The 56,267-nt window shown below is 42.1% G+C and carries 66 protein-coding genes and 1 other annotated feature (2 of these 67 cut by a window edge); of the genes, 15 read left to right on the forward strand and 51 right to left on the reverse strand.

The features are described 5' to 3' along the window. From C6Y06_RS09940 to C6Y06_RS10045, 22 genes are all read right to left on the reverse strand, one after another. Positions 1-841, reverse strand: the 5' portion of a protein-coding gene (locus C6Y06_RS09940; RefSeq protein WP_034661136.1) for a spore germination protein. 632 nt of this gene lie to the left of the window's left edge; only the first 841 of its 1,473 coding nucleotides appear in the window; the start codon lies at positions 839-841; the stop codon falls past the left edge of the window. Beyond that, positions 795-1,403, reverse strand: coding sequence for a stage V sporulation protein SpoVABEA (gene spoVAEA / locus C6Y06_RS09945; RefSeq protein WP_106036835.1), 609 nt, complete (start codon positions 1,401-1,403; stop codon positions 795-797). The genes C6Y06_RS09940 and spoVAEA overlap by 47 nt, the downstream gene beginning before the upstream one ends. A gap of 6 nt (positions 1,404-1,409) precedes the next feature. Beyond that, positions 1,410-1,760 (reverse strand): stage V sporulation protein AE, encoded by a 351-nt coding sequence (gene spoVAE / locus C6Y06_RS09950; RefSeq protein ID WP_007501045.1) that lies wholly within the window; start codon positions 1,758-1,760, stop codon positions 1,410-1,412. Continuing rightward, entirely contained in the window at positions 1,760-2,776 is a 1,017-nt protein-coding gene (gene spoVAD, locus C6Y06_RS09955) for a stage V sporulation protein AD (protein ID WP_060596766.1), read from the reverse strand. The genes spoVAE and spoVAD overlap by 1 nt, the downstream gene beginning before the upstream one ends. A gap of 12 nt (positions 2,777-2,788) precedes the next feature. Then, positions 2,789-3,241, reverse strand: coding sequence for a stage V sporulation protein AC (gene spoVAC / locus C6Y06_RS09960; protein WP_034661140.1), 453 nt, complete (start codon positions 3,239-3,241; stop codon positions 2,789-2,791). Positions 3,242-3,261: 20 nt separating this feature from the next. After that, positions 3,262-3,678, reverse strand: a complete 417-nt coding sequence (locus tag C6Y06_RS09965) for a stage V sporulation protein AB (RefSeq protein WP_034661142.1) — start codon at positions 3,676-3,678, stop codon at positions 3,262-3,264. Beyond that, on the reverse strand, positions 3,668-4,288 hold the full coding sequence (locus tag C6Y06_RS09970; protein ID WP_106036836.1) for a stage V sporulation protein AA: 621 nt from the start codon (positions 4,286-4,288) through the stop codon (positions 3,668-3,670). Before C6Y06_RS09970 ends, C6Y06_RS09965 begins: the two co-directional genes overlap by 11 nt. A 114-nt stretch (positions 4,289-4,402) precedes the next feature. Then, positions 4,403-5,170, reverse strand: a complete 768-nt coding sequence (gene sigF / locus C6Y06_RS09975; protein WP_060596768.1) for an RNA polymerase sporulation sigma factor SigF — start codon at positions 5,168-5,170, stop codon at positions 4,403-4,405. A 13-nt stretch (positions 5,171-5,183) separates the two neighbouring features. Next, on the reverse strand, positions 5,184-5,624 hold the full coding sequence (gene spoIIAB / locus C6Y06_RS09980) for an anti-sigma F factor (RefSeq protein ID WP_034661145.1): 441 nt from the start codon (positions 5,622-5,624) through the stop codon (positions 5,184-5,186). Beyond that, complete coding sequence (spoIIAA, locus tag C6Y06_RS09985; RefSeq protein ID WP_034661146.1) at positions 5,621-5,974, reverse strand: anti-sigma F factor antagonist; 354 nt, start codon at positions 5,972-5,974, stop codon at positions 5,621-5,623. Before spoIIAA ends, spoIIAB begins: the two co-directional genes overlap by 4 nt. 162 nt (positions 5,975-6,136) lie before the next feature. Beyond that, positions 6,137-7,291, reverse strand: coding sequence for a D-alanyl-D-alanine carboxypeptidase family protein (locus tag C6Y06_RS09990; RefSeq protein ID WP_374955737.1), 1,155 nt, complete (start codon positions 7,289-7,291; stop codon positions 6,137-6,139). A 157-nt stretch (positions 7,292-7,448) separates the two neighbouring features. Further along, a complete protein-coding gene (locus C6Y06_RS09995; RefSeq protein ID WP_034661149.1) occupies positions 7,449-8,261 on the reverse strand; it encodes a purine-nucleoside phosphorylase in 813 nt (270 codons plus the stop codon). 11 nt (positions 8,262-8,272) lie between these two features. Continuing rightward, positions 8,273-9,457, reverse strand: a complete 1,185-nt coding sequence (deoB, locus tag C6Y06_RS10000) for a phosphopentomutase (protein WP_106036837.1) — start codon at positions 9,455-9,457, stop codon at positions 8,273-8,275. Between the two features lie 151 nt (positions 9,458-9,608). Next, positions 9,609-10,499 (reverse strand): site-specific tyrosine recombinase XerD, encoded by an 891-nt coding sequence (gene xerD, locus C6Y06_RS10005; protein WP_060596771.1) that lies wholly within the window; start codon positions 10,497-10,499, stop codon positions 9,609-9,611. Between the two features lie 6 nt (positions 10,500-10,505). Then, positions 10,506-10,733, reverse strand: coding sequence for a YqzK family protein (locus C6Y06_RS10010; protein WP_003215798.1), 228 nt, complete (start codon positions 10,731-10,733; stop codon positions 10,506-10,508). A gap of 118 nt (positions 10,734-10,851) precedes the next feature. Continuing rightward, entirely contained in the window at positions 10,852-11,304 is a 453-nt protein-coding gene (gene fur / locus C6Y06_RS10015) for a ferric iron uptake transcriptional regulator (protein ID WP_003215577.1), read from the reverse strand. Between the two features lie 118 nt (positions 11,305-11,422). After that, the gene (gene spoIIM / locus C6Y06_RS10020; RefSeq protein ID WP_060596772.1) at positions 11,423-12,070 is read right to left on the reverse strand and encodes a stage II sporulation protein M; all 648 of its coding nucleotides are present in this window, start codon (positions 12,068-12,070) and stop codon (positions 11,423-11,425) included. A 116-nt stretch (positions 12,071-12,186) separates the two neighbouring features. Continuing rightward, complete coding sequence (locus C6Y06_RS10025; protein ID WP_081311399.1) at positions 12,187-13,317, reverse strand: S8 family peptidase; 1,131 nt, start codon at positions 13,315-13,317, stop codon at positions 12,187-12,189. A gap of 109 nt (positions 13,318-13,426) precedes the next feature. Then, positions 13,427-13,648, reverse strand: a complete 222-nt coding sequence (locus tag C6Y06_RS10030; protein ID WP_106031040.1) for a hypothetical protein — start codon at positions 13,646-13,648, stop codon at positions 13,427-13,429. Positions 13,649-13,716: 68 nt separating this feature from the next. Further along, entirely contained in the window at positions 13,717-14,169 is a 453-nt protein-coding gene (locus C6Y06_RS10035) for a GNAT family N-acetyltransferase (RefSeq protein WP_034661163.1), read from the reverse strand. Beyond that, positions 14,156-15,337 (reverse strand): TIGR00375 family protein, encoded by a 1,182-nt coding sequence (locus C6Y06_RS10040; protein ID WP_060596774.1) that lies wholly within the window; start codon positions 15,335-15,337, stop codon positions 14,156-14,158. The genes C6Y06_RS10035 and C6Y06_RS10040 overlap by 14 nt, the downstream gene beginning before the upstream one ends. Further along, a complete protein-coding gene (locus tag C6Y06_RS10045) occupies positions 15,334-15,891 on the reverse strand; it encodes an NUDIX hydrolase (protein ID WP_060596775.1) in 558 nt (185 codons plus the stop codon). The genes C6Y06_RS10040 and C6Y06_RS10045 overlap by 4 nt, the downstream gene beginning before the upstream one ends. Before the next feature lie 167 nt (positions 15,892-16,058). Between C6Y06_RS10045 and C6Y06_RS10050 the strand changes: the two genes are divergently transcribed. Beyond that, a complete protein-coding gene (locus tag C6Y06_RS10050; protein WP_060596776.1) occupies positions 16,059-16,982 on the forward strand; it encodes an aldo/keto reductase in 924 nt (307 codons plus the stop codon). Positions 16,983-17,068: 86 nt separating this feature from the next. Here C6Y06_RS10050 and C6Y06_RS10055 read toward each other — a convergent pair whose 3' ends face one another. Both C6Y06_RS10055 and C6Y06_RS10060 read right to left on the reverse strand, forming a co-directional pair. Further along, positions 17,069-17,353, reverse strand: a complete 285-nt coding sequence (locus C6Y06_RS10055; protein ID WP_066030702.1) for an LCI fold-containing protein — start codon at positions 17,351-17,353, stop codon at positions 17,069-17,071. A 322-nt stretch (positions 17,354-17,675) separates the two neighbouring features. Then, positions 17,676-17,900 (reverse strand): YqkE family protein, encoded by a 225-nt coding sequence (locus C6Y06_RS10060; RefSeq protein ID WP_034661172.1) that lies wholly within the window; start codon positions 17,898-17,900, stop codon positions 17,676-17,678. 124 nt (positions 17,901-18,024) lie between these two features. On the opposite strand from C6Y06_RS10060, the gene C6Y06_RS10065 reads away from it, so the two are divergent. Beyond that, complete coding sequence (locus tag C6Y06_RS10065; RefSeq protein ID WP_106036838.1) at positions 18,025-18,951, forward strand: alpha/beta hydrolase; 927 nt, start codon at positions 18,025-18,027, stop codon at positions 18,949-18,951. A 26-nt stretch (positions 18,952-18,977) separates the two neighbouring features. On the opposite strand, the gene C6Y06_RS10070 is transcribed toward C6Y06_RS10065, so the two are convergent. From C6Y06_RS10070 to C6Y06_RS10080, 3 genes are all read right to left on the reverse strand, one after another. Continuing rightward, positions 18,978-20,240, reverse strand: a complete 1,263-nt coding sequence (locus tag C6Y06_RS10070; RefSeq protein WP_034661176.1) for a response regulator aspartate phosphatase — start codon at positions 20,238-20,240, stop codon at positions 18,978-18,980. Positions 20,241-20,545: 305 nt separating this feature from the next. Beyond that, positions 20,546-20,785, reverse strand: a complete 240-nt coding sequence (locus C6Y06_RS10075; RefSeq protein WP_003215790.1) for a YqkC family protein — start codon at positions 20,783-20,785, stop codon at positions 20,546-20,548. Positions 20,786-20,797: 12 nt separating this feature from the next. Further along, positions 20,798-21,124 carry an iron-sulfur cluster biosynthesis family protein gene (locus C6Y06_RS10080; protein WP_060596780.1) on the reverse strand — a complete coding sequence of 109 codons (327 nt, stop codon included), beginning with the start codon at positions 21,122-21,124 and terminating at the stop codon, positions 20,798-20,800. A gap of 257 nt (positions 21,125-21,381) precedes the next feature. Here C6Y06_RS10080 and exlX point away from each other — a divergent pair, with 257 nt between their 5' ends. Continuing rightward, positions 21,382-22,044 carry an expansin ExlX gene (exlX, locus tag C6Y06_RS10085; protein WP_223251448.1) on the forward strand — a complete coding sequence of 221 codons (663 nt, stop codon included), beginning with the start codon at positions 21,382-21,384 and terminating at the stop codon, positions 22,042-22,044. A 17-nt stretch (positions 22,045-22,061) separates the two neighbouring features. Here the strand turns inward: exlX and C6Y06_RS10090 are convergent, their stop codons facing one another. Together C6Y06_RS10090 and C6Y06_RS10095 are read right to left on the reverse strand one after the other, a co-directional pair. Next, a complete protein-coding gene (locus C6Y06_RS10090; RefSeq protein WP_106036839.1) occupies positions 22,062-23,036 on the reverse strand; it encodes a bifunctional GNAT family N-acetyltransferase/GrpB family protein in 975 nt (324 codons plus the stop codon). Then, positions 23,033-23,512 (reverse strand): GNAT family N-acetyltransferase, encoded by a 480-nt coding sequence (locus C6Y06_RS10095; protein WP_034661184.1) that lies wholly within the window; start codon positions 23,510-23,512, stop codon positions 23,033-23,035. The genes C6Y06_RS10090 and C6Y06_RS10095 overlap by 4 nt, the downstream gene beginning before the upstream one ends. Positions 23,513-23,790: 278 nt before the next feature. On the opposite strand from C6Y06_RS10095, the gene C6Y06_RS10100 reads away from it, so the two are divergent. The 4 genes from C6Y06_RS10100 (at position 23,791) to C6Y06_RS10115 (ending at position 27,407) form a co-directional block, all read left to right on the forward strand. After that, positions 23,791-24,240 (forward strand): YfmQ family protein, encoded by a 450-nt coding sequence (locus C6Y06_RS10100; protein ID WP_034661187.1) that lies wholly within the window; start codon positions 23,791-23,793, stop codon positions 24,238-24,240. Positions 24,241-24,390: 150 nt separating this feature from the next. Further along, positions 24,391-25,623, forward strand: coding sequence for a DNA polymerase IV (locus tag C6Y06_RS10105; protein WP_060596784.1), 1,233 nt, complete (start codon positions 24,391-24,393; stop codon positions 25,621-25,623). A 15-nt stretch (positions 25,624-25,638) separates the two neighbouring features. Further along, complete coding sequence (locus C6Y06_RS10110) at positions 25,639-25,983, forward strand: YolD-like family protein (protein ID WP_034661189.1); 345 nt, start codon at positions 25,639-25,641, stop codon at positions 25,981-25,983. A 188-nt stretch (positions 25,984-26,171) separates the two neighbouring features. Then, positions 26,172-27,407: an MDR family MFS transporter gene (locus C6Y06_RS10115; protein WP_060596786.1), complete on the forward strand. Its 1,236-nt coding sequence runs from the start codon at positions 26,172-26,174 to the stop codon at positions 27,405-27,407. A gap of 30 nt (positions 27,408-27,437) precedes the next feature. Here C6Y06_RS10115 and coaA read toward each other — a convergent pair whose 3' ends face one another. Then, positions 27,438-28,397, reverse strand: coding sequence for a type I pantothenate kinase (gene coaA / locus C6Y06_RS10120; RefSeq protein ID WP_034661193.1), 960 nt, complete (start codon positions 28,395-28,397; stop codon positions 27,438-27,440). A gap of 187 nt (positions 28,398-28,584) precedes the next feature. On the opposite strand from coaA, the gene C6Y06_RS10125 reads away from it, so the two are divergent. After that, positions 28,585-29,913 (forward strand): CoA-disulfide reductase, encoded by a 1,329-nt coding sequence (locus tag C6Y06_RS10125; RefSeq protein WP_106036840.1) that lies wholly within the window; start codon positions 28,585-28,587, stop codon positions 29,911-29,913. A 64-nt stretch (positions 29,914-29,977) separates the two neighbouring features. Here the strand turns inward: C6Y06_RS10125 and C6Y06_RS10130 are convergent, their stop codons facing one another. Continuing rightward, on the reverse strand, positions 29,978-30,754 hold the full coding sequence (locus tag C6Y06_RS10130) for an SDR family NAD(P)-dependent oxidoreductase (protein WP_106036841.1): 777 nt from the start codon (positions 30,752-30,754) through the stop codon (positions 29,978-29,980). A gap of 12 nt (positions 30,755-30,766) precedes the next feature. After that, entirely contained in the window at positions 30,767-31,717 is a 951-nt protein-coding gene (locus C6Y06_RS10135) for an MBL fold metallo-hydrolase (RefSeq protein ID WP_106031027.1), read from the reverse strand. A 169-nt stretch (positions 31,718-31,886) separates the two neighbouring features. Continuing rightward, positions 31,887-32,098 (forward strand) — a binding site (T-box leader). Positions 32,099-32,139: 41 nt separating this feature from the next. Between C6Y06_RS10135 and proC the strand changes: the two genes are divergently transcribed. Continuing rightward, positions 32,140-32,967, forward strand: coding sequence for a pyrroline-5-carboxylate reductase (proC, locus tag C6Y06_RS10140; protein ID WP_106036842.1), 828 nt, complete (start codon positions 32,140-32,142; stop codon positions 32,965-32,967). A 46-nt stretch (positions 32,968-33,013) separates the two neighbouring features. Here the strand turns inward: proC and C6Y06_RS10145 are convergent, their stop codons facing one another. Both C6Y06_RS10145 and C6Y06_RS10150 read right to left on the reverse strand, forming a co-directional pair. Continuing rightward, positions 33,014-33,496, reverse strand: a complete 483-nt coding sequence (locus C6Y06_RS10145; protein ID WP_106036843.1) for a DinB family protein — start codon at positions 33,494-33,496, stop codon at positions 33,014-33,016. Between the two features lie 126 nt (positions 33,497-33,622). Continuing rightward, a complete protein-coding gene (locus tag C6Y06_RS10150) occupies positions 33,623-35,236 on the reverse strand; it encodes a M20/M25/M40 family metallo-hydrolase (RefSeq protein ID WP_106036844.1) in 1,614 nt (537 codons plus the stop codon). 140 nt (positions 35,237-35,376) lie between these two features. Here C6Y06_RS10150 and namA point away from each other — a divergent pair, with 140 nt between their 5' ends. Beyond that, on the forward strand, positions 35,377-36,393 hold the full coding sequence (namA, locus tag C6Y06_RS10155; protein WP_095285364.1) for an NADPH dehydrogenase NamA: 1,017 nt from the start codon (positions 35,377-35,379) through the stop codon (positions 36,391-36,393). A gap of 119 nt (positions 36,394-36,512) precedes the next feature. Further along, the gene (locus tag C6Y06_RS10160) at positions 36,513-37,277 is read left to right on the forward strand and encodes an alpha/beta fold hydrolase (RefSeq protein WP_106036845.1); all 765 of its coding nucleotides are present in this window, start codon (positions 36,513-36,515) and stop codon (positions 37,275-37,277) included. Between the two features lie 47 nt (positions 37,278-37,324). Here the strand turns inward: C6Y06_RS10160 and C6Y06_RS10165 are convergent, their stop codons facing one another. Together C6Y06_RS10165 and rnz are read right to left on the reverse strand one after the other, a co-directional pair. After that, the gene (locus tag C6Y06_RS10165; protein WP_066030694.1) at positions 37,325-38,632 is read right to left on the reverse strand and encodes an aspartate aminotransferase type Ic; all 1,308 of its coding nucleotides are present in this window, start codon (positions 38,630-38,632) and stop codon (positions 37,325-37,327) included. Between the two features lie 139 nt (positions 38,633-38,771). Beyond that, the gene (gene rnz / locus C6Y06_RS10170) at positions 38,772-39,701 is read right to left on the reverse strand and encodes a ribonuclease Z (RefSeq protein ID WP_106036846.1); all 930 of its coding nucleotides are present in this window, start codon (positions 39,699-39,701) and stop codon (positions 38,772-38,774) included. 221 nt (positions 39,702-39,922) lie between these two features. Between rnz and zwf the strand changes: the two genes are divergently transcribed. Beyond that, entirely contained in the window at positions 39,923-41,398 is a 1,476-nt protein-coding gene (zwf, locus tag C6Y06_RS10175; RefSeq protein WP_106036847.1) for a glucose-6-phosphate dehydrogenase, read from the forward strand. Positions 41,399-41,445: 47 nt separating this feature from the next. On the opposite strand, the gene C6Y06_RS10180 is transcribed toward zwf, so the two are convergent. From C6Y06_RS10180 to C6Y06_RS10220, 9 genes are all read right to left on the reverse strand, one after another. Then, positions 41,446-42,168, reverse strand: a complete 723-nt coding sequence (locus C6Y06_RS10180; protein ID WP_034661205.1) for a GntR family transcriptional regulator — start codon at positions 42,166-42,168, stop codon at positions 41,446-41,448. Between the two features lie 152 nt (positions 42,169-42,320). Beyond that, positions 42,321-43,727, reverse strand: a complete 1,407-nt coding sequence (locus C6Y06_RS10185) for a glycoside hydrolase family 1 protein (RefSeq protein ID WP_060596796.1) — start codon at positions 43,725-43,727, stop codon at positions 42,321-42,323. Then, complete coding sequence (celB, locus tag C6Y06_RS10190; protein WP_034661207.1) at positions 43,711-45,057, reverse strand: PTS cellobiose transporter subunit IIC; 1,347 nt, start codon at positions 45,055-45,057, stop codon at positions 43,711-43,713. Before celB ends, C6Y06_RS10185 begins: the two co-directional genes overlap by 17 nt. 25 nt (positions 45,058-45,082) lie before the next feature. Then, the gene (locus C6Y06_RS10195) at positions 45,083-45,415 is read right to left on the reverse strand and encodes a PTS sugar transporter subunit IIA (protein ID WP_060596797.1); all 333 of its coding nucleotides are present in this window, start codon (positions 45,413-45,415) and stop codon (positions 45,083-45,085) included. 3 nt (positions 45,416-45,418) lie between these two features. Continuing rightward, positions 45,419-45,730 carry a PTS sugar transporter subunit IIB gene (locus C6Y06_RS10200; RefSeq protein ID WP_003215713.1) on the reverse strand — a complete coding sequence of 104 codons (312 nt, stop codon included), beginning with the start codon at positions 45,728-45,730 and terminating at the stop codon, positions 45,419-45,421. A 143-nt stretch (positions 45,731-45,873) separates the two neighbouring features. Continuing rightward, positions 45,874-46,659, reverse strand: coding sequence for a glucose 1-dehydrogenase (locus C6Y06_RS10205; protein ID WP_060596798.1), 786 nt, complete (start codon positions 46,657-46,659; stop codon positions 45,874-45,876). A 12-nt stretch (positions 46,660-46,671) separates the two neighbouring features. Next, positions 46,672-47,520 carry a GRP family sugar transporter gene (locus tag C6Y06_RS10210; protein WP_189288359.1) on the reverse strand — a complete coding sequence of 283 codons (849 nt, stop codon included), beginning with the start codon at positions 47,518-47,520 and terminating at the stop codon, positions 46,672-46,674. A gap of 122 nt (positions 47,521-47,642) precedes the next feature. Next, positions 47,643-49,052, reverse strand: coding sequence for an NADP-dependent phosphogluconate dehydrogenase (gndA, locus tag C6Y06_RS10215; protein ID WP_060596800.1), 1,410 nt, complete (start codon positions 49,050-49,052; stop codon positions 47,643-47,645). A 98-nt stretch (positions 49,053-49,150) separates the two neighbouring features. Continuing rightward, positions 49,151-50,407 carry a DNA polymerase IV gene (locus tag C6Y06_RS10220; protein ID WP_106036849.1) on the reverse strand — a complete coding sequence of 419 codons (1,257 nt, stop codon included), beginning with the start codon at positions 50,405-50,407 and terminating at the stop codon, positions 49,151-49,153. A gap of 106 nt (positions 50,408-50,513) precedes the next feature. Here C6Y06_RS10220 and C6Y06_RS10225 point away from each other — a divergent pair, with 106 nt between their 5' ends. Next, positions 50,514-50,795 carry a hypothetical protein gene (locus C6Y06_RS10225; RefSeq protein ID WP_003215677.1) on the forward strand — a complete coding sequence of 94 codons (282 nt, stop codon included), beginning with the start codon at positions 50,514-50,516 and terminating at the stop codon, positions 50,793-50,795. A 27-nt stretch (positions 50,796-50,822) separates the two neighbouring features. Beyond that, positions 50,823-51,641 carry a membrane protein insertase YidC gene (locus tag C6Y06_RS10230; RefSeq protein ID WP_034661213.1) on the forward strand — a complete coding sequence of 273 codons (819 nt, stop codon included), beginning with the start codon at positions 50,823-50,825 and terminating at the stop codon, positions 51,639-51,641. 36 nt (positions 51,642-51,677) lie between these two features. On the opposite strand, the gene C6Y06_RS10235 is transcribed toward C6Y06_RS10230, so the two are convergent. Genes C6Y06_RS10235 through mce form a run of 4 tightly spaced genes read right to left on the reverse strand, consistent with a single transcriptional unit; the run spans position 51,678 to position 55,173 of the window. Further along, positions 51,678-52,142 carry a chemotaxis protein CheW gene (locus tag C6Y06_RS10235; RefSeq protein ID WP_034661215.1) on the reverse strand — a complete coding sequence of 155 codons (465 nt, stop codon included), beginning with the start codon at positions 52,140-52,142 and terminating at the stop codon, positions 51,678-51,680. Between the two features lie 14 nt (positions 52,143-52,156). Next, positions 52,157-53,278: a M20/M25/M40 family metallo-hydrolase gene (locus tag C6Y06_RS10240; RefSeq protein ID WP_060596804.1), complete on the reverse strand. Its 1,122-nt coding sequence runs from the start codon at positions 53,276-53,278 to the stop codon at positions 52,157-52,159. A gap of 16 nt (positions 53,279-53,294) precedes the next feature. Further along, positions 53,295-54,764, reverse strand: coding sequence for an acyl-CoA carboxylase subunit beta (locus C6Y06_RS10245; protein ID WP_060596805.1), 1,470 nt, complete (start codon positions 54,762-54,764; stop codon positions 53,295-53,297). Beyond that, complete coding sequence (gene mce / locus C6Y06_RS10250) at positions 54,751-55,173, reverse strand: methylmalonyl-CoA epimerase (RefSeq protein WP_060596806.1); 423 nt, start codon at positions 55,171-55,173, stop codon at positions 54,751-54,753. Before mce ends, C6Y06_RS10245 begins: the two co-directional genes overlap by 14 nt. 102 nt (positions 55,174-55,275) lie before the next feature. Between mce and prli42 the strand changes: the two genes are divergently transcribed. After that, on the forward strand, positions 55,276-55,368 hold the full coding sequence (gene prli42, locus C6Y06_RS19960) for a stressosome-associated protein Prli42 (RefSeq protein ID WP_149865350.1): 93 nt from the start codon (positions 55,276-55,278) through the stop codon (positions 55,366-55,368). A gap of 38 nt (positions 55,369-55,406) precedes the next feature. Here the strand turns inward: prli42 and C6Y06_RS10255 are convergent, their stop codons facing one another. Both C6Y06_RS10255 and C6Y06_RS10260 read right to left on the reverse strand, forming a co-directional pair. Further along, positions 55,407-55,916, reverse strand: a complete 510-nt coding sequence (locus C6Y06_RS10255; protein ID WP_060596807.1) for a L,D-transpeptidase — start codon at positions 55,914-55,916, stop codon at positions 55,407-55,409. Positions 55,917-55,968: 52 nt separating this feature from the next. Continuing rightward, positions 55,969-56,267: the end of an aromatic acid exporter family protein gene (locus C6Y06_RS10260; protein WP_034661221.1), read on the reverse strand. It continues 655 nt past the right edge of the window; only the last 299 of its 954 coding nucleotides appear in the window; its start codon lies beyond the right edge, outside the window — the gene reads right to left on this strand; it ends in the stop codon at positions 55,969-55,971.

Below are 56,267 nucleotides of genomic sequence, written 5' to 3' on the forward strand. Positions count from 1 at the left end.
CCTGGCGGTATTCTTCTGCGTGCTGAACGTGGTGAAAAATGGTGGTTGGCGTAATGATGACACTAGGAGATGTATCCGTAATGATGATGACATGACCTTCTAGTATATGGTTAGCGGCGACATCTGGACGCTCGGTGTAGCGTACAAGGGGAAAGGGATTGTATCCTTGTTTAATAATGAATTCTTCAATCGTTTTATCAGACATCGTCAGCCCATCGACTTTGATTCCTGATACTTCTTTCTCTATAATATCGACAAGATCTGGGTCCGCAATATCTTCAATGTAGCAAACACATACATCCGCTTTCGAACGTTCGCCTACTTTGAGCATTTTGTATCTCAGTTTTTCATCTCGCACCCGTCTTCGTATGAGCGCTGTATTGACAATAATGTTTTCAACAAAGCCGTCTCTTGCGCCCCGGACAACCTTTTCTGTATCCGGCTCCTCTGGCATTCTGCCAGGATAGCTTCTGACATCAATGATAAATGCGTAGTTTTCACCTTCTACTACAACTGCCACAAGCCCCGACAGTACTTGGTCTACCGCTTCATCGAGCGTTTCAACCTTTGAAACCTGCTGATTGACTAGACGGTTCTCGACCACACGTGCCAGATCATCTGATTCAGGTTCGTTGTCATTGATTTCAATTAGCTCTTTTAATAAGTAGATGACATACTGTGTATCACACAGTCCGTTTACATAGTAAAGTTGGATTTCCTGATCGTGTATATAAATTTTCCGCACGCCAAGGTCAAAGCTGAGACCCATTCCGACATTTTCCTTGAAGTAATCTTCATTTTTCTTCGGGTCTCGGTACACGTTTACCTTGTCTTTCTTCATGGAAACCACTCCTTTCTAAAATTAATTCAACTGCTTTCATTGTGATCGGAGATCCCTTGCTCAGATCATCTTTACGTCCCATTTTGCCAATATCTCCAATCCCAACAACAAACGGAAGATGGAGCGAGTCAAGACAATACACTGTATCCCCGCTCATTTTATGAGGCTCCATTTCAGGAAGACCATGCTTGTCGACACCGTATTCTGTCAGTTCACCCTCCCGGTCAATGGAAACATGAACTTTTGTCCATTCAGCTTGATGCGTTTTGGATGCAACGGCGATCGCCCCAATGACTTCAATTTCAGGGTGACGCGCAACATGTTTCATCGCCGTCTCCCCTGTTCCTTCACCAGTCAGGCCAGAATCATCAAACATGACAAACACTGGATCATACGGCGTTTTTAAAATCATCTGTACAAGTTCAGGCCCTGTCCGTTTGCTTGGATTTCCTTTTGAGCTGGAAATACATCGTCCACCGACTTTGTTAGCAGCAAGCTCAATGGTTTTGGCAGCATATATATCTCCGTCTGTCACTAAAATGACTTTCCGTCTTTGCCCCATATTAGGTTATCCTTTCGGTTTAAAGATAAGAGCGATAATAAATGAGAATAAAATCGCAGCTGAAATTCCAGCAGAAGTTAATTCAAAAATACCGATCCCGATTCCGATGAACCCGTGTACATCTGCCTGATGCATCGCCCCATGAAGCAAGCTATGACCAAAGCTAACGATTGGTACGGTTGCGCCCGCACCTGCAAATTCAATAAATTTATCATAAATACCGAATCCGTCTAAGATGGTACCCGCCACAACAAAGGTGGTCATGACATGTGCAGGCGTAAGTTTGAGTACGTCTAGTAAAAGCTGGCCAATGACGCAAATAAGTCCGCCTGCAACAAAAGCGATAAGATAATCCATTAGCTCTCTCCTCCTGCACGCTCAAATACGACACCGTGCGCAATGGTTGGAATGGTCTCTTTTTGCTGGACCATCGTCGGGCTGAGAAGTGCCCCGGTTGCGACAACCAGTACTCTTTGCAAATTCCCTGCCTTCATTTCTTGAAAGATGTGACTGAATGTCACAATAGCTGAACAAGCACAGCCGCTGCCTCCAGCGAACACGTTTTGATCGGGTGTATAGATGATTAATCCGCAATCATCGTGCTTTCGGCCGAGCTGAATGCCGTCTTCTTTGAGCAGATCCTTTAAGATCGGTGAGCCAATGCCAGATAGATCACCTGTTAAAATAAGATCGTAATCGTCAACCGTTCTCTCTAGATCTTCTAAATGCTGCTTGATGGTATCTGCTGCTGCCGGTGCCATTGCGGACCCCATGTCAAATGGATCTGTAATCCCAAGATCCATAACTCGTCCCACGGTTGCGCTTGTAATTTGAATTTGGGAGGGCTCTTGGCTGATAATAACGGCCCCGCTCCCAGTCACTGTACTTGTCGCTGTATCTGGTTTTTGTCCGCCGTATTCTGTCGGATTACGAAATTGGCGTTCTGCCGTCGCATTATGACTGCTTGTCGCAGCAATGGCTCTTTTTGCAAAACCACCATCTACTAATGCCGAAGCAATGGCGACCGATTCCATTGATGTGGAGCATGCTCCAAATAAACAAAGAAACGGGATTTTAAGTTCTCTTGCCACATAGTTTGCTGTGACGTTTTGATTCAGTAAGTCTCCTGCCAGCAAAAGATCAACATCGCTTTTTTGCAAATTTGCTTTTGATAAAGCGGTTGATATCGCATCATCCATGAGCTGCCTTTCAGCCATTTCCCAGTTCTTTTGATAACAATGCATTTCGTCGTATGTTTTATCAATAAGATGACCGATCGGGCCTTCTTTTTCTTTCGGTCCTGCAGCTGTTCCTTCTGCATTGACATAAAGCTTGTGCTCAAATACCCAAGATTGTTTACCTGTTAGTTTCACGTTTCATTCCTCCTACGAAAACGCCTTTTCCAAGATGTATCGAATGATCCCTACGACATATGCCGAGACGACACCAAAAACAATGACGTTCCCAGCAAGCTTAAACATGTTCGTGGCTACACCTAACACAAGCCCTTCACTTCTATGTTCAAGAGCAGCACTTGTCATGCTGTTTGCAAACCCTGTCACCGGGACAGCGGATCCCGCTCCAGCAAACTGGCCGATTCTATCGTAAATACCGATACCAGTTAATATAGAAGAAATTAAAATGAGGGTCGCTACGGTTGGGTTCCCTGCTGTCTTTTCATTAAAATCAAAAAAGTGAATATAGAAATTTTGCAGCCCCTCGCCTATGGCACAGATCAATCCACCAACAAGAAAAGCCTTGATGCAGTTGAGGACATAAGGAGGTTTAGGCTGATACGTTTTCACCTTAGATGGATAGTTCTCTTTTAAACTCGACACGTGTTGTTCCCTCCAAATTCTTAAATATAAATTAGCCAATGAAATAGTGAACCAAATACCTTTCCTAAGACAATGGCCATGAGAAGCAAAACAATTTTCCCGTCCATTCCAATTCTTTTCGTTAATATAGGAAGTACATTTAATACTTCAGTCAGCGCAGCTGCAAGCATGCCGACGAAGATGCCCGCTAAAAGACCGATCGGAAGTGCCAGCCATTTGGATAAATGCAAATGTATTGGACTTAAGGTTGCCCAGCCGCCAACGACCGCCCCGCTGATGACAGCCGCCTCGTACCCTTGTATGAAGCGCTGCGTTTTGGTTAATTGCATTAAACGAGGGATGATGCCCAGCACTGTGAGAAATGCCACAAACCCTGCTCCTACCGTTAAACCGCCGCCAAGTCCAACAAGCACGACAAAAAGCCACTTACCGATCATGAATGTCTTTCATTGTCTCTTTATTTTCTTTGAGGGCGACATAATGATCGAGATCGAGCTGATATTTAAACATTTCCACTTCAAGCGGACTTGGTTCTTCATTTAAACGCTTTTTAAATACATGATTGAAAAATAAAATCATGCCGAAGCCTAGTCCGAAGCTATATGGAATTTGCAATAAATAAGGATGCTCAACCGTTTTTCCTGTGATCATTTCATATAGGCGGATATGAACGAGCCGCATACTGACATCCTCGTGGAAATTCATAATGGCAAGCGCCGCTCCGACAAATAACAGGAGCCATACAAACACAAATAAAACGGGAGAAAGCTGGCGTTTGCCTGTATCAATTTCGACAATGGCCTCAGCGCCTCCAACGGTTTGAATGTCGATGTCTGGCCATGTTTTTTTGATCGTTTTGACCACATGCATGATATCAAGAACGGCGATGTGACGATCCTTTTTACTGACATGATATATCGGCATTTTGCTAAGCTTTTGCACAACAAACTCATCACCAGTGATTTGGGCGATATCTTCTAAATAAACAAGCTGATCATTACCGGTCTTGATTCGATGGCGCAGCCGAAGAAAGATTTGTCCGTCCATCCAAGTCACTTCCTATACGATGGGTTAAAAATAGTATGTGGTGAAAAATGGTTCTCATACTGATAGAACTTGATTTACCGGTAATTACCACACAAAAAAAGCCAGCCTAATTGGCTAGCTGTCTTTTTGATCCATTTGCATTTGGATTTGTTTTAAAATTTTCTTTTCAAGCCGCGAGACTTGTACTTGTGAAATACCGAGCCTCTCTGCTACCTCAGATTGTGTTTGGTCTTTATAATATCTTAAGTACACAATGAGTTTTTCTCGTTCTTCTAATTCCTTGATCGCTTCTTTCAGAGCGATTTTATCAAACCATCTTTCTTCTGAATGATCCGCAATTTGATCAAGCAATGTAATCGGGTCTCCGTCATTTTCATACACGGTTTCATGAATCGATGTCGGTGAGCGGACCGCTTCTTGGGCGAGGACGACATCCTCTGGTGTGATATCAAGATATTCGGCAATTTCCTGGACAGTGGGCATTCTTCCGTGAGACTTAGACAATTCATCTCTTGCCCGCCGAATTTTATTTCCAAGTTCTTTTAGTGACCGGCTCACTTTGACTGTTCCATCATCACGAATGAATCGCTGGATTTCACCAATGATCATTGGAACAGCGTAGGTGGAAAACTTCACATCATATGACAAATCAAATTTATCAACAGATTTCAGCAGTCCAATACAGCCAATCTGAAACAAATCATCTGGTTCATATCCTCTATTTAAAAAGCGCTGAACAACGGACCAAACAAGACGCATGTTTTTTTCTACGAGGAGGTCTCTTGCTTGCTGATCACCGTCTTGGCTTTTTTTGATGAGCTCTTTGACTTCATCATTTGACAGCTGGGCTTTTTTTGCTTGCTTTTTTACCTCCACATCCATATGAGCAGCTCCTTTAATTACAAAGCGCTTTGCTTTTTGATAGATGCTTTGTTAAACGGATGGTCGTGCCCATTTCTGGAGATGAGTCTATCATGACATCATCCATAAAATTCTCCATGATGGTAAAGCCCATTCCAGAGCGTTCTAAGTCTGGTTTTGTGGTGAATAGCGGCTGTCTTGCTTCTTCAAGATCTGTAATGCCCATGCCTTCGTCACGGATGGTGAGGTACACAACATGGTCATCAAGTGTGACATGGATATGCACCTTGCCATCTGGATTTCCATCATAGCCATGGATAATGGAGTTTGTCACCGCCTCTGACACAACGGTTTTGATTTCTGTTAATTCATCTAATGTCGGATCAAGCTGGGCGATAAACGCTGCGACTGTCACCCTCGCAAAGGATTCATTTTGACTTAAAGCAGAGAAGGTCAGGTTCATTTCATTCCTCATGATGCCACCCCCAATGTTTGCAATGCCGTTTGCTCTGAAGGCTCCATACGGATGATTTTAAATAAGCCAGACATATCAAATAATCGGTTCACTGCTGGCGAGATAGCACAGACGACCATTTCTCCGCCAAGCTGCTTAATTTCTTTATATCTTCCTAAAATCACTCCGAGACCTGAGCTGTCCATAAACGTTAAATCAGCCAAATTCAGCACGATGTGGCGAATGTCCTCTGTTTCCAAATAATTCGTCACCTTTTGTCTCAATGTTTCTGCGGAGTGATGATCAAGCTCTCCTGTTAACCGAATGCAAAGTACGCTCTCTTTTACTTGAAAATCAATTTCAAGGCTCATCTTTTTATTCCTCCTTGCTCTAATTTCGGATAAAGATTGTTTCTCTTTTTTATCAAGTAAATCCTTCACCATGACAAAACTAGTGACCATTCGTCACATTTAGATGTTCTTTTCTTCTTACTCATAGCAAAAAGACTGCCAATTACAGCAGCCTTTCACATTTTATTTCCATTTCACAAATTCCGCCATCGCTCTTTTCAAGAAAGTCCAAACGCCTGCTTTTTCCATTCCTTCTTTAGCTTCTACAGGGCTTTCATGCAGCACTTTTCCGTCTTTTTTCAAGACAATTGTACCTAGTTCCGTTCCTTTTGAGAATGGGGCCGTGACATCCTGAGACAATTTGATTTCTTTTTTAATCTGATCCACATTTTCGCCTTTTTTCGTTAAAAGGGAGATTGGCTCAGAGGTGACAAGCTGAATTTTTTTCTTTTTCCCTTTGCTTACCTTGATCTCCGCTACATCTTGTCCTCGTTTGTAAAGCGGGTGAGTGGTGTATTGACTAAATGCATAGTCTAACATTTTGACCACTTGAGCGTTTCTGTCTTTCGGTGTACTTGCGCCGAAGACAACTGCAATGACGCGCATGTTGCCTTTTTTAGCGGATGCAGTTAAACAGTATTTGGCTTCGCCTGTAAAACCTGTTTTCAACCCATCGACTCCTGGATAAAATTTAATCAATCGGTTCGTATTCACAAGCCAGAATTTTTTATCCGTGTTTTGACGGAGATAGTCTTCGTAGACCCCTGTGAATTTAGTGATTTGTTCATATTTCAACAGCTCTTTTGCCATTTTTGCCATATCATGAGCTGTACTGTAATGGTCTTTTTCAGGAAGTCCTGTTGGGTTTTGAAAGACCGTAGAGGTGAGGCCGAGTTCTTTTGCCTTTTTGTTCATTTGCTCCACAAACTGTTCTTCAGACCCTGCAATATGCTCTGCCATGGCAACTGAAGCATCATTTCCTGACGCAATCGCAATGCCTTTCATCATTTCTTTCACGGTCATTTCTTCTCCAGGCTCAAGGAAGATTTGTGACCCTCCCATTGATGCTGCATAGTCACTTGTTCTAACCTTGTCAGTCATTTTCAGTTTTCCTTGATCAATGGCTTCCATGATGAGAAGCATCGTCATGATTTTGGTCATACTTGCGGGTGCAAGCTTTTCATCGCTGTTTTTGTTGTAAAGCACTTTTCCCGTGTCACGTTCTATTAAGATCGCTGATTTGGCTTCGTGCACCAATTCTGATGTTTGTTTTTCTCCTGGTTTTTCAATCTTTTCTTTTGCTATCGCTGATGGTGAAACCATTGAGATAAGGATCATTAAAATAAACAATGCACATATATGACGTTTCAAGTGGCAGACCTCCATTATCGTAATCCTTTCTATTTTTTCCTCATACAGGCTGTTTTATTCAGAGATCGTATGATTGCCATAAAAAAACCTTCTGTCGATAAAACAGAAGGCTTCTTGAAACATGCTATGAGAGTTGTTTGACTACATCTTTTACTAAATCAAGGAAACTCGCTTTCACTTTTTCCGTTACTTCAATGACTTCATCATGAGACAGCGGCTGATCTAAAATACCTGATGCCGCATTAGAAATGCATGAAATACCAAGCACTTTGATTCCTGCATGACGCGCAACAATCACCTCTGGAACAGTTGACATGCCTACAGCATCTGCTCCAAGTGTTCTGAGGAAACGAACTTCAGCCGGTGTTTCATATGAAGGACCTGTCATCCCTGCATAAACACCATGCTGTACAGATATACCTAAGCGCTGAGCTGTTTCTTCTGCAAGTGCCAGCAAATCTTTATCGTATGGGGCAGACATATCAGGGAAACGAACACCTTGACTGTCATTTGGTCCAATTAATGGATTGGTCCCCATCATATTGATATGATCTGTAATCAGCATGAGATCGCCTGGATGGAAGGATGTATTCACACCGCCGGCTGCATTTGTCACAATGCATGTCTCAATGCCAATTTCTTTCATCACACGGACTGGAAACGTCACTTGCTTCATATCATATCCTTCATAGAAGTGAAAACGTCCTTGCATAGCACATACGACAGTGCCTTTCAGCGTCCCGATGACGAGCTGTCCTGCATGACCCTCTACTGTTGAAACAGGGAATCCAGGAATATCTTCATATTTCAATTTGATTGGATTTTCAATCTCATCTGCTAAAATGCCAAGCCCTGAACCTAAGATCAATCCAACTGTTGGTACGTTTGTCGATGCTTGTTTAATGTATGCCGCCGCTTCTGAAAACTGTGCTCCCACGAGATTTCCCCCTATTTGAGTTTAGATAAAAAGCTTGTGCCGTATTTTGGCATGGCTGACTTGAAATTGTCTGCAACTGTTGCTCCAAGATCAGCAAAGGTTTTTGCTGTTGGCAGTTCATTTGCTCCCTGATGCTTTTTGCTGTAAGCAATGAGCGGAACGTATTCTCTTGTATGATCTGTTCCGTGATGAACAGGGTCATTTCCATGATCTGCTGTGATCACAAGGAGATCATCCTCTTTCAACAGGTCAAACACTTCAGGAAGTCGTGCGTCAAATTCCTCTAATGCTTTTCCGTAGCCCTCTGGATCTCTTCTATGTCCGTAAAGAGCGTCAAAATCAACAAGGTTTAAAAAGCTGAGTCCTGTAAAGTCTGTTTTAAGTGTATCGACCAGCTTGTCCACTCCATCCATGTTCGATTTTGTTCTAAGAGAAGATGTGATTCCTTCGCCATCATAAATATCAGAGATTTTTCCGATTGCAATCACATCGAGCCCATCATCTTTCAGCTCATTCATCACTGTACGGTCAAATGGTTTTAAAGCATAGTCATGGCGGTTTGGTGTTCTGACAAATGCGCCAGGCTCCCCGACAAACGGACGAGCGATAATACGTCCAACCATATACTTTTCATCTAATGTGAGTTCACGTGCAATTTCACAAATACGGTAAAGTTCATCTAAAGGCACCACTTCTTCGTGCGCAGCAATTTGCAGCACAGAATCCGCAGATGTATAGACGATTAAATCGCCTGTTTTCATGTGCTCTTCGCCAAGCTCGTCTAAAATTTCAGTACCAGACGCAGGTTTATTTCCAATAATGCCTCTGCCTGTTTTTTCTTTTAGTTCATTTAATAGTTCATCTGGGAATCCGTCTGGGAAGACTTTGAACGGTGTGTCTATGTAAAGACCCATGATTTCCCAGTGTCCTGTCATTGTGTCTTTACCATTTGATGCTTCTTGCATTTTTCCATAATACGCAAGCGGTTTTTCATCCGCTGGAATTCCTTTGATTTCTTTAATATGGCTCAGCCCAAGCTTCGCCATATTCGGCATATGAAGCCCGTTCATTTTTTCAGCAATATGTCCTAGTGTATCTGCACCTACATCATTAAATTCAGAAGCATCGGGTGCTTCCCCAATTCCTACTGAATCCATTACGACGAGGAAAATGCGTTTATACTGATAATCAGGCATTAAAAAGCGCCTCCTTCAATATTCTTGTCTTTTGACCTTTCAAAAAGAGAGGTCTGACATCTCAAGTATAAACCGTTTACAAGCCGGTTGACAACCATAAACGGTGCAAACATGAAAAAGCATGACACACGTTCACTGTGTCATGCTTTACTTATGCCCTTGGATGGAATTTGTGATACACATCTTTCAGTCTTGTTTTCGTCACATGTGTATAAATTTGTGTTGTTGAGATATCGGCATGTCCGAGCATCTCCTGCACGGCTCTTAGGTCTGCACCGTTTTCAAGCAGATGTGTTGCAAATGAATGCCTGAGTGTATGGGGTGTGAGTTCCTTTTGAATCCCTGCTTCGATGGTTCTTTTTTTCAAATTCTTCCAGAAACCTTGCCGCGACATTTTTTTTCCGTGATGATTGAGAAATAAGGCATCTGCCGGCTGTTTTTTTAACAGCTTGCTTCTTCCCTTTTCGATATATTCTTCAATCGCACTTGCAGCAGCTTCACCAATTGGCACAATCCGCTCTTTTCTTCCTTTTCCAAAACAACGGATAAAGCCCATTGTGAGGTGAACATCAGCAAGAGTCAGATCCAGCATTTCACTGACGCGAATGCCTGTTGCATATAAGAGCTCGAGCATCGCTTTGTCACGGTAGTCAAACGGAGTGTGCTGATTTGGTGTATCAAGCAGCTTTTCGACTTCCCCTAGTGATAGAACTTTCGGTAGTTTCCGCTCTGTTTTTTGCGTTTCAATGTTCCACGACGGATCATCTGTTGTCACTTTTTCCCGGAGCAGAAATTGATGGAAGGAACGGATCGAGGATAGATGCCGCACTGACGTTTTGCTCGATTTCCCTTCCTCCTTTAGCTGCTTTAAATAATGAATGATATGCAGGCGCGTGACATCTTTGATATCCGTCAGCTGCTCATGTGTCATTAAAAAAGAAAGGTAGTTCTGTAAATCTCGTTTATAAGAAACAATGGTATTTTCAGAGAGTCCTCTCTCTACTGTCATAAAATGAATAAAGTCGGATAATTGATCGTTCAATGATTTCTACTCCCCGTTTTGATAAAAATAAATCAATCGGTCTTGCCAGTTGTCTTGATTCGGCTGATCCATTTCCATCACTTTAATTGCTGCACCCTCTGGTTTATCATAACGATGGTAGCTTTCATATTCTGAATTTATCCATATCATAGCATAATAGAACAAGACGGTAAAACCAGTGAACAAGATGAATACTTTCATCACTTCACCTGTTGTTTTGAGCCATTTCCGCATGATTTTCATGTCCTTTCTCAAGCTTCTCATTACTTCAGCATATGCCAGGTGGGACAAGGAATATACAGCGAAAATGCAAAAAACCTCTTCATCTTAAATGAAAAGGTTCCAATTCGGATTATTTGCCGGATTCATCATCATGACACCGGTGGCAAATACCATGGAATGTCAATCTATGATCCTTAATTTTAAATTTCCAGTCACGTTCAATAATCTCTTCAACGTCTTCTAATAAATCATCTTCTATCTCATCGACTGTCCCGCATTCCATGCAGACAAGATGATGATGGAAGTGAGCGGCTCCTTCTTTGCGAAGATCATATCGCGAAACGCCGTCTCCAAAGTTAATTTTATCAACAACTTTCAGTTCAGTTAGCAATTCTAACGTTCGATAAACAGTAGCAAGACCAATTTCAGGAGACTTCTCTTTTACGAGGAGGTATACATCTTCTGCACTTAAATGGTCTTCTTCATTCTCAAGCAGTACTCTTACTGTTGCTTCACGCTGTGGCGTGAGCTTATAGCTGGAAGAATGAAGCTGTTTCTTAATTCGATCAATCCGATTTTCCATTGACTTTCCCTCCTACGCCACATTACTTGATCATTATATCAAATGATGTGCTGAGAGCCAACTATAATCATTTTAAATTGATAAATAAATTGATTATTATTTAATAACGATTATAAAATTATGAAAAAAGAACACCTGCCAGCTTTTTCATGAGCATGAAAGATACGTAAGATTCAAAAAAGGACGAAAGTGCAGCAAGCGTTAAAATCATCAGCAAAACAGATGCATACCGGGCGAACCACTGAACAGGTGCTTGACTGATGGTTTTTTTCATGAACAGCTGCCCAATGAGACGGATGGAAAACGCAATCGCACATGTACCAATCACTAAATAGGCTGGAATAAGCAATATGTTTTGCGGAAGAACCGATACGAACGAAAGGAAAAAACCACTCAGCCCCATTTGATTTACTAGAAAACCAACTGTAAACCCAACGACAATTCCTTTTAAAAAGATCATGAGAAAGATGAGCGGCAGGCCAATGATAGATATTCCTAGTATCCACATAAGACCTAAATATTTCATATGATGCAAAAAGCTTTGCAAAAACATTTCTTTTGATTCTGCTGCTTTCTCATTCGTCAGCTGACCAAAAAATTGATTTAAATAATAGAATAAATCCTCTTTCTGACTAATTGTCATACTATTAACGATGATGGCCCCAAAGATCACGCCCATTAAAAAGAGTACAGAGACAAACAAATAAATCGATAGATGGTCTTTTACGTGCTGAAGAAGATGTTCCTTCCAAGACTTTTTCCGCATGCGTCTTCCTCCCAAATAGTAAAGGTTACTAGATTCTATGAGAGAGATTACGAAACATGACAGTTTTATTGAAAGAAAAAAGAGAAAGCAGCCTAAACACTGCTCTCTCTTATCATTTATCGGGCGGCTTTTTGTACGTTCACAAGCCCGGCACCATAATAAAAAGGATCTCCAAGCTTTGCAGCCGTTTTTGAAAGTCTCTCGCGCACTTCATCGTTTGTCAAATTCGGATGTTTTGATAGAATGACAGCCGCAGCGCCCGCTACATGCGGTGATGCCATGGATGTTCCACTCTTATAGCCATATTCATTATGAGGAATGGTGCTGAGCGTTGAAACGCCCGGTGCTGAGACTTCCACTTCTTCGCCGACAGATGAATCAAAGGCTCTTTGTTTTCTTTCGTCAACAGAGGCAACCGCCATCACTGAGGCGTACTTAGCTGGATAGTCAACCGTGTTGAGAGAGCCATAACTTCCTGCATTCCCAGCAGAAGCCACAATGAGAATCCCTTTGTCGTATGCTCGATCTACCGCTTCTTTCAGCGCTTCAGATTCACTTGCTCCTCCCATACTAATATTGATGACATCCATGTCATTCTCAATGGCCCATTCAATTCCTTTAATGATCCAGCTATAGTAGCCGTCACCATTTTCATCTGCCACCTTGACCGCATAGATAGAAGCCTTTGGCGCAACACCAACGACACCTACCTTATTATCTAACGCTGCAATTGTGCCTGCCACATGCGTTCCGTGTTCATGCGGGTCAACAAGCGGATCTGACTTTGTTGGAACAAAGCTGACTCCGCCGGTGACATGTAAATCTTCATGTTTGCCATCGATGCCGCTGTCAAGAACGGCTACTTTGACATTCTGTCCGGCGTATCCCCGTTTATGTACCTTTTGTGCTTTGATGCTTTTGATGCCATATGGGATCGTTTGACCGCTTGTTTTTGCCTTTTGGTCCTCCTCAATGAAGGTCACTTCTTTTGCCTGATTCAGTTTCTCTTTCGATGCCTCATTCAAGGAAACTTTCATCATATCTATTTGCTCTATGGATTCTTTTACATGCCCACCAGCTTCTTCGACAAGCTGTTTTTGTGTATGATCTTGAACGGAAGAAGAAAAGCCGATCATGTACTCTTTTTTTGCTTGCTCCTTTGCAGAAATATGTGAGGCGCCGAACGTGACCGATGCCAGCATCATACTTGCCATACAAAGCCTTGCTCCAATTGACTTGACGTTCACAATACTCACTCTCCCTTTCATCTTTTTGTCATTTAACTACATTTTCAGACAAAAAGAAACGACCGTTTGTCCTATTTTTTAAAATTTTTCCATTTATTTGAACTAGTTGTCACAAAAAAGCAAAATAAAAATGCTTATGATCCTCTTGAAAGTGATCATAAGCATTCCTTCTTTTATGTTTTTTCATCATGTGCTGCAAGGCTTCTTGTTTTGTTTTTGTCTTTCTTTCATGTGTGCTAAAATGCGGCATGTTTCCTCTCGACAGTTCCGGGTTTCGGCTGTGCTGCCTTTCAATATGTTCTCGTTTTTTCTTTGCATTGCTTTTTCCCATTTGGCAAAACCCCTTTCGTTGACGTTATGATACACGATGTGACATAAAAAAGATAGACGTATACACGCCTATCTTTCTGTTTTCACCATATCAAGATGAGGAATCCCATCTTCATCATAACAATCTGAAACGGCCTTAAAACCAAATGATTCGTAAAACGACTTCAGGTAGGCCTGCGCCTGAATTTTGACACTTGTTTCACCTAATTCACTCAGCTTTTCCAAAGCCTTGCTGAGCAGCATTTTTCCATAGCCTTTTTTTCGGCCTGCCTGCGTCACAAGAACGCGGCCAATGGACGCCTCTTCGTACATGATTCCGCTTTGAAAAATTCGGCAATAAGCCACAATCGTGCCGTCCTCTTTTGCAGACAGATGAAGCGCTTCTTGGTCCCGGTGATCAATTTCAGGGTAAGGGCATGTTTGTTCAACAACAAACACATTGACTCTTTCCATTAAAATTAGGTAAAGATCCTCTTTTGTTAATTGGTCAAACGTTTGACATGTCCAGTTAACTTGATTCATGATTGATATCCACCTTACCGTACACTCCGCCCCCGCCAGCGATCAGTTCGACTTCACCTTTTCTTGCTTTGATGATGTAATTGGCTGTTTTTTCTGGCAGGATAGCTTTTAGTTCTTGTTCTGTTGCTTGATGAAGGATATTCATCTCTGTGTGAAACACGGCTTTTAGCTTCTCCAGCGTTTTGACTCCGACACCCGGAATAAATTGAAGCGGGAGCTGATGAACATAAGGAGGTCTTGTTCCTTTGTCACTTTCTTGGTCAGCAAGCTCCTTTAAACGCTCACTCACCCCTTTTGTCATCCGGGTATGTCCGCATGCGTGGCACTTTTCTTGATCTAGCGCGCGAGGTCTTACTCCGCACTTCTCGCAGGTTGTATGATAGTACTTCCCAAGCCGCGGAGCGAGTCCATAATTTCCTGTAATGGCTCTTCCCTCTTTCCCTTCAAGGGCTAGTTTGAATTCGGCAAAAGAGGCATGATCCATTCGGATTTTTGTATATTCTCGCGCAATTTTCCCTAAAGAATGAGCGTCTGAATTCGTTAAAAAGGGATAACGGTTCAGCTCACTTATTTGGGACGCCATTGACGTATCGCAGCTAAGACCTAGTTCAACAGCATCAATGAGGTCTGGGTCGAATACTTCCGTTAAAGACGTGTTGACTCCTTTGCCAAATAAGCTTTTATGCGGCGTGAAAATATGAGCAGGAATAAACAAGCCTCCTAGCTCCTTGACCTTGCGCTGAAGTGTTTTCCCATCAACATAGAGGCGCTGTGAACTCAAATGCACATTTTTCATATGAAGCGCGAGCCATGCGGAGAACTCAGACATTTTGTGAAGTGTGGGCATAAATGCAAGCACGTGAATTGGACCTTTTGAATGGTTATCGTTAATTTCTAATTCACTGCCTAAAAGCAGCACGGTCTGTCCAAATGATAGACCGCCATCATTTAGTTCAGTGTACTTGCCTTCCTCTACACCCTCTATTAATTCTTCTAGGACTTCTGGAGATTGTGCATCAATCACACCAATCATCCCCATCCCTTTACTTTGCGTTGCTTCAATGAGAATTTGGTCAATTGTCAGTGACCTTGCACCTGTAATTTTAACAGCTCTGCCTGTTCTGGTTCTGCCAATATGAATATGGATGTCTGCAAAAAACTCCCTCATTTTGTTGACTTAAGTACCTCTTGCAATTGTAAGTACTGAATGGCATAGGCTGTTTTTGCATCATAAATGTGCTGCTTTTCAATGAGGTGCAAGGCTTCTTCTAATGAAACTTCCATCACTTCAACAAATTCATCTTCATCCAGCTCTCTTTTTTCTTCAAGCGGAACCAGCTGATCTGCAAGATAAATGTGGACGATTTCATCTGCGAAACCAGGTGATGTATAAAAGGCCGTCAGCTTTTGGAGCTGCTGAGTGGTGTACCCTGTTTCTTCTTCTAATTCTCGCAGTGCTGTATGTGCCGGCTCTTCTCCTGGCTCTAATTTTCCAGCCGGAATTTCAACGATGGCTCTCTCTAGTGCTTTACGGTATTGCTTGACCAAGATGATTTTATTTTCGTCTGTACGAGCAATGACGGCTACTGCACCAGGATGTTTGATGATTTCGCGTTTGCCTTGTTTTCCGTTTGGCAATTCTACATCTTCAAGAACCAAATCAATGATTTTTCCATTATATAATTCTTTAGTCGATAATGTTTTTTCTTCAAAGTCCTTCAATTTTGTCAGCTCCTCGTTCTACTTTCACTTTTTACTTCATTCATTTTAACATAGATGATTTAGGAGAAGCGAAATGCGAACGCTTGCTTCAATGCGCCACTTGAAATCACCTAGCTTGAATTCCAGATTTTTTTCACTTAATGTGAAGGGATAGGAGTGTGATGGAATTGAAAAAAAGACGAATTGGTACCTCGGATCTTTTGGTGAGTGAGGCAGCACTAGGATGTATGTCCCTTGGAACGGAAAAAGGAAAAGCGCTCTCTTTATTAGATGAGGCTATAGACCTTGGAATTAATTATTTGGATACAGCCGATTTATATGATTTTGGGACAAATGAAGAAATTGTCGGGGAGGCTATTAAAAACAGGCGGCAAGATTTGATTTTGGCCACAAAAGGCGGCAACCGCTTTGAAAAAGGCAAATCTGGCTGGGACTGGGACCCTTCAAAGGCGTACATAAAAAAGGCCGTGAAACAAAGCCTCAAGCGGCTGCAAACAGATTATATTGATTTATACCAACTGCACGGAGGCACGATAGATGATCCTATCGATGAAACGATTGAGGCTTTTGAAGAATTAGTGGAAGAAGGCGTTATTCGCTATTATGGCATCTCTTCTATCCGTCCAAACGTCATTAAAGAATACGCCAAAAAATCGAACATCGTCAGTGTGATGATGCAATATAGTTTACTCGACCGCCGTCCAGAGGAATGGTTCTCTCTTCTTGAAGAACAAGGCATTAGTGTCGTCGCAAGAGGACCTTTAGCAAAAGGGCTTTTAACTGAAAAACCACTTTCGCAAGCAAGTGCAGCGATTCAAAAAAACGGCTATCTTCAATATTCATTTGACGATCTCCAGCAGGTCATTCCTTCTTTAAAGAAAGTCGCTTATGACCTATCACTCACAGAGCTGTCCATTCAATATTTGCTTAAGCATTCTGCGGTCAGTTCCGTTGTATTTGGCGCAAGCTCGGTGGAACAGTTAAAAGAAAATGTTGCAGCGGCAAATGCACGTTCTTTAAGTGACCAAGAAGTAAAAGCATTGACTTACTATACAAAACCATCTGTGTATGAGGCGCACCGGTTTAAATAAGATAAAAAGAGATCGCTTTATGTGATCTCTTTTTTATCGTGTTTTTCTCTATTAAAAATGAGAAGGGGCTAAAAGCCCCTGTACTCTTATCTATTTGCACTTTCATAATACGCATAATTTCCGGCTTTGCCTTTAAGGTGAAATGTAGTACCAAAACGTTGAAAATTATTTGCAAATACGCCATTATCTGAATGCATACATAATCGATTACCTCCACCTTTAAAAGGAGTTACAGAACAATCAACAATTGTAGTCACCGACGTACGAAAATCCGCTTCCGTTGAATCATTTGTAGCAAGAGCTTGTCCAGAAACAGGTAAAAGCAATCCTAAAGATAAAGCAACTCCAGTCATTGTTCTTCTCAATTTCATGTGAATCATCTCCATTTCCAAATTTTTCAATGCATCTTCATTATAAGAAGAATGCTCCTTTATTTAAAGGGTCTTAATTACTATATTTGTAATAAAAAGGGATTTTAATAAATCAATACTCCCGTTTCTTCTATTTTGATCACGTATAAAATAGGTGATGGGATTTAGTTTTAAATCATATTGTCACGAAGCTGAAATGAAGTGAAATTCGAAGGAGTCAGAAGAGTCTGCTCTCAAAGCACCTATGTTTTGAACAAGTTCATTTCTGTTGCTCAATCTCAATGATGACATGAAAAAAAGGAAGCATCAGAGCTCCCTTTTTTTAGCTTTTATATTTTCTCCAGTCCAAATGACTTTCATCTAGCAGCTCGGAGAAGCTTTTATTTTTTTCTTTTTCTTTCTGCTGCCGAAGGAGGTCTTGTCGTTTTTGTTCTTCTCTTTTTTCTGTCTGGGCGGCAAGGTTCTGCTTCATTTGAAGAAGCTGCTGTTTAAGATCCTCGTTTATGCCGTCCTTTAATTTCGCTTGTTCTTGATTGGTCTTTTTCATCGTGCCTCTCTCCTTTTGTCCTAAGTGTATCATTCGTTTTATTTGCTGAGCAAGAGTCACGCCAATCTCCCAACATGTGGTATGATCGTCATAGGAAAAACTTCGGAAAGGAAGAATCAGCTGGATGAAGAAATGGATCGCTATACTTGCCTTGATATTATGTCCGCTCGCTGCAATCGGCATTTTTTTCACCAATAAAATGATGTATATTCGAAAATTAACGGATGAAGAGCTCATCAAAAGAGAATCAGATGAAGGACACTATCATCACGAAGAGTTTCAACAGCTTAAAAAAGAGAAAGTGTGTATTCCTTCAGCATTTGGTTATGATCTTCATGGCTATTTTGTGCCGCATCCACATACAACACGCACCATTGTACTTTGTCATGGCGTCACAGTCAGTTTGATTAATTCCGTTAAGTATATGAAATTATTCCAAAAGCTCGGATGGAATGTGATGCTTTATGATCATAGAAGACATGGAATGAGCGGCGGGAAAACCACGAGTTATGGATACTATGAAAAAGAAGATTTAGCGCAGGTCGTGAAGTGGCTCAGACAAAGACTCGGGGAAAATGCCATTATCGGCATACATGGAGAATCAATGGGTGCAGTCACGACTTTGTTATATGCTGCAAAGCCGGAAGCAAGCGCCAATTTTTACATAGCTGACTGTCCTTTTGCTTCTTTTGAGGATCAGCTTCTCTATCGATTAAAAACAGATTTTCGTCTTTCAGGGCAATGGATTCTTCCACTAAGTGATCGAGTGTTAAAATGGCGGGATGGATACAGCATTCGGCAAGTTTCACCGCTGGATGTGATCGATCAGGTGAAAGAACCTGTGCTTTTTATCCATAGTCTTCATGATGACTATATTCCATGCGAGCAGAGTCAGCAGCTATATGCTCGAAAAAAAGGTGATAAACAGCTATTTATAGCGCCGCACGGGGCACATGCGATGTCTTTTAGCGAAAATAAGGCAGCTTATGAACAAGAAGTTCAAGGATTTCTTCAACAATTTGAATCGAATGAAGATAAAAGAGGAGAATGAACAGCGGTTCGTCTCCTCTTTTTGAGCTAACTTATGCGATAGTCACCACTGTTGTATGATGTCTGCCCGCCAGCTCCATATGACTCTCTTCCGATTGCTGCTGACTCATGACCGATAATCCTGCAGTTGCTGCCAATAAAAGAACTATCAAACTCGTTTTCATATAAATGACCCCCATTTTGAATTTTTGATATGGCTTGAATCTTCCTTTCGTAAAACCGTGTAGATGCTTCATACAGTCCAAGCTCATTGTAATAATGAGCCGCATCAAGTGCCAATTCCTCAATATCTGGGTATAAGCGCTTGTCCTCGAGCAGGTCTAATGTATCGTCTATGATCGTTATTTCTGCATCAACGTATAATGCTTTTAAGAACTGAAATTTGCAGATGTAAATTTCATCTTCTAATTCACAGGCTTTCATAATACCTTGTTGATAGAGGGTTAACGACTCTTCTATTTGTTTTTGTTTAAACAGGATTTGGGTCAGCATAAATAGTGGGTCTAGAGAGCGATTAAGATGGGTTAAATTCTCCTTTTCAAACACTTCAAGAGAGTCTTTCAGATAACGGCTTGCTTCCGCAAGATCGTTCATTTGGTAATAACAGTTACCTAAGTTGAAAAGGGCCGAACCTATGACTCGAGGGTTTCCAATTGAGCGTGCTCGATTTAGAGCATTTTTAAAGTAGGGTAATGCATGTTCATAGCATTTCAAATCATCATAGTTTGCACCGATGACAAATTCACAGTGGATGATTCTCAGCGTGTACGTTCTGTAGGCAGAGTACGTATCTAACGCTTGCAAGGCATAGTGCATCGAAAAGTGGGTTTGTTTCATGTGGTAGTATATTTCAGCTAATTTAAAGTAAAATTCTGCTCTTTCTATATCATCTGATATAAGATTGAGCTTTTTTTCTGCTGAACGGTAATAAGCAATGGCACTTAAATAGTTTTGCTGTTCAAACTCAAACATTCCTGTGAAAAAATGAACATAGTATTCAAGCATGTCCGTTAATTTCGTTTGCGAATGTTCGATCGTTTCTAGCAGGTTCTTAATTTCTTCATCGTTTGAGGCTTTCTTTGCCGGTTCAAAATATTCAAGCATCACCTTATGGCGAAAATCCATCAGCTGGTAAAACAGCAACAAGTTTTGATCCTGTTCCATCTCCAGAATTTCCTGCTCGATCTCGGCCTTCAGCTTCTCTGCTTTCATGACATGAAATCCGCAAATCTGCCTATACCATTCGTTTATTTTGATTCCAACCTGAGGCGATGACAGCTTGAGCTTCAATTCACTTTAGCACCTCCCTTCTCATATACGATACATGTTGTATTCTATCACATTCCCTCGAATGGAAGAAATATGAAATGTCATTTTTCGCAAAGTTTTCGGTATCCCGCAATAAACGCTTTCATTGCCTATTTTTCGGCATTTATAACCACGATTTTTTCATTTCTATTTTTCTCATTTTGTCGAATTGGTTGTTATAAAACGGTTTTTTTGCGTTTTAAAAGATCATTTTTCAGATTAGACATCCCTGCTGTTTGATGAGATGATGAAGGCACGAAAAAAACCCTTTTGTCAAAAAAGGGCTTTTATAATACATCTGTTACCTGTTCCATATTCTCTTTGATCCAATTGACAGCTAATTCGAGCGTTGGAAATTCTTCCGTTTCAAATGTGACTTCATCTTGAAGAAGCCAAACGTCCTTTTTCACCGAATCCATTCCACCTATTGACCAGTGCAAAAGGGTATAGGGATGATTGTTATTTAAAAACGACACCCATGTTTTATTTTGTGCCGTGTTTTGTATCACTCTAAGCTTCTGATCCACTACGTTTCCACCTTACTTTACAAGTATGCCCATTCTTGGACTGAGTATTTGCTGAGGACTTTTCAGCATCAATGTATTGGCTTTTTCATTAAAATCGATGGTCATTTCCTCATCAAAAAATACCTTCTGTGCAATGTGTATATATAGTTTTAAATGTTGGCTATTATTCAGTTGTTCCCATTCACCTGTTCTTTCACTTGTTAACCAAAGCATTGGTACGCCACTCACTGCACAGCCACAACCTTCTGAATCGTAGCGAAGCAGTAATTCCTTAGTTTCGTTTCCTATTTGCTGTTTTTCTATATATGTTTTAGCCAGTTTTGTGATGTGAATATACATGGCGAACATCCTTTTTAAATTGATGCTTACATTGTAACACATAAAACACCATAAAACATGACACACGACTAAATCCGAAAGTCATATTCTTTGAAATACACGCTCTTCTCACTAGGATTATATCTATCTATTGGCTCTTTTCGCTTCTTGTTTTTTAGAATTATACTTATGACGCTACCAATTTTAAAAGAATAAACAGGAGGTTTTAGATCGTGAAAAAAAGATTATCTCTCTGCTTCATCGGGGCACTGATATTTATGTTGAGTTTTGCTGTGCCAAACATGAAAGCGGCATCTGTCCTTGATGAAGTACGAGAAAGCTATGCGACTTATACGGGATCTGGTTACTCAGGGGGCGCCGCATTATTAGATCCTATTCCATCTGACATGAAAATTACGGCTTTAAATCCTCATGACTATAACTATAAAGGGGTAAATGCGGCACTTGCAGGTGCTTACCTTGAAGTAAAGGGTCCAAAAGGAAAAACCGTTGTGTATGTAACCGATAAATATCCAGAAGGAGCAAAAGGAGCTCTTGATCTTTCTCCTAATGCCTTTGCCAAAATCGGTAATATGGCAGATGGAAAAATCCCAATTAGTTGGAAAATTGTAAAAGCACCGATTAGCGGAAATGTAGCTTACAGAATAAAAGAAGGCAGCAGTGAGTGGTGGGCTGCGATTCAAGTGCGCAATCATAAATATCCGATTATGAAAATGGAATATTACAAAGATGGACAATGGGTGAACATGGAAAAGACAGACTACAACCATTTCCTTGGATTTAATATGGGGTCTAAATCTCTTCCTGTTCGAATCACAGATATTCGCGGGGCCATAGTAAAGGATAAATTACCCGCTCTTCCATCTACTGCTGCTTCACAGGCCTATATTGTAAAAGGCAATGTTCAGCTTCCTAATTAACGAGGAAAAGAGGTAGCTTATTTAAGAGCTTCCTCTCTTCCTTCTCTATCCCAGTGATATGCCTCATTTTCTATTTCTTTTATGATTTCATTCTTTCCTGCCATATAGCTTTGTATATCTTCCGGATACTGATTTGCTAATTGTTCCTTGACAGACGCATACGCTTCAGCTCGTTCTGGATGGGCCCTTAAGTAATCTCGAAACAATAAATGCCTTTTCACATCAGGGTGATTTCTCTCATAAACATGGACATGATGCGTACGATTCAAGCCACCCTTTTGAAAAAAACGTCTCCCTTTTATGCCATTTTCACCTAGCACTTGATATCCAAGATGTTCAAAGCTCTCTCTTTTTCTATCGATCTCTTTTATATGACTTACTTCTATTAAGATATCAATAATTGGTTTGGCAACAAGCCCTTCAACTGACGTACTACCAATATGATGTCCTTCTATCCAGTTCTTTTGAATGATTTGCTTGAGTTGCTGCTTTTCTTGATGGAATTCTTCATGCCACTCTTTTTTGAATTCGACAACCTCAACCTTTCGCCTTGGTCTCCATTTCATTTTTGATAAGGTGAGCTCTTTTGCAACATGAATCACATCTGTTTCAAGAAATCCTAACTTTTCGTATAGTCTTTTTGCAGGGGTGTTTTTTTGCCCTGTGGTCAGTTCTATAGGGACATTTTTCTCCATAATTGTGGACATAAGTCTTGTTCCAATACCCTGCTTTAGCGCTTTTGGATGTACAGCCAATCGACTAATGATCAAATAATCTTTCTGCTCTTCATAAGAGGCAACACCTAGTAAGATTCCCTTTTGCTCAAAACCAATAAATTGCTCTTTTGCTTTCATTACATCTTGAATGGTCTCTTTTAATGGTGGGAGATCGGCATAGCCAATTTGTTCAGCTTCTTGTTGGTATGCAGCTAGTTGAATATGTAAGATCTGCTTTGCTACATCACTTATTGTTTGATCTAAATTGACAATCATTGCATTGCCTCTAATTTTTTCACAAATAAAACACGATCTTCATTTATTCCATCATAGTCTGAAAACACGGAGATTCCTTCTACAGTTTTGTCCCCTTTTTCAATTTGAAAGCCCAATTTTGCATGATAGGCAATCGATACTTTATTTACAGGTGCTGTTACCGCTTTAATGGTTGTTCTTCCTTCCTGTTTTGCCACATCATAAAAGGCTTGATATAGGATTTTTCCTATCTTTAATTTCCGATGGTCTGGATGTACACCTACAAAATGAATATACGCTTCATCTGAATGAGATTGCGATAAAAAACCGACTAAAAAGCCAATAAGTTCACCTTTTTCAACGACGACAAAACTTGTTTGCTGAAAATGTTCAAAAAATAGCTTCGGCAATTTTGCGCGCAAATCTCTGCCTCCCCACCAGCTTTGGATGACGGATGTGACGGCGTAAAAATCTGACGGCTTCACTTGACGTATCATGATGACCTCGCCCCTTTTCATTTTTGGCTTACCGCTCTCTTTTTTTTAAAAAACTGTTGTTTCAATAGTCTACCTGTTCGATTAATTGTTTGTAAAGATCACGTGTCAGCCTTTTTTCCTTTCAGCTTTGTTGATTCTTCGTTCTTTCGCCGTCATCTCCTTTTAAATCTTCACACTTATTTCAAAAAGTTCACTTTTTGTGCGAAAGTTTCATTCTTTTGGTATGTTAAGATGGTTCATATAGGAAATGTAACAAATGTTTATTGGAGATGATGATATTGGTTTGGATTGTTACTTCACTTGTTGTGTTTAGTCTTTTAAAGCTTCTTGTCACTTCGCTGCCTTCTGGTGTTGTGGAACGCCTTTTTAGTCGTTATGCGGTGCATGCAAAAGTAACAAGTGATCAAACAACGATCATGTTTGAAGATCGTCCGCTCAATGATCAGCAAGTATCTGAAATTATTCAACATTTTAATGATGCGATCTTTATTGAACGCTATTATATTTATCCTGGTGATGAAGAGCGTTTTCTTCATCCGCAGGAAGGGCCTGCGCCGCTTACCATGCAAACAAAGCTTGGCAAACATGATGTGACCCTTTATCTGTATCATTACGATGACCACGTGGATGTGGTGCGGCAGTTTACACATAAGCCTAAGAAAAAACTGACGGCCTATCGTTTGCGTTCTGAGCCGCTCCAAACATCTCACAACTTGGCACATGCTTAAAATAATGTTGCATCAAATGAGACGAAGTGGAAGACACTTCGTCTTTTTTGTATGGATTTACACTCTTTTCTTTGAATGATTTACCAGTATCAATTTCGCCTCCTGACGGTTACAATATAAACGGAACATATGTTCTAAGAGGTGAAAATAATGAATGAACGAGCCATTCTGCTTGTGGATATGCAATCGTTTTATGCGTCAGTCGAAAAAGTGGAGGCTCCCCACTTGAAGGATGTGCCGCTCATCGTCTCTGGAGATCCTGAGCGGCGGAGCGGGGTCGTACTTGCCGCCTGCCCGCTCGCTAAAAAACGAGGCGTACAAAATGCATCAAGATTATGGGAAGCGCAGGAGAAATGCCCCGAAGCTGTCGTCGTACGCCCCCGTATGCAGCGCTATCTTGATATCTCTGTCATGATAACAGAGCTGCTCGAACAATACACAGATCTTGTCGAACCCTATTCAATTGATGAACAATTTCTTGATATTACAGGCAGTCTGACACTACTCGGTTCTCCCCGCGAGATCGCTCAAAATATACAAACAACCATTATGAACCAGACTGGCATTTACGCACGTGTTGGCATCGGTCCTAATAAAGTGCTCGCTAAAATGGCCTGTGACCATTTTGCTAAAAAAAACACATCTGGTATCTATGAACTTCGTACAGACAGTGTTGCGGCTGATTTATGGCCGCTTCCGATTGGAAAATTATTTGGCGTCGGCAAACGAATGGAGCACCATTTAAAACGAATGGGCATCAGTACCATTGGGACGCTTGCTGCTTATCCGTTAGACCGGCTTAAAAAACGCTGGGGAATCAACGGAGAGCTTTTGCAGCGAACAGCTTTAGGGCATGATCCCTCTCCGGTCACCATTCACACACATGATCAGCAAAAAGCGGTTGGACATCATATGACTCTTCCCCATGATTATGCGTCTTTTGAGGATATCAAAGTCGCTCTTCTTGAATTGAGTGAAGAAGTGGCAAGACGTGCACGCTTTAAGCATTATCTTGGGCAAACAGTGTCTGTTGGCGTGAGAGGCGCTGATTTTTCTCATCCGACTGGATTTCATAGACAAATCAAGCTTCATTCACCTACACAGTACGGGACAGATATTGCAGACGCAGCCATTCAGCTATGCCAGCAGCACTGGGATGGCCAGCCCATTCGCAGTGTGGGGATTACTCTCTCACAGCTGCAGTCTGACAGCCAATATCAGCTGACTTTATTTGATCACCATGTTCAAAAAGACAAACTCAGCAAAGTATTTGATGCGATCCACATGAAGTATGGACCTGCTGCCCTGCTGCACGCTTCGTCACTGACAAGCGCAGGGCAGGCGTATCACCGCGCCGAAAAAATTGGCGGACATTACAAATAACGGAGGCGAACAGCCATGAATCCCAATAAATTAACACCTGGATACAACCTCATGTGGGAATCAAGCCGAATGATGCTTCCAGAGCACCGGGAGCAGCTGCTTGCTCAAAAACGGAAGAAAAAAGAGTACACCCCTCCCCCGCTGAGCACCGATCAACTGGAGGAAATGAATTTTTTGATCACACAGTCGATTACCGAGGATCAAGCGATTTACGTGACATATGCCGCAGCAGGTATGAAAGAGCAGTTTTGGGGCTGGGTAAAAGCCATTCATTATGAAACGCAGCGCATAAAAATCGTCAATGATGAGGATGTTCTCAACCTGTCCTTGCAGCAAATCGTCGCGATCGACCTTGATTAAATTTTCGCCAAATGACCGCGCGAATCAGTGACATAGAAGCACTGGCAGCAAAAAGCAAACCTCCAAATGGCGAGCCAATCTTGCTTCTTTGCCATATGGCAGATGTCTCCTCCATCAAATTGTGTATTTAATTTGCACAATTTTTCATGTATGATTGGAACATCTTACAAACTCAGGGGAGAAACAGCATGAAAAATAACTTACGTACGTTACATCCGCTTAGTTGGACGATCATCATCGGCACCATATTTGGCCGAATGGCGACGTCCATGAGCATTCCTTTTTTGGCCGTTTATTTGACACAAGTCAAAGGCGCCTCAGCGTCTTCTGCTGGATTAATCATTGCCGTTAGCTCTCTGATTGGGATCGTTGCGAGTTTTTACGGCGGATATATTTCTGATCGTATCGGCAGAAAAAAGGTCATGCTTCTATCGATCTTCGGTTGGTCACTTGTCTTTGTTGGCTTTGCATTTGCAGATGCCATTTGGGTCTTCTTTATCATGAACGCTTTAAACGGACTGTGCCGGGCACTTTTTGAACCAACATCTAAGGCGCTCTTATCTGATGTCACCCCATCAAGTATTCGGTTGTTTGTGTTTAATTTACGCTATACAGCCATTAACATAGGGGTCATCTTCGGTCCTCTTCTTGGCTTATATCTCGGGTCATCGAAAACAACGTTCCCATTTCTCGTTGCTGCCTTCATTTACTTGTTATACGGATTAACGCTGGTCTGGCAATTTCAGAAACATCCAGTTGCTGCTCCAGAAAGCACGAAACAAATTGGTGTCAAAAAAGCCCTTTCCATTATCCAAAAAGATACGGTCTTTAGCATTATCCTCATCGGCGTGACCTTATGTTCGTTCGGTTATTCGCATTTGAGCTCAACGCTGCCTCAATATTTATCCGCTTCGCCTATGATTGAGGATGGTCCGAAACTGTTTGGATACCTTTTATCTTTAAATGCAGTTGTTGTCATTGTCGTACAATATCCGCTCATCATGATCGCCAAGCGCTACTCCACCATTTTGTCGCTGACCACTGGGAATATTCTTCTTGCCGGCAGTTTGTTTGCTATTGCTTTTTCACAGAGTCTCGGCATGCTTGCTTTCATCATTGTCGTGTTTACAATTGGAGAGGTTCTGCTGTTTGCGATGATGGATCTTTTTGTAGACAATGTGGCAAAGCCAGAAGTAAAGGGATCGTACTTTGGTGCGATGGGATTTTCTCAGCTCGGCAGCGTCATCGGACCATTTATCGGCGGACTGTGCATTGACTATTTTGGCGCAGCCCATCCCTTCTCCATTTTTTCAGTCTTGTCGATGGTCACCATCGCAGGTGTCCCGTTCTTACTCATTGGATACTACCGCCTGAAAAAGCGATCCGCAGCTGCGGTCGCTGTTAAAGTCAGTGGAGATCATTAAAAAAACCGCTCTCGTTTGAGCGGTTTTTCTTTATACTCGGCGGATAGCAATCTCTTCCACCTTATGCTGATCACCTTTTTTCAAAATGAGATCGGCTCGATATTTTGTCGGTAAAATATTTTGATATAAATTAGGGCGATTGACGGTATTCCAAATCGTGCTTGCCATGTGATCTGCCTCTTCATCCGTCAAATCTTTGTATTGATGAAAGAAGGATTCAGGGTCTTGGAAAGCTGTTTCCCTTAGCAAACGGAACCGTTCTTTATACCATGATTGAATTTGCGTTTCAGCAGCATCTACATAAATCGAAAAATCAAAGAAATCTGATACAAACACACGCGGTTCATCCTTCAGATCATCCAGCGCTGGGGATTGCAGCACATTGATTCCTTCAATGATGACAATATCGGCATCCTCCACTGTTTCATACACCCCTTCAAGCCGGTCATAGGTCAGATGCGAATATACCGGGGCATGAACAGTTTGTTTGCCTGATTTTAATTCGTTTAAAAAAGATAACAAGGCTTTGACATCATAGCTTTCCGGGAAGCCTTTCTTTTCCATGAGTCCTCGATCCTTTAATTCTTTTTGAGGATACAAAAAGCCATCTGTTGTCACAAGACTCACTTTCAGCCCATCTCCAAGTCTCGATAAAAGCGTTTCAATGATACGAGCCGTTGTACTTTTCCCGACAGCCACACTTCCAGCAATCCCAATTAAAAAAGGGATTTTCGCATGATGCGGGTAGTTTAAAAAGGCATTCACATGCTGATTTTTTTGTTTTTCTGCAAAGACATGCAATGTCAGAAAACGAATAAGTGGTATGTAAATATCTTGAACTTCTTCAAGCGATAAATAGTCATTTAATCCTTGAAGTGCTCTCGCTTCCTCTTCTGAAACAGATACCGGCATATATTCCCCAAGTGCAGACCAAGCCTCTCTTGTATGCCGTGTATATAAAGTATTAAAATCTAGTCGCGTGTCACTCAAAGTCTTTCCCACCAATCTTCACTAAACTCGTAACCAAAAAGACGATAATCCGATTGTAGCTTAAAATGAAGGCGCTGTCTTTATTTTTCAACTAAAGTTTGCTTCTTTTGCGAAAAAAAGCATTAAAAAAAGGAAAATGAGGGTAAATAAGAGTATTCAGTTCGATAGATAGAAGGGAGCACACCAAATGAAATATGTGATGATTGGCGGAGATGCAGCAGGAATGAGCTGTGCTATGCAAATATATAGAGAGGATCCAGAGGCACATATTGTCGCTTTTGAAAAAGGAGAGATTTTCTCATATGGACAGTGCGGCCTTCCCTACTTGATCGGCGGTCTCATTGATCATCACAGCAAGCTGATTGCACGCAGCGCTGAAACCTTTCGCGACAAATATGGAATTGATGCTAGATGCTTACACGACGTGACCTCCATTGACCCAAAGCAAAAAACGGTGTCAGGTCATCATACGAAAACAAAAGAACCATTTACCGAAAGCTTTGACCGCCTCTTAATTGCGACAGGAGCAAGCCCCGTCACACTGGGTTTAGACAATCAGCCGCTAGAAGGCGTACACGTATTAAAAACCATTCCGCATGCGCTGTCCATTTTAGACCATTTAAAACAAAATATCACACATGTCACCATCATTGGCGGCGGGTATATTGGCTTAGAAATGGCTGAAAATTTAAAAGCGCTGGGAAAAAAAGTACATATCATTCAGCGGGGTTCAACACTAGGTCCGGGCTTTGACCCCGATATGGCGAAGCACCTGAAAGAAGAGGCGGATGCCCAAGGTATTCACGTGACACTTGGGGAAACCGTGCAGACATTAGAGGGCGAGTCACATGTAACAGCTGTTCAAACAGACAAACAAACCATTAAAACGGATATGGTCATCATGGCCATCGGCGTCACACCGCAAACATCCTTTTTAGACAAAACAGGAATCAAGCGTCTTCCAAATGGCGCCATTGTTGTAAACGAATACATGCAAACCAATGTAAAAGACATCTATGCTGCCGGGGATTGCGCAGCAACTTATCACCGCATCAAACAATCACTAGATTATATTCCGCTCGGCACAACGGCGAATAAACAAGGAAGAATCGCTGGTTTTCATATGACGGGAACAAACCGGGCGTTTCAAGGCGTGACTGGAACAGCAGTCATGAAATTTATGAGCATGACAGCGGGACGAACGGGCTTATCAGAAAAGGAAGCACAAGCAGCTGACATTCCTTATTCCACCATCACCATTGACAGTACGGATCACGCTGGATATTTTCCAGATGCGCAGAAAATGAAAGTCAAACTGATTTACAGAAGTGATGACTACACCTTGCTCGGTGCCCAAATCATCGGAAGAAACGGTGTAGATAAACGGATCGATGTGATGGCAACAGCCCTTTACCAACAGCTGACCATAACAGATCTAGAAGATTTAGATATTAGCTATGCCCCGCCTTTTAACAGTGTGTGGGACCCGCTTCAGCAAGCGGCAAGGCGGAGATAAAAAGACGGTCAAAATGGCGTCTTATCTCAAAAAAAGAAACCAGCTCACGACCGGTTTCTTTTTGTTATTTTTTCATCATCGCTTTGCATGCTGCTTTTTCAAATAAAAACGGGAATAATTGATACAATTTACTGCCAGCGTTCATCCATCCAGGCAGATTAATCTCTCTTTTTTTCGTCATCATGGCGGATACGACCTTCCCAGCCACCTTGTCCGCACTAAGCATCATGAATTCAACATTCTTCACATATTCACCGCTGCGATCGGCGATGGTAAAAAAGTCAGTGGCGATCGGTCCTGGATTCACCGTGGTGACGTGAATGCCGAGGTCTGCCAGCTCCATTCTAAGGCTGTTTGAAAATCCAAGGACGGCATGCTTTGATGCCGAATAAATGGCTGATTTCGGAGTGGCAATCTTTCCTGCCTGAGAAGCAATATTGATAATATGTCCCTGTCCTCTTTGTTTCATCTCTGGAATGACCTTTTTCGTGCAGGCGATTAAGCCAAACACGTTTACTTCAAACATCGACACCATTTCCTCAATGGACGCATCTTCAACGAGGTCAAACGCACCAAAACCGGCATTGTTAACCAAAATATCAACAGCCCCCACTTCTTGATATGCGCGATCAATGTCCTCAAGGTGACTGACATCTAACTCCACGATGTGACACACCCCGCCAGCACTCATAATCTTTTCTTTTACACCCGTCAGCTTTTCGATTCGTCTTGCTGAAATAATGATTTCTGCGCCTTCTTCTGCTGCCAAGTACGCCATTTTTTCACCAATGCCCCCAGATGCGCCTGTAATCCATATCCTCTTTCCTGTTAATCTCCCCATGCGTTTCACTCCTTAGTTTGCCCTGTAATAGAGAATTCCGTCTTTTTGCACTTCTTCAATTTGCCCGGCTTCTAAGAGGACATCCAGCTGCCCAACTGTCTCCGACATCGTTAAAAATAAGGCCTCTTCATACAGCACTGGAAATAGCTTGCGGCAAAGATGAAAGGCAGTCATTTCTTTTCGTTTGAGCAGCTGATACATCGTATTTGCCCGTTTCTCTTGTTTCTTAAATCTTTCTTCGATCAATTCATGATGAGAGGTAATGAGCTCACCGTGTCCTGGATAAATCGTCTTGATTGGCAGATGCAATAATCGATTGAGTGATGCTTTATATTGAAGCAGCGATTTTTGGCGTTCCTCCCCTTCAAACGGCGCTTCCATTAACGGGTTTGAGGAAATGGTCGTCAAAAGCAGGTCTCCACCAATGAAATGGCCCGTTGTTTCATCTAGAAAGGAAAGATGAGATTGTGCATGTCCCGGTGTTTCCATCACGAAGAAGTGTTCATGCTCTTTCAACCGATCGCCTTCTTTGATGACGTCATCTACATGTGCAGTACAGGAATATGTATAAGATTGCTTCACGATTCTTTCACACTCACCTTGACGAAGCGGCACACCTAACTGCTGAAAAAAGCGTTCCATAAAAGCAATTTGACGCTCTTTAAACACAGGGTCCTGGCTAATATACGGCTCATTTAACTCGTGTCCGATTACACGGACATGAGGTTTCATCAGATTTAAAAGACCGACATGATCTGCATGATGATGGGTCAACACCACTTGATCAATATCGTCTATCGATAAACGATGCTCTTGTAGTTGCGCGACAAAGGCGTGCTCCGCCTCTTCTGTCATCGGCCCGCAGTCCACTAAGGTCACGGCTTCTCCTTTTAATATATATGCATGTACATCCCCAACAGCAAACGGTGTAGGGATGGATAATTGAATGATGTCTTCTTTCACTTTTATATGTCATCTCCTGCTTTTTGACTCATGGTTCATTGTAACTCTGTCTTCTTTATTCATTGTATCTTGCAAAAGGCAGACTGTCATGCGGTTTAGGCGGTCAATTTTTTTATCTGTCCCTATTGACACAAACTTGTCCATCGTTGCATAATGAACAACAAATATAAGATGCGCGATGACAAGGATTAGTAAGCAAAATAATGATGAAAGAGAGTGAGGTCCGCCGGCTGTAAGGCCTCACCGTCCTCTTATTTGCTGAACCTGCCCTTTGAGCTGTTAGGCAAACCTAAACGTTTCCCGCGTTAAGGGACTAGAGCTGAGTATGCATGTCTGCATGCTAATTGAGGGTGGTACCGCGAAAAACCTTTCGTCCTTTTCAGGCGAGAGGTTTTTTTATTTTCTACAAGGAGGAGCAGCTTATGAGTAAAATTGGATTTATTGGCGCAGGCTCGATGGCAGAGTCGATGATAAAAGGTTTATTAAAAAGCGGCATCATGTCAAATGAAGATATTATTATCACAAACAAAACGAATGAAAAACGTCTAGAAGAATTAAAGGTGCGTTATGGGGTCAAAACGGATTTCTCTCGTTCTTTTATTTATGAAGAAGCGGATATTCTCGTATTTGCTTTAAAACCGAAAGATGCGGAAAGCGGGATATCTGATGTGCGGCCTCATTTACAAGGACAGTTGATCATTTCGATTTTAGCTGGCATCTCCATTGAAACGATTCAGCACTATGCTGGCGAGAAGACTGCGGTGGTTCGCGCAATGCCAAATACATCAGCGGCGATTCAGCAATCAGCAACAGGCATTGCCGTAAGTCAAGAAGTGACAGAGGATCAAAAGAATAAAGCAATCGAGCTGTTTGAAACGATCGGTCATGTGACGGTATTGGATGAATCACAGCTGAATGCTGTTACAGCTATTGCAGGAAGCGGCCCTGCCTTCATTTATCATTTGATTGAAGGAATGGAGCGAGGCGCCTCGGAACTTGGGATGGACCAAGCAACAGCGAAGTTACTCATTTGCCAGATGATTGCGGGCGCCGCCAACATGCTTCAAAGCAGCGGTAAAGAACCTGCTGAATTGCGCAAAGAAATCACAAGTGAAGGCGGAACGACAGAAGCCGGCCTGAACACACTTGCTGCCTATCAATTTGAAGAAGCCGTTGTCGATTGTGTTAAAACGGCAACAAAACGCGCAGCAGAATTAAACGAAATGTTTTCAGCAAGCACGTATAAATGATAGAGAAAAGCACCTGTTTTGATGACAGGTGCTTTTTTACATACTGCTATCGTTCACTCTTTGACATGATGGCTTTGATTTGATCCAGATGATGTTGTTCATGTAAAGCGATGGTTTCAGCTAATATTTGCACTGTCATCACCCCTTCTTCAGGATGCACACCCGATTGCTCCCATGTATCCTTTTCTAATAGATGAAGTGTGTTGTTTCTTCTCTCTTTCAATCGTTTGATCAGTGCTTTGATCTCCTGTTCGTTATACCTTTCATAGCCTCTTTCCTTCACATATATTTCAGGATCATACGATTGAAAAGGCGTCTGCTCATCTGATATCGCCTGCTCTATCCGCTCTGACCAGACTTCTTCTGTATCATACAAATGCCCTGCGATTTGCTTGATCGACCACTTGCCCTCTCCCAAAGATTGATCTAGCGTGTGCTCATCACATGTTTCCACTAGCTTTTCTAGTTCACGGATACTTTCCTGAAGCGATGTAATGATGTCTGTTTTTGTTAATTTTCCAGTTTCCATTTCATCCTCACAATCTCCCTTCAAATAAGTGTAAGTCTTATTCTTTATCATACTCTATCTAAGTCGATGGATCGTCTATTTAAAAATAAAAGCCCTATCATCACGATAGGGCTCTTCATCATATACTTACTTTTTCTCTAACAAAGCATGAATCGCTGATTCTAGTAATTCTGGCAAAATGCCGAATGAGAACGGGATGTGCAGCCGCTCTGTCCATTTGTGCGGGTCCTTTCCTAATGGCCCCACGTTAATAACTGGAACGTAAAGTGCTCCCTTTTCTCCTTCCGGTAAAGAATAGCCTTTTTGATAAAGCGGCATATTGGTCGTGTAATGACCTACTTCCTGTTTTTCGAGCTGTAAGTAACTTAAATCAGACAATCCGGGGAAATATTTCACTTCTTCTATTTCAAGTCCATAACTCTTTTTTGCCTCTATTTGAATCCTCTTTAAGGTTGCTTGGATATGCGGATCTTCCGTTGAAGAAACCGCAGGATAAAATGGCGGACTATAAAATAGAACAATCAGCGGCCCTTCTTCCTTACAAAGCGTAGTCAGCTCAGAGATGATTTTGGTTGAAAAATCACGATCTCCAAGCTCACCTCGATTGGCGAACGCATAGTTAACAATGCGTTCAACCTCCTGTTTACCTGAGCGTTCTGCAGCTTTTTGATACAGCTCATGATACGTGAGAACCGTAATCTTCGTATCAATCGGTGTAAAAGGTTTAAAGCGCTGAAATTCAACTGTTTTCTGTTTGAGATTTGCCTCGATTTCGTTTGCTGCTCGTTTCGCAGTGTCATAGAGAAGCCCGTGCAGTTCTTCACTTGAACGATTCATCATCAGCACATTAAATAAAGAAACAGCTGTGTGAGGTGTTTGAACGGAATAGGCTTCTTTTAAGTCCTTTTGCATCAAGTTGGTGGGCGGCGGCGTGACTTCACCGTCTACTTCCTCACAATAATCACTATTCAGCTCTAACAGCCGGTTTAATTCAGATACCATAAAATTCGCATTTAAGCCTGAGAATGGCTCTCCTACATGCGTTTCAATTCCTTTGCAGAAAAATCCGGCCAGCACCTTCCCTATACTGCCTGTATACATATATTTGTGTTCATCACCTGGATAATTTTCAAACATGGGCTCACTGTTTAAGCACGCGGTATAGTCAAGGTCATGCTTTTCCTTAAGCTCCTTTAGTTTCGGAACAGCTTCAAGCATTCCTTGAGAATTCACTTCTTCATCAGGGACTGTGACGAGCAGGACATTTCCATGAAAGGTTTCTGTCATCGCTCTTTCCAGCATAGAAAGCTGTACAGTAAGACCTGCTTTCATATCCATGGCACCTCTTCCAAACAACCAGTCACCTGAAGCTAGATCTTCTCTTGCTCTTTTTGGGAGAAGCGCACTTTTTTGAGAAAATGACGCCATTAACTCTTCTGGCTTGCATGCCATGTTTTGAAATTCACCGTAATCTTCTGTATCGACGACATCGAAATGACTAAGCAGCAAAACGGTACGTGGCAGCGTGCTGCGCTTTACAAGCGCCGTTAAATAATACCGGCCATCTTTCATCGGATGCAAAGCCAAATGATCAGGGTTCTGCTTGAAATAAGGCCGCTCCCTCAGCAAATAATATAAATATTCAGCTAACGCGACTTCTCCAGTTGTACCCGATATGCTTTCATACTGCATAAGAGCGGTGAGCAGTTCCTTTAGTTCACTCTCTGTTTGCCATTTCATCCCTTTTCCCCCTTTGTTGTCTCTATCTCTCCATTATACAAAAACGCGTATAAAAGCTATATTCTTTGAGCACCTTTTATGACGAAAGTTTGAATGGCTGTTATAATCGGCTATACAAAGCCATGAGGAGGCGAAGGTATTTGGAAACAAAACTCTTTTCACCTTGGACATTAAAAGGTGTTACACTGAAAAACCGCATCGTGATGTCCCCGATGTGTATGTATTCATCCTATGACCATGATGGGAAATTACAGCCTTTCCACTTTACGCATTATATTTCCCGTGCCCAAGGTCAGGCTGGCCTGATCATGGTGGAGGCAAGTGCTGTTTCTCCCGAGGGAAGAATTAGTGATCAAGACCTCGGTATTTGGAGTGATGAGCACATTGAAGGATTTGCTTCATTAAACGAACAAATCAAAGCATACGGAACCAAGACAGCTATCCAGCTGGCTCATGCAGGGCGTAAGGCTGAACTAGGTGGTGACATCCTGGCACCATCAAGCATTCCATTTGATGAACAGTCTAAAACCCCTGCCGAGATGTCTATCGATCAAATCAAAGATACCGTTCAGGCGTTTCAGGATGCAGCTGTCCGAGCAAAAAAGGCCGGCTTTGACATCATTGAAATTCATGGGGCGCATGGCTATTTGATCAATGAATTTCTTTCACCGCTGGCAAATCATCGAACAGATGACTATGGCGGTTCACCAGAGAACCGTTATCGTTTCTTAAGAGAAGTCATCGATGCAGTCAATGAAGTATGGGACGGACCATTATTTGTCCGTGTGTCTGCTTCTGATTACACGACAAAAGGACTTGATATTGCAGATTACATTGGCATTGCTACATGGCTGAAGGAACAAGGTGTCGACTTAATCGATGTCAGCTCAGGCGCTGTCGTACAGGCGAAAATCAACACATTCCCTGGCTACCAAGTGACCTTCGCAGAAAAAATAAAAGAAGGTGCCGGTATTCAAACAGGGGCAGTCGGTCTGATCACATCTGGTGTACAGGCAGAGGAAATTTTACGAAATCAGCGTGCAGACTTAATCTTTATAGGCAGAGAATTTTTACGGGATCCATACTTTCCAAAAACAGCTGCTCAAGAACTTCGTACATCTATCGAAGGCCCGCGTCAATATGATCGCGCTTGGTAAAAGCTCATAGAAAAAAGGTGTCTATTTTTTGAAATAGGCATCTTTTTTGTTTTTAAGAGAAACATATCAGCCTTTTGTGCCGTCTTTTAGCTAAAGAACCACTTAGAGGAGATGGAAGAATGAACTCGGCAATGATTGAAAGAATGTATCATATAGATGGACATCATTTTTATACAAAACATCGTCAAGGCAAAAGGCAAGCCACCATTATCTTTGAAGCAGGCTACGGCATTTCGGGTGATACGTGGTCGAATATGGTCCGCGATATTGATCCTGAGCTTGGGGTTTTCTTATACGATCGATTAGGAAATGGAAAGAGCAGTGACAGCAGTGAAGGAAGAACATTGCATGATCTTGCAGATGATTTAGATGCGCTGCTAGAAGAAGCCAATATTCAGCCGCCCTTTCTCATTGTGGCTCACTCATTTGGCTCTCTTGTCAGCCGGTTATGGGCAAGCCGCAGAGGAGATGACGTCATTGGCATGGTGATGTTAGACCCAGCAAGTGAGGAGCAAGAACAGGTCATCCTGCCGCTTTTATCAAAGGAAGAACGCACCTCATATATGGCGCAATTCACAGCAGAATGTACGCATGAGGACTTTCAGCAAATGCTAAGTACAATGAAAGAGGAGCAAACCCATTATGGGATGATGCCGCTCCTTGTCATTTCATCAGGTAAGAGCCGATTGTTTCATCCAGCGCATGAAGCTTGGCTCAGACTTCATAAACGGATGCTGTCTTTGTCATCCCAAAGCGGATGGATTCAGGCGCAGAACAGCTCGCACTATATTCATCATGATGAACCGCATATTGTGCAGCTTGCGATCTATGATGTATGGTGCGCAGCCAAACAACCTGTTTCCTATTATCAAACAGCCAATTAAAAACAAAAACTCCTTGACTAGTTATCAGTCAAGGAGTTTTCTTTTCTTTATGCCGTTGGAGCAGACTGACTTTTTTTAGAAAGCAGCTTTTCAATGCTTACAAGCTGAACACATAATGTAAAGATGTCAATCGCTTGCTCTAGTTCTTCAAGTGTTGGGAACGTTGGCGCAATGCGAATGTTACGATCAAGCGGGTCTTTTCCATAAGGATATGTCGCGCCTGCACCTGTCATTGTAACACCTGCTTCTTTTGCCTTTTGCACAACAGCTTTTGCACAATGATCGAGCGTATTTAAACTAATGAAATATCCGCCATTTGGCTTGTGCCATTCAGCAATGTCTTTCCCGCCAAGTGTTTCATCAAGAATGGAAAGAACGAGGTCAAACTTTGGCTTAATGATCGCTGCATGTTTTTTCATATGTTCCTTCAAGCCTTCTGGATTCTTGAAGAAACGAAGATGTCTTAATTGATTGATTTTGTCTGGTCCGATCGTTTGAACCGATAATTGCTTTTGAGTGAAGCTTACATTGTCCGGGCTAGACGCCATCAGTGCAATACCTGATCCTGGGAATGTAATTTTAGAAGTAGACGCAAACATAAACACACGATTTGGGTGCCCTGCTTCCTCTACTGCTTGAAAAATATCTTTTAACGTATCAGGCGTATCAGTTAGATGATGGACTGCGTATGCATCATCCCAAAAAATGCGGAAGTCGTCTGCTTTTGTTTTCATAGAAGCGAGGCGGTCAACAACCTCATCTGAATACGTAATGCCATCTGGGTTGCTATATTTCGGTACACACCAAATGCCTTTAATCGCTTCATCTTCTGCGACCAATTTTTCTACCTGATCCATATCAGGTCCATCAGCCTTCATATCGACTGTGATCATCTCTATGTTAAATAGCTCACAAATGGCAAAGTGACGGTCATATCCTGGGCTTGGTGCAAGGAATTTTACTTTTGGCAGCTTTCCCCAAGGTGTTTTGCTGTCATATACGCCGTGAGTCATGGCACGGGCAATGGTATCGTGCATCATATTAAGGCTGGAATTACCGCCGATGATGATTTGTTCTGGCTTCAGATTGAGTACATCTGCAAAAAATGTCTTCGTTTCAGGAAGCCCTGTCAAGCCGCCATAGTTTCGCACATCTGTGCCATCTTCAGCAGTCATCGCATCCTTTGATGTCACAACATCGAGCATGCCCATAGACAAATCGAGCTGTTTTGGTGAAGGTTTTCCTCTAGACATGTCTAAGTGTAAGTTTTTACTTTTATAAGTTTCGTACTCATTTTGTAGTGCTGCATATAGGTCATTTAATTCTGCTTCACTTAACGCTGTAAAACCGCTCATCTTTGATTGTGCCTCCCGTATTCTTCATAGTTTCATTCGTCATTTGTTTTTTCTTCACCATTTTACCACTACCTGAAAAAGAGAGTCATTATAAATATCAAAAAAATCACACAACTTTTTTTGACGATTCATCCAATTTTTACAGCGTGCGGTCAATGGAAAAAGAAAAGAAATCATGTGCAGCTTCTGTCAGCGGGAATATATCGCGGGCTTCTTTCAATAGTTGTTTCAGTGCCTCTTCTCCTTGGTAACGTGCACTAATATGGGTCAAAATTAATCTTTTTGCGCCTGCTTCCTGCGCCGTTTTCGCTGCTTGTTCTGTCGTGCTGTGATAATAATTGTAGGCTAGATCAGCATCTTCTTTACCGAATGTTGCTTCATGGACTAACACATCCGCATCTTTGGCAAGCCTTGTTATATTCTCGCATAAACGGGTATCTCCTGAAAATGCAACGATTCTCCCTTTTTTAGGGGGTTCCAAATAATCGGTTCCATCAATGATTCTTCCATCTTCGAGTGTCACGGTTTCCCCATTTTTTAACTTCTGATACAAAGGTCCAGGTTTTACACCGATTTCTTTCAGGTCTTCGGCTTTTAATGCACCTGGTACATCTTTTTCCACTACCCGATAGCCGTAAGCTGGAATACCGTGAGATACTCGTCTTGCTTCTACTTGAAAGGTATCATCTTCAAATATGATCCCTTCATCTATCTCTATGATATGCAGCGGATATGTCAAATGCGTTTGTGTAGCTGAAAGTGCTGCGTTCACAAACGCTTTGATGCCCTTAGGCCCATAGATCGTTAGTTCATCCTCTCCGCCTTGAAAGGATCTGCTGCCAAGCAGTCCTGGGAGACCGTATACATGATCACCATGCATATGAGTGATAAATATTTTCTCGACCTTTCTCGGTTTAATCGTTGTATGTAATATTTGATGTTGCGTCGCTTCTCCGCAATCAAAAAGCCACACTGCTTTTCTTTCTTCTAAAAGCTTTAGCGCAGTGCAAGTGACGTTTCTAGTTTTTGCAGGAATGCCTGCACCTGTTCCTAAAAAGAGCAGTTCCATTACTTTTCCTCCTAAAGCCGGTATACAATATCTTCATTCATATAGAATACATGAAGACAAGGTAAATGTGAATTCAGCGGAATTTTCGAAAAAAGTCAAACGAGAGCAGAAAAAGTCGAATCAAATGTTTGCTTTACGAACAATGAACCTTTAAAATAAAGAAAATGTACATACAATCTCGGTTTTTACAACAATGCTACGAATAAAGTGAGGTACTTTTCGTGAATACAGAAACTAACAATCCAAAAGCAGTCATTGTCATTTTTGGCGCAACAGGAGATCTTGCCAAACGCAAGCTCTACCCTTCTATACATAGACTTTTTCATAGCGGAAAGCTTGGTGATCAATTCGCCGTCGTCGGTGTTGGACGCCGTCCGTGGTCTCATGAGGATCTCAGAGCTGTGGTAAAAGAATCTGTTTCTTCTGATGATGCAGAAGCGAAAATAGAGGAATTCAGTTCGCATTTTTATTATCACGACTTTGACGTATCAAGCCCTGCTTCCTATCAATCGCTTAACACACTTTTAGCAGGCCTTGAAGATACGTACAGTATCCCAAATAACCGAATGTTCTATTTAGCGATGGCACCGGAATTCTTCGGAACGATTGCGAAGTTCCTAAAAAGTGAAGGCGTATCAAAAACAACCGGCTGGTCAAGACTTGTCATTGAAAAACCATTTGGCCATGACCTGCCAAGTGCCAAAACATTAAATGAAGAAATTCGAGATGCATTCTCTGAAGATCAAATTTATCGTATTGACCACTATCTCGGTAAACAAATGGTTCAAAACATTGAGGTCATCCGTTTTGCGAATGCCATCTTTGAACCACTTTGGACAAACCGATATATCTCAAACATTCAAATTACATCTAGTGAATCATTAGGGGTTGAAGACCGGGCTCGCTATTACGAAAGTTCAGGTGCACTAAGAGATATGGTCCAAAACCATATGCTTCAAATGGTGGCACTTTTAGCAATGGAGCCGCCAATTAAGCTGAATACAGAGGAGATCCGCAGCGAAAAACGGAAAGCATTACGCGCTCTTCGTCCTTTCTCTAAAGATGAGGTCGATCAATTCTTTGTCCGCGGACAGTATGATGCTGGTACGGTTGATGGCAGCATGGTTCCTTCCTATCTTGAAGAGCAAAATGTAGACCCGAACTCAAACACAGAAACCTTCGTTGCAGGGAAGCTGCTCATTGATAACTTTAGATGGGCCGGGGTGCCATTTTACATTCGTACAGGAAAACGATTAGAAAAGAAATCTACTCAAATCGTTGTTCAATTTAAAGACATTCCAATGAACCTGTACTATGGAAACGGAAATTCCATGCATCCAAACTTACTCGTCATTCACATTCAGCCAGATGAAGGCATTACCCTTCACCTGAACGCTCGCAAGCTTGATGGCGGTACGTATGCGAAACCGATTAAGCTCGACTACCAAACAAACTATAACGACATCATGAATACACCAGAAGCATATGAAAAGCTGATTCATGACTGCTTGCTAGGCGATGCAACGAACTTTGCTCACTGGGATGAAGTGGCGCTTTCTTGGAACTTTGTTGATCCGATTTCTGAAAAATGGGCAGAAACCAAAACATTAAAACCAAATTATCCTGCTGGTTCAATGGGACCAAAAGAAGCCGATCAGCTTCTAGAAAAAGACGGATATCATTGGTGGAATATATAAAATGAAATAAAAAAAGAGCAGTCTCCCTCGGGGGTTCTGCTTTTTTTTTAACGTCCTGTTTTCGTAATTTCAACCGTTGAAAAGTCGAACTTATCATAGCGGTGATGACTAAAGGAGTACTCAAACGGGCGGCCTGTGTTTAAATAAGCAACCTGCTCGACTTCGAGCACAGGATCCGTTGGGTCACAGCCTAAATATTGCTGGTCCAGCTCATCTGATTTAGCCGCTCTAATTTTCTTGTGCGCTCCTGCCACTTTTAAATGGAGTTCATTTGATATGTAGCCATAAATCGATCCCAATAAAACCTCTTCATCTATGCCCTTAATGACATTGACCGGCATAAACGTTTTTTCTAATACATATGGCTCCTCATCCACGAGGCGGAGCCGGATGATGTCATAAACGGGTGTGGTTAAGTCAATGGATAGGTGGGCTGCCACTTCTTCGCTTGGAAAATGGACATCAAAGCGAATGATTTGGCTCGTGACGTTTTTGTCCGCCATGACTTTCGTGAATCCTTTATTTTCATGACCAGATACATTAATAGCCCCTTGGTTTAGCGCTGCCTTCACAATAAATGTGCCGTGGCCTCTTTTTCTAAAGAGCAGACCTTCTGCTACGAGAAGATCGAGCGCACGCTTCATCGTCATTCGGCTGCATTGAAATTCAGCGGCAAGCGAGTTTTCATCTGGAATGGGTTGATCTTCTGGATAATAAGCTGTTCCTATTCGTTTTCTGATTTCTTCTGAAATGAGTTCGTACTTTTTCATCTCACACCACCAACTGACTTGTTTTTTCATAGCTTCCTCTCATTCTACACTAAGCCTAGTGAGCTTAAAAGGTACCAGCCATTTTTGTTTCATCCACTTACCGTCACATAAGAAAAATACTTGCCCTTTTCAGGAAAGAGCAAGTATCTTGATTAAAAACCGTTATTCTCTGATACCGATTGAAACCAGTATCCGCTTTTCTTGATGGTTCGTTTCCCGTCTTCTTGAAGATCAACTGAGACAAATCCATAACGATTCTTATAGGCATTCGACCATGACCAGTTATCCATAAACGTCCACAGATGATAGCCTTTTACATTACTTCCTTCTTGAATGGCTTGATGCACCCATTTGAGATGCTCAGAAATAAAGTCAATGCGATAATCGTCATGAATCATTCCTTCTTTATCCTTAAACCGCTCTTCTCCTTCGACACCCATTCCATTTTCAGAAATAAAGCATTCAATATTATCATAGTCTGTTTGAACTTTTTTCAATATATCATAAATACCTTTTTCATAGATTTCCCAGCCTCGATACACATTCATTTTTCTTCCCGGCATTTCAAACGCATCAAAATAATGATTTGGCATAAATGGTGCTTTCGGATGCGGCATATGCTCTTTCGCTTTCACTCTTCTTGGCTGATAATAGTTGATCCCAAGGAGGTCGACGGTATTCTCTTGAATGAGCTCAAGGTCTCCTTCTTCAATACTTGGCATAAAGCCTTCTTTCTTTAAGACCTCTACTAGTTTTTCTGGGAAATGTCCCTTCACCGCAGGATCTAGGAAGGAACGGTTAAAGAAAGCATCAGCCATCTCAGCTGCTTCTACATCGCATGGATTCTGGCTTCTTGGATAAGATGGGGTAAGATTTAGGATGATGCCAATCTTCCCGCCTTGCTGCAGCTTTTTATAAGCCGCAATCGCCTTAGCATTTGATAAAAGTTCATGAAAACCGACCTGTACAGCCTTTTGGAAATCGACTTCGTTTGGATAATGAAAGCTATACATATACCCGCCCTCTACAGGAACTATCGGTTCATTATGGGTAAACCATTTTTTCACCCGGTCGCCAAATAATTGAAAGCACAATTCCGCATAGCTGACATAATCATCTACTACCTGTCTGTTCACCCATCCGCCTTTTTCCTGCAGCGCCATTGGCATATCGAAATGGTACAGGTTCACAAACGGCTCAATATCATGTGCAATCAGTTCATTGATCACATCATTGTAAAAAGATACTGCTTCTTCATTGACCACACCTTTCCCTTCAGGTAAAAGACGTGACCATGAAATGGACAGCCGAAATGAATTGTGCCCAATTTCTTTCATCAGACGGATATCCTCTTTATATTTTCGATAAAATTGGGATGTCACGTTTGGGCCTACACCATCAAAAAAACGAGTCGGCTCTTGTTCAAACCAATGATCCCAAATATTCGGTCCCTTACCATCTCCAGGGACACTGCCTTCTGTTTGCGTGGCAGAGGCAGAAGATCCCCACCAGAAACCTTCTGGAAATGTATATGATTGCTTGTTATTTTCCATCGACATGTATTGAGTCTCCTTCGCCTTTGATGTTTGTTGTCTTCGTTTTTTCCGTTGGGGTTATTTTTTCATTCTTCACATTCATACGGTCAATAAACTTCAGGAACGGGAACCAAATGACAAACACAATCATCAGATTAAACAGCTGAAGCAGACCGCCCGCTAGTGAATTTGTTGCCATTATTCCGCTAATAAAGATCGGCACCGTCCATGGAATATTCACGCCTGTCGGCGGCGGTACAATGCCTGTTGCCATCGCAAAATAAGAAATACATGTAATGACCATTGGCGCCAAAATCCATGGAATGAGAATAAGTGGATTCATGACAATCGGTAAACCGAAAATAATCGGTTCATTGACGTTAAATAATCCTGGTCCTAAGCCGAGCTTTGCTACTTGTTTTAATTGCTTACTTTTCAGGAAAATTAAAATCGTAAACACAACAGCCAGCGTCATACCGGTTCCGCCCATGCCAACCGTATAGATTTCGATAAACTGCTTGCTGATGATATTCGGAACCTCACCAGTTTTTGTGTAGCTCTCTAGGTTTTGAATGGACAATGTATTCCAAATCGGGTCCATGACAGAGTTGATAATAATTTGGCCGTGGAGCCCAAAGAACCAAAGAATTTGTATAAAGAAAACAGCGATCAAGGTCGGGATGATACCGCTTCCAAGTCCAACAAGCGGCGCCTGAATGGCATGATAAATCAGGTCATGCATGTTTGTTTTGAAGCCTTGTGTAATGATGATATTGATCAGTAAAAAGGTTGTGAGTGTCAAAGTAGCCGGGATCAGTGCAGCAAAAGACTTTGAAACAGCTGGCGGAACCCCTTGCGGCATATTGATGACAAATTTCTTTTGAACAAAATAACGATAAATTTCAGCAGACAAAAAGCCTGTGATCATTCCTAGGAACATCCCCTTTGCTCCTAAACGATCGACTGGGATCACACCTGCAATAGATGCACCGCCTTCTTGTTCTAGTAAAAATGGCGTCAGAAGCAAGAAAGAGGCTAAAGCAATCACGCCGCCAAATACAGCTTCCACATCATAGCTTTTCGATAAATAGTAGCCAATCCCAAATACAACAAACACGCTCATAATGCTGATGGTCGCACTTGGCGCGATATTCAGTGCAGACTGGACTCCTTCCAGTGCGGTTTGACTCATGATTTTATCTAAAAATGGCAAATTCATTAGCACAACCATAATGGAACCAAAAATGGTGAGCGGGAACGCAAGCATAAAAGCATCCCGTAATACGCCTAAATAACGGTTGTTGTTCAATCTCCCAGCAATCGGAACCAAAATGGCACTTATTTTATCAAACATTGGTTTCCCCCCTTGTTTACACCCTTTATTGTTTAAGCGATTGGAAAATCGGCAGGAGCTCTCCCACAAGCTCCTTGATCGTAATGGTGGACATTAAGTGATCTTCGGCGTGCATGAGCAATAAGGAGAAAGGCGTTTTCTCCCCGCCTGCCTCTTGCTGCACGAGTTGAAAATGGATACCATGAGCATGACGTAAATCTTCTTCCGCTTCTTTCATGAGACCAAATGCCTCATCTTCTTGACCTTCTCGAAATTGTTTAAGAGATTGAAGCAATTTGCTGCGTGCATTTCCACTGTGTAAGATCAATTGAAAACTGACTTGTTCCTCTGTGAGCCCTTCGAGTGTTTTCTTTTCCATTCTTTACGATTCCTCCATCAATGTAACGGCTTGTTCATACGCTTTTTGTCCATCGGCAAGCCCGTACGCCTGCATATCTATGACCTCTACTGCAATCCCGTATTTTGTTGCTTCTTTTTGAAGATCCCCTTTTAAAAAGCTCATTTGCGGTCCAATTAACACAACATCCGCATTCGCCATTTCTTTTCTCGCTTGATCTTGCCCAACTGCCCAAATTTCTGCCTCGTCCCCTATTGAGTCGGCATGAGCCTTCATCTTTGTAACTAGTAAACTCGTAGACATTCCTGAACTGCATGCTAATAAAATACGTTTCATTTCTCTCACCCCATTGTTGTAATAAAAGCGCTTCCATTTAATATTATATATTTTTATTTTTAAATGTCTAGACATTTAATTTTATTTGTCTGTATTTTATATAAAAAAAGAGCGTCATGTGTGTACGCTCTTTGTCTTTCTCCCTATCCTTTTCCTGCCTGGAAGCCAGGATACTTTGTCATGCCGCCGTCCACATAGAGCGTCAAGCCTGTGACATAGCTTGCCTCTTTTGACGCCAGCCAGACAGCACATGCTGCCACTTCTTCCGGCTTTCCAATATAGCCGATGGGGATCAATTCAATCACGCCTTTTTTCAATGCGGGATCATCGAATTTCTCAGCATTGATCGGGGTATCGATGGCGCCTGGTGCAATGCTGTTTACACGGATTTTTTTAGGGGCGTATTCTAGTGCCAGCGTTTCTGTCAGCAGCTTGGCGCCCCCTTTACTTGCTGCATAATGAACGAAATGAGGCCAAGGGATTTGCTGGTGAACCGACGACATATTGATGATCGATCCTTCTATCCCGTGATCTGTCATATACTTCAGTGCATCACGGCAGCCGAGAAACATACCTGTTAAATTGGTCGACATGACTTTGTTCCAATTATCAAGCGTCATTTCTGTGGAAGGCACTTCGTTTTCAATACCTGCGTTATTGATCATGACATCAAGGCTGCCGTACGAATGAATGGCTTTATCAATCATTGCCCGCATATCCTCTTCCTTTGATACATCTCCCTTGATTTTCACAGCCTGGCCGCCATTTTTTTGAATATCCGCAATGGTGTCATCCGGATTTTCTTGATCTGAGAAATAATTGATCACCACATTGGCTTTTTCTTGTCCAAACCGGCGCGCCATTGCTTGCCCTATTCCTGTGCCGGCTCCTGTAATCAGGACTGTTTTTCCTTCTAAATCTGGATACATTCGTTTACCCTCCTATTTTGTAAAGCCTAGCAGCACGCCGCCTGCAATGATCATCAAGCAGCCTGCAATGACAAAGCTTGTTCTGGATGCTTTCTCTTTTAATAAGTAAATGCCGCCTAATGTTGAGATGACAATCCCTGTCTGTGACATCGAAAAGCTTACGGCTACGCCAATGAGCGGAATGGCCATTAGAAGCCCAAGATTTCCTGTCGACCAAACCAAACCGGCAATGATATTTTTAAACGTATATTTACTAAACGGGTTCTGTTTTAGACTAATCGCCAAGGATGAAAGCAGCATACCGACCGATTGCGGAACGAGGGCAGACCACCCATCAATATGAAACCATCTTAAAATGACGACATATCCGACATAGCCAACCGTTGAGATGAGCAGAATAATGATCCCTTTTTTGAAATTGCCTCCACCGTTCCCGCCGCCATTCTTCTTTTGACCGAGCGATGTCATCACAACACCTGCAATAATCAGTAAAATGGCGCAAGAACCAATGAGTATGACCGTCATCGTTTGCCATTCTTTAAAAACCATGACACCAAATAAAGTAGTGCTCACAAGCTGCATGCCTGTTGACAAAGGAACCGCCTTCGAGACTCCGAGAAACGCAACACTTGAAAGCTGATTCATTTGTCCAATGCTCCAAAAGATGCCTGAAATCACAGAAACCGCAAAAATAAACGGTGTCAGCTCTGGCATTTTGATGAAGAAGGCTGCAATTGAAAATAAAAATGCGCCAAGCGTAATGCCGAGCGTTTGCTGGTATGCATTCCCGCCAAGTTTGACACTGATCAGAACAATACTTCCCCAAAATATTGCTGGGAGAAGTGCATATAAGATGCCCACTTCTATCCCTACTTTCTTTTCTTTTTTACATAGCATCCCTCTTTTTCGCATTTTTAGCCGAAAAGATGCAAACACAAAAAAACCTTACCAATCCAATGGTAAGGTTTTTCTGACGTTCTATTTTATTTCATCCATTCCGTATGGAAGACGCCTTCTTTATCTGTGCGCTCATACGTATGTGCACCGAAATAGTCACGCTGCGCTTGAATTAAGTTCGCTGGCAGGACAGCTGTGCGATAGCTATCAAAGTAAGCAAGTGCACTTGAGAATGAAGGAACAGGAACTCCTTGCTCCACTGCAAGTGAAATGACTTTACGAAGTGATGATTGATAGCTTTGAGCAATATCCTTAAAGTAAGGATCTAGCAATAGGTTTTTCAGTTCAGGGTTACGGTCATATGCTTCTTTAATTTGTTGTAAGAAGGCTGCACGAATGATACATCCACCGCGGAAGATCATCGCAATTTCACCGTATTTTAAATCCCAGTTATATTCATCAGATGCTGCTTTCATTTGCGCAAAACCTTGAGCATACGAGCAGATTTTACTCATGAATAGGGCTTTTCTAACAGCTTCGATCAGCTCTTGTTTATTCTCAGCTGATTGCGTTGGCTCAGGACCTTGAATTGATTGACTTGCTTCTACACGCTCATCTTTCATTGCTGAAATATAGCGCGCAAAAACAGACTCAGTAATGATTGGAAGCGGGACACCTAGATCAAGAGAACTTTGGCTCGTCCATTTTCCAGTTCCTTTTTGACCAGCTTTATCTAAGATGACATCCACAAGCGGCTGGTTTGTTTCTTCATCCACTTTTGTGAAAATATCCGCTGTAATTTCGATTAAATAGCTGTCAAGCTCGCCTTTATTCCACTCTGAGAATACTTCATGAAGCTCCTCTGCTGATAAGCCAGCCACATGCTTCAAGATAAAGTATGATTCAGAGATCAATTGCATGTCTCCGTACTCGATGCCGTTATGGACCATTTTGACATAATGTCCTGCTCCATCTGGGCCGATATACGTTGTACATGGCTCGCCATCTACTTTCGCAGAGATCGCTTCTAAAATTGGTTTCACTAGCTCATGCGCTTCTTTTTGACCGCCTGGCATGATAGATGGACCTTTTAGTGCACCTTCTTCACCGCCAGAAACACCTGTACCAATGAAGTGGATACCACTTTCCGCAAGCTCTTGATTACGTCTTTGCGTATCCTTGTAATATGTATTTCCACCATCAATTAAGATGTCACCTTTCTCTAGGTGAGGAAGTAATGATTGAATGGTTGCATCCGTTGCTGCACCAGCTTTTACCATTAAAAGAATTTTACGCGGTGTTTCAAGCGACTGAACAAATTCTTCAATGCTGTATGTGCCTACAACGTTTTTTCCTTTTGATTCTTCGAGAAACTCTTCCGTTTTGCTGCTAGATCTGTTATAAACGGACACGGAGAAACCGCGGCTTTCAATATTAAGGGCAAGGTTTTTCCCCATAACGGCTAGTCCAACCACACCGATTTGTTGTTTTGACATAATTCTGACGTCCCTTCTAACACACTATATTGATTACTGCTGAAATGATGTACCCTTTGAAATTACCACAACACCACCTCTTTTATCAAGTTTTCAGGCTAGTCATTTCCTTTTTCGTCCTGAAAAAAGTCTTTATTAAAACTTGTTCCGCTTGTTTTGCTCTCTTTTTCCTTGATGGTCATTCCTCTTTGAATGAGTGATTTGCCATATTTTTCTTTCAGCCCTTCTAAAACGGTTTGGAGAGGCTCTTCTTTTGCATCTTCTGTATAGGAAAATAAATCAAGCTGTTTAACAGCTGCTTTTCGTTCTACAAGGTCTGTCCCCGTCACACCCAAGAGCCTCACGGGCTGGTCATTCCAATGTTTAAGGAATAACTGCTTTGCTGCCTCAAATAAGTCTTCCTTTCGATCCGTTGGATTCGTGAGTGTGACACTTCGCGTGATATTTTTCCAGCTTGCGTACCGTATCATGATGAGAAGCCGATTTGCCATCACTTCTTTTCTCCTTAATCTTGCACTCACAGATTGTGACAGCTTATCAATTAACGTGACAAGTTCATCTGGATCGTCAGAATCATGAGGAAGGGTTGACGAATTACCGACGGATTTAAATTCGTATATCCTTTCTGGGTCCACGATACTGTCATGTTCACCATTCGCCTTTTGCTTTAATCTCGGTCCATTGATGCCCAGTAATTCCTTTAGCGTATACTCATTTGCTTTCGCTAAATCTTCAATGGTATGAATGCCAATCGTTTTCAATTTATCTGCCGTTTTCTGTCCAACTCCGTGCATGTCACCGGCTGGCAGCGGCCATAGCATTTTCGGAACATCTCGTTTACGTAAAATCGTGATGCCCATTGGTTTTTTCCAATTAGACGCCATTTTCGCTAAAAATTTATTCGGTGCAATGCCAATACTTGAAGGAAGCATGAGCTCCTCTACAAGCCTCGTTTGAATATCATGAGCCGTTTTCACCGCATGCTCAGCATATGGCGTATGCGTTAAATCAATATAGCCCTCGTCAATGGATACGGGTTCGACTAAATCGCTGTATTCTCTTAGCATCGTAAACATCTCTTGTGAGGAGCTGCGGTACCGGTCAAAGTTAGGTGTACGGACAATCAGCCCCGGACAAAGCCGCTTCGCTTCCCATAACGGCATCGGGGGCTTTACACCTAGTGCTCTTGCCTCGTAGCTGCACGTCACAACAATCCCTTTACGCTCTTTCGCATTTCCGCTAATGGCTAAAGGTTTCCCTCTCAAAGAAGGATCATACGCCATTTCGACAGATGCATAAAAACTATTCATATCAATATGAAAAATAATTCGACCCTTCCTTTGAGAATCACCCATTTGCCTGCCTCCTACATTTATTGACTCTTGTTACTTCATGTTTGTTCCAATAGACATTTCATATAGTGTATAGTACACTGTGAGTAATGAAATGGATGTGATAATCATGATTATTGATACATTCAATGAAGTCTTTTTCCTTGTTGAATTCTTTACGATTATTCTTCCAGCGCTGACGGCTATCGGCATTGCGTTTTTATTAAAAGACTGCCGTATGAACGAACACCTCGGTGGACATCGTTTGGAAGAGTTGGACGCATCTTTATTGAACCGAACAGACTTTCTGTTTATCATATATGATCGCATTACAACTTGGATTAGTAAAGTCATTCGAATGAAACGATCATCAAATGATGATGAAGACCATTCGCTTCCTCTCTCTAATTAATTTTTTAAAAAATGAGGAGGAAACGAATTGAAACGTTTATTGACGATTTGTACGACTTTATGTTTAATGATGATTGCCTCACCTGCTTTTGCAGCGAGTGGGCAAACGAATGCGAGCTCTGATGGGTTTTTCCATCATTATTTTGTCCAGCCTTTTTCGGAGCTGATCATTTGGCTTGCGAACTTCTTCCATGATGATTATGGTTTATCGATTATGTTCGTGACCTTGATCGTCCGCCTGCTGATTTTCCCTCTTTTTGCGAACCAATTTAAGAAACAAAGAGTCATGCAGGAGAAAATGGCACTGGTGAAGCCTCAAATTGACCAAATTCAAAGCAAATTGAAGAAAACGAAAGAACCTGAAAAACAAAAAGAACTACAAATGGAAATGATGAAAGTATACAAAGAGAACAATGTGAACCCGCTGGCAATGGGCTGTCTGCCTATGCTGATTCAAATTCCAATTGTTCTTGGCTTTTACTCAGCGATCCGCTCAACACCTGAGATCGCAACACATTCGTTCCTATGGTTTAACTTAGGACAAACCGATCTATTGGTCGCGATCTTTGCAGGCGCCATGTATTTCTTGCAATTTTATGTTACGCAAAGATTTGCGAAGCAATCAGGCACCCAGACAGAAGCTGCGCTGAAGCAAGCCAAAGTCATGGGCATGATTTTCCCAATCATGATGCTGTTTATTTCAATCAATGCACCCGCTGCCCTTCCTTTATACTGGATGACAAGCGGATTACTACTCACAATCCAAACAATTATTTTGAATGTCATGTACCAAAAATCAAAATCGAAAGCTGAGGCAAACGACCAAGCTAGCCCAGCTGCTGAATAAAAATAATCCCCTTATCATCAGATAGGGGGATTTTCTTTATGCCAACTCTTCTTTTAACCGCTCTGGCAGTTGATCGAGGTCATCAATTCTCCCAAGGAACTTATTAGGGTCCACTTGTAAAATCATCTTGTTCTCTCTCTCCACAACGCCGAAGAAATATTCGGAGGCTTTCGTGTTCATATGAAATGGCTTGATCTCGCTTAGCTCGATATCGATAATATCTTTTGCATCTGAGACAAGACAGCCAATCATTTGATCGTTTAATTCAAATAGCAACACCTTGGACTGTTCGTTCACATCAAGAGGCTTTCCGTGAAGCATCACGCCTGTGTCACTGACAGGGATGACTTCTCCTCTTAATGACATCAGTCCTTTAATTTCTTTTGGAAGGTTCGATACTTCTTGTAAATAAGGGACCTTCTCAATCGAACGAATATGCTCTACACTGATGCCAAAATCCTCTTGCCCCACTTGGAAAATAATGATCTTTTGTGTGCTCACAGAGTCTCCTGCCTTTACGATAGATTTGTCGTTTCTTCGATAATGGCGAGAACCATTTCAGCTGTTTTGACTAATTCTTCAATCGGCATTTTCTCATTTTTCGTATGAATATCTTCATATCCAACAGCTAGGTTGACAGTTGGGACGCCGTTTCCTGCAATGACGTTTGCATCACTGCCTCCGCCGCTCGTCTGTAGTTCTGATGGACGGCCAATTTTCGCAGCCGCTTTTTTCGCCACTTCTACGACTTGATCGCCGTGAGAGAATTTGAAGCCTGGATACATGATGTCAATTTGTACATCGGCACTTCCGCCCATTTCTTTAGCGGTTTTTTCAAAGGCTTCTTTCATCTTCGCTACTTGTGCTTCCATTTTTGCAGGTTCTAAAGAGCGTGCTTCAGCAAGGATATCGACTTGATCGCACACAATATTCGTTTGCGTTCCACCTTCAAAACGCCCGATATTCGCCGTTGTTTCTTCATCAATTCGGCCAAGCGGCATGCTGGCAATGGCTTTTGATGCAATGGTAATCGCAGACACGCCTTTTTCAGGTGCCACACCTGCGTGAGCTGTTTTTCCGTAAATGGTTGCGCGTACTTTCGCCTGTGTTGGCGCAGCTACGATAATTGTCCCGACCTTGCCATCTGAATCAAGGGCATAGCCGTATGCTGCTGTCATCAATTTTGGATCTAACGCTTTTGCTCCAACAAGTCCTGATTCCTCACCTGCTGTGATGACAAATTCAATCGTTCCATGCGGTAAATTCTTCTCTTTCAGCACGCGGATGGCTTCAAACATAGCCGCAAGCCCTGTTTTATCGTCAGCACCAAGAATGGTTGTTCCATCTGTCTTCACATAGCCGTCTTCAATGACTGGTTTTACGCCATTGCCGGGAACAACTGTGTCCATATGAGAAGTGAAATAGATAGTATCAGCCTCTTGATTGCCTTCCAGTGTACAGATGAGGTTGCCTGCACCGTGGCCAGTTTTCGCTTTTGAGTCGTCTTCCACCACTTTAAGACCAAGCTGCGAGAATTTTTCTTTTAAGACTTCCACAATTTTCTCTTCGTGTTTTGTTTCCGAATCGATCTGAACCAGTTCTAAAAATTCGTCTAGTAAACGTTTTTCATTGATCATGATGATGCTCCTCCTCTTATAGCGGCATGTTGCCATGCTTTTTTAACGGTCTATCTTCTTCCTTCCTGCGAAGCAAATCAAACGAGCGAATCAATCGCTCTCTCGTTTCATCCGGCATGAAAATATCGTCTATCAGCCCTGCCTGAGCCGCTTTTAATACACTTGGTTCCGTCTCAACCTCGCGCGAAGCAGGATGAACGATTTCGTCTGCGAACGTTTTCCCCATGACATCAATTTCTGCCGCTGGCCATGCATAAACAAAGTCAGCGCCTAAGCCCTTGCTATTCATCGCGACATATGCACCGCCAAACGCCTTTCTTAAAATCACCGTGATTTTTGGAACGGTCGCTTCAGCGTACGCATATAAAAGCTTTGCGCCGTGACGGATAATTCCCGCATGCTCGGCTTTCTCCCCTGGTAAAAAACCAGGGACGTCGACAAGCGTTAAGATCGGAATATGAAACGCATCGCAAAATCGAATAAACCTGGCCGCTTTATCGGCAGCGTCAAGGTCAAGGCTTCCTGCCAACACCTTTGGCTGATTGGCAACTACGCCAATTGGAGCCCCTTTTAATCTGGCAAACCCTGTGACGATATTTTTTGAGAAACAAGGCTGGGTCTCAAAGAATGAGCCTGGATCGATGATCGCTGTCACCACTTGTTTGACATCATAGGTGCGTGATGGATCCTTTGGCAAGATTTTGCCTGGATCAACGGCGTCATGCTTTTGCACTTCAGTGTGCATGTCAGGCTGTTTAGTCGTTGGTATGTACGTTAAAAGTGTTCGAACCGCCTTTAACACGTCCTGCTCATCTTTCCCAGTATAGTGCACATTCCCGCTTGTCTGATGCTGAACACTTGCACCGCCAAGACGGTCAGGACAGACCGTTTCTCCTGTTGCCTTTTCTATTACTTTCGGACCTGTTAAAAACATATGAGCTGTTTGTTCTGTCATGAAGACAAAATCAGTCAAAGCAGGAGAATAGACTGCACCTCCAGCACATGAGCCTAAAATAACGGATATTTGCGGGATTTGACCAGAGTACAGCACATTCCGTTTAAAAATCTGTCCGTATCCTTCTAATGATACCACACCCTCTTGAATTCTCGCACCACCTGAGTCTTTTAGACCGATGACCGGCATCTGATTTTTAGCAGCGAGATCCATTAGAGAAGCAATTTTTTTGGCATGTATTTCGCCTAAAGAGCCCCCATGCACTGTTGCATCTTGTGCATAAACACATACTGGCTTTCCATGAATAAGTCCCGTTCCAATGACGACGCCATCACCGACATGCTCTGACATGCGGCCTGTTGCAAACCTCTGAATTTCCATGAAACTGCCCACGTCAAGAAGTTCATGCAGCCGCTGACATACCGATAGCTTTCCTTTGTTTCTGTGCGCGGCTGCTCGTTTTTCACCGCCGCCCATTAACGCTTTTTCCCGCCATTTAGACAAGTCATTGAACGATTCATTCATTGCCATGTTTTTCTCCTTTCAAGGGCTCGCACAATTCGAATAACACACCAGACGTTTCTTTAGGTGAAATAAATGCAATCTGCTTGCCGCTTGCGCCCTTCTGTGCTGATTTTTGGAGAAGCTGCACGCCAAGGTGTTCAAGATGGTTAAGATCTGCCTGAATGTCTCCTGACTTTAACGCAATATGATGGAGCCCCTCTCCTCTTTTTGTTAAAAAGGTATGTAGTTTACTGCTGTCTGACATTGGTTCAATTAATTCAATGTGCACATGATCAAGTGAAGCGAAGGACGCTTTAATCTCCTGCTCAGGAATCTCTTGTATGTCTGAAAAATGCCAGTTAAACAGCTGATGAAGAAGTTGAGATGTTTGTTTAATAGAAAAGACCGCAATGGCAATATGATCGATTTGATTCATCCGTTCACTTCCTTTGTTGATCACTTGTCGCATTTGAAAAAACCAGCTAGAATAAAGAAAGGTGCGTTCGTCGCAAAAAATCTTCGGTTATAGGGGTGCGATATGTCTCAGAAATTTATGAAATTCATGGTATTGCTCATGATTAGCCTGCTGTTAATTTCTTCACTTTTAGCAGGAGCAGCAACCTTTTTATAAGGTTTCAATAAAAGCAGACAAGCAGGTGATTCGTTCAATCAACGAATGGCCTGTTTGTCTTTGGCAAGCTTTTCAAATGAATCGCTTGATGTTGTAATCCATACTTTTGTTCCAACCGGAAGCTGGTCAAATAGAAGCTCTACATCTTGATTATGAAGTCTCACACAGCCTGCCGTGATAAATTTCCCAATCGATGTTTCGTCACTCGTCCCATGAATTCCGTACGTTCTGCCATCTGTTCCTCGTGCATCAAATCCAATCCACCTTCGGCCAAGAGGGTTATTCTTCGCACCGCCTTCAATATTCTTTTTTCTGTAATAGGGATCTTTCGCTTTGATCATAATGGTAAATTCCCCTTCTGGTGTTAAATCGGCTGTTTTCCCTGTAGAAGCAGGATATATTTTTTGGATTTGTCCTTGATCAATATAGGCAAGTTCATTTGTTTGTTTATTAATAATGACATACGGGTCTCCTGGAAGCGGGTTTTGTCCGAGCGGCCAGATAGGTGAAAGGGACATGGTCAATACGGTATAAAATAAAAGACGCATAGGCTCCTCCTTTTTCATTAGATTGACCAATGAAGGAGGAACTCATGCGTCTCTATTCTTTCATCCCTTTAAAATAGCTTTTCAGTACTAAATATTGTTCCATTTCTCCGAGGAAATGAAAAAGTGCAGCTCTTGCCTCAAACTCTTCTCGTGTTTGCGGCAGCGGAAGCTTATCGAACTCTTCTTTCATATCAATGAGACGTCTTAAAAATTTATGCGCCGTGTTCCCTGGGTGAATATGTTCGCGTAAGTCTCTGACGTATTCGGCAATCATTTGCCCATGCTCTGTTGTGATGGAAATGGACGTGATTTTCGGAAGCACACGCTCAATGATTTCGAATTGCTTTTGCC

Origin of the sequence: Bacillus sp. MZGC1 (genome assembly GCF_002998605.1) — a bacterium.
Classification (GTDB): Bacteria; Bacillota; Bacilli; order Bacillales; family Bacillaceae; genus Bacillus.

Coding starts and splice junctions, on each gene's coding strand:
- spoVAEA (WP_106036835.1), bottom strand. CDS start 1,403: ATGGGGCAAAGACGGAAAGTCATTTTAGTGACAGACGGAGATATATAT.
- C6Y06_RS09965 (WP_034661142.1), bottom strand. CDS start 3,678: ATGATCGGTAAGTGGCTTTTTGTCGTGCTTGTTGGACTTGGCGGCGGT.
- C6Y06_RS10185 (WP_060596796.1), bottom strand. CDS start 43,727: ATGTCGATGGAAAATAACAAGCAATCATATACATTTCCAGAAGGTTTC.
- C6Y06_RS10165 (WP_066030694.1), bottom strand. CDS start 38,632: ATGAGCGGTTTTACAGCGTTAAGTGAAGCAGAATTAAATGACCTATAT.
- C6Y06_RS10255 (WP_060596807.1), bottom strand. CDS start 55,916: ATGCGTCTTTTATTTTATACCGTATTGACCATGTCCCTTTCACCTATC.
- C6Y06_RS09990 (WP_374955737.1), bottom strand. CDS start 7,291: ATGATCCTTATCTCAATGGTTTCACCATCAGCGATAGCAAAAGAAAAG.
- spoIIAB (WP_034661145.1), bottom strand. CDS start 5,624: ATGAGGAATGAAATGAACCTGACCTTCTCTGCTTTAAGTCAAAATGAA.
- proC (WP_106036842.1), top strand. CDS start 32,140: ATGAGTAAAATTGGATTTATTGGCGCAGGCTCGATGGCAGAGTCGATG.
- C6Y06_RS10200 (WP_003215713.1), bottom strand. CDS start 45,730: ATGAAACGTATTTTATTAGCATGCAGTTCAGGAATGTCTACGAGTTTA.
- C6Y06_RS10115 (WP_060596786.1), top strand. CDS start 26,172: ATGAAAAATAACTTACGTACGTTACATCCGCTTAGTTGGACGATCATC.
- C6Y06_RS10130 (WP_106036841.1), bottom strand. CDS start 30,754: ATGGGGAGATTAACAGGAAAGAGGATATGGATTACAGGCGCATCTGGG.
- deoB (WP_106036837.1), bottom strand. CDS start 9,457: ATGCCTGATTATCAGTATAAACGCATTTTCCTCGTCGTAATGGATTCA.
- C6Y06_RS10225 (WP_003215677.1), top strand. CDS start 50,514: ATGATTATTGATACATTCAATGAAGTCTTTTTCCTTGTTGAATTCTTT.
- spoIIAA (WP_034661146.1), bottom strand. CDS start 5,974: ATGAGCCTTGAAATTGATTTTCAAGTAAAAGAGAGCGTACTTTGCATT.
- C6Y06_RS10180 (WP_034661205.1), bottom strand. CDS start 42,168: ATGAAAAAGTACGAACTCATTTCAGAAGAAATCAGAAAACGAATAGGA.
- prli42 (WP_149865350.1), top strand. CDS start 55,276: ATGTCTCAGAAATTTATGAAATTCATGGTATTGCTCATGATTAGCCTG.
- C6Y06_RS10195 (WP_060596797.1), bottom strand. CDS start 45,415: ATGGAAAAGAAAACACTCGAAGGGCTCACAGAGGAACAAGTCAGTTTT.
- C6Y06_RS10145 (WP_106036843.1), bottom strand. CDS start 33,496: ATGGAAACTGGAAAATTAACAAAAACAGACATCATTACATCGCTTCAG.
- C6Y06_RS10035 (WP_034661163.1), bottom strand. CDS start 14,169: ATGAATCAAGTTAACTGGACATGTCAAACGTTTGACCAATTAACAAAA.
- C6Y06_RS10245 (WP_060596805.1), bottom strand. CDS start 54,764: ATGGCAATGAATGAATCGTTCAATGACTTGTCTAAATGGCGGGAAAAA.
- C6Y06_RS10125 (WP_106036840.1), top strand. CDS start 28,585: ATGAAATATGTGATGATTGGCGGAGATGCAGCAGGAATGAGCTGTGCT.
- fur (WP_003215577.1), bottom strand. CDS start 11,304: ATGGAAAATCGGATTGATCGAATTAAGAAACAGCTTCATTCTTCCAGC.
- C6Y06_RS10150 (WP_106036844.1), bottom strand. CDS start 35,236: ATGAAATGGCAAACAGAGAGTGAACTAAAGGAACTGCTCACCGCTCTT.
- exlX (WP_223251448.1), top strand. CDS start 21,382: ATGTTGAGTTTTGCTGTGCCAAACATGAAAGCGGCATCTGTCCTTGAT.
- C6Y06_RS10055 (WP_066030702.1), bottom strand. CDS start 17,353: ATGAAATTGAGAAGAACAATGACTGGAGTTGCTTTATCTTTAGGATTG.
- C6Y06_RS10110 (WP_034661189.1), top strand. CDS start 25,639: ATGAATCCCAATAAATTAACACCTGGATACAACCTCATGTGGGAATCA.
- celB (WP_034661207.1), bottom strand. CDS start 45,057: ATGTTTGATAAAATAAGTGCCATTTTGGTTCCGATTGCTGGGAGATTG.
- C6Y06_RS10090 (WP_106036839.1), bottom strand. CDS start 23,036: ATGATTGTCAATTTAGATCAAACAATAAGTGATGTAGCAAAGCAGATC.
- rnz (WP_106036846.1), bottom strand. CDS start 39,701: ATGGAACTGCTCTTTTTAGGAACAGGTGCAGGCATTCCTGCAAAAACT.
- C6Y06_RS10105 (WP_060596784.1), top strand. CDS start 24,391: ATGAATGAACGAGCCATTCTGCTTGTGGATATGCAATCGTTTTATGCG.
- C6Y06_RS10060 (WP_034661172.1), bottom strand. CDS start 17,900: ATGAAAAAGACCAATCAAGAACAAGCGAAATTAAAGGACGGCATAAAC.
- C6Y06_RS09970 (WP_106036836.1), bottom strand. CDS start 4,288: ATGGACGGACAAATCTTTCTTCGGCTGCGCCATCGAATCAAGACCGGT.
- C6Y06_RS10240 (WP_060596804.1), bottom strand. CDS start 53,278: ATGATCAATGAAAAACGTTTACTAGACGAATTTTTAGAACTGGTTCAG.
- C6Y06_RS10065 (WP_106036838.1), top strand. CDS start 18,025: ATGAAGAAATGGATCGCTATACTTGCCTTGATATTATGTCCGCTCGCT.
- mce (WP_060596806.1), bottom strand. CDS start 55,173: ATGAATCAAATCGATCATATTGCCATTGCGGTCTTTTCTATTAAACAA.
- C6Y06_RS10160 (WP_106036845.1), top strand. CDS start 36,513: ATGAACTCGGCAATGATTGAAAGAATGTATCATATAGATGGACATCAT.
- spoVAE (WP_007501045.1), bottom strand. CDS start 1,760: ATGGATTATCTTATCGCTTTTGTTGCAGGCGGACTTATTTGCGTCATT.
- C6Y06_RS10040 (WP_060596774.1), bottom strand. CDS start 15,337: ATGAGGGAGTTTTTTGCAGACATCCATATTCATATTGGCAGAACCAGA.
- C6Y06_RS10205 (WP_060596798.1), bottom strand. CDS start 46,659: ATGTATCCAGATTTAGAAGGAAAAACAGTCCTGATTACAGGAGCCGGC.
- spoIIM (WP_060596772.1), bottom strand. CDS start 12,070: ATGCGGAAAAAGTCTTGGAAGGAACATCTTCTTCAGCACGTAAAAGAC.
- C6Y06_RS10220 (WP_106036849.1), bottom strand. CDS start 50,407: ATGGGTGATTCTCAAAGGAAGGGTCGAATTATTTTTCATATTGATATG.
- C6Y06_RS10010 (WP_003215798.1), bottom strand. CDS start 10,733: ATGCGGAAATGGCTCAAAACAACAGGTGAAGTGATGAAAGTATTCATC.
- sigF (WP_060596768.1), bottom strand. CDS start 5,170: ATGGATGTGGAGGTAAAAAAGCAAGCAAAAAAAGCCCAGCTGTCAAAT.
- C6Y06_RS10080 (WP_060596780.1), bottom strand. CDS start 21,124: ATGTATATTCACATCACAAAACTGGCTAAAACATATATAGAAAAACAG.
- C6Y06_RS10095 (WP_034661184.1), bottom strand. CDS start 23,512: ATGATACGTCAAGTGAAGCCGTCAGATTTTTACGCCGTCACATCCGTC.
- C6Y06_RS10030 (WP_106031040.1), bottom strand. CDS start 13,648: ATGGGAAAAAGCAATGCAAAGAAAAAACGAGAACATATTGAAAGGCAG.
- gndA (WP_060596800.1), bottom strand. CDS start 49,052: ATGTCAAAACAACAAATCGGTGTGGTTGGACTAGCCGTTATGGGGAAA.